This is a genomic window from Streptomyces sp. NPDC050509 (assembly GCF_044457965.1).
Lineage (GTDB): Bacteria > Actinomycetota > Actinomycetes > Streptomycetales > Streptomycetaceae > Streptomyces.
Genome location: NZ_JBITHL010000002.1, coordinates 115,344 through 173,014 on the forward strand (window position 1 = coordinate 115,344; position 57,671 = coordinate 173,014).

At 72.1% G+C, this 57,671-nt stretch carries 46 protein-coding genes (2 of these 46 cut by a window edge); 28 read left to right on the forward strand and 18 right to left on the reverse strand.

The features are described 5' to 3' along the window. Nucleotides 1-392 carry the 5' portion of a DUF6643 family protein gene (locus ACIBJC_RS05840; protein ID WP_399288449.1) on the reverse strand. It extends 100 nt beyond the left edge of the window, so 392 of the gene's 492 nt are visible here — the first part of the coding sequence; it begins with the start codon at nt 390-392; the stop codon falls past the left edge of the window. Next, a complete protein-coding gene (locus ACIBJC_RS05845) occupies nt 389-2,377 on the reverse strand; it encodes a recombinase family protein (RefSeq protein ID WP_399288452.1) in 1,989 nt (662 codons plus the stop codon). The genes ACIBJC_RS05840 and ACIBJC_RS05845 overlap by 4 nt, the downstream gene beginning before the upstream one ends. A gap of 543 nt (nt 2,378-2,920) precedes the next feature. Here ACIBJC_RS05845 and ACIBJC_RS05850 point away from each other — a divergent pair. After that, nucleotides 2,921-4,321, forward strand: a complete 1,401-nt coding sequence (locus ACIBJC_RS05850) for a TerD family protein (RefSeq protein ID WP_399288455.1) — start codon at nt 2,921-2,923, stop codon at nt 4,319-4,321. 30 nt (nt 4,322-4,351) lie between these two features. On the opposite strand, the gene ACIBJC_RS05855 is transcribed toward ACIBJC_RS05850, so the two are convergent. Beyond that, complete coding sequence (locus ACIBJC_RS05855) at nt 4,352-5,560, reverse strand: glycosyltransferase (RefSeq protein WP_399288458.1); 1,209 nt, start codon at nt 5,558-5,560, stop codon at nt 4,352-4,354. Between the two features lie 19 nt (nt 5,561-5,579). Between ACIBJC_RS05855 and ACIBJC_RS05860 the strand changes: the two genes are divergently transcribed. The 4 genes from ACIBJC_RS05860 to ACIBJC_RS05875 all read left to right on the forward strand — a co-directional run bounded on the left by ACIBJC_RS05860 (nt 5,580) and on the right by ACIBJC_RS05875 (nt 9,380). Continuing rightward, the gene (locus tag ACIBJC_RS05860) at nt 5,580-6,425 is read left to right on the forward strand and encodes a glutamate racemase (RefSeq protein WP_399288461.1); all 846 of its coding nucleotides are present in this window, start codon (nt 5,580-5,582) and stop codon (nt 6,423-6,425) included. Nucleotides 6,426-6,498: 73 nt separating this feature from the next. Beyond that, nucleotides 6,499-7,065 (forward strand): hypothetical protein, encoded by a 567-nt coding sequence (locus ACIBJC_RS05865; RefSeq protein WP_399288464.1) that lies wholly within the window; start codon nt 6,499-6,501, stop codon nt 7,063-7,065. A 193-nt stretch (nt 7,066-7,258) separates the two neighbouring features. After that, nucleotides 7,259-8,869, forward strand: coding sequence for an apolipoprotein N-acyltransferase (gene lnt, locus ACIBJC_RS05870; protein ID WP_399288467.1), 1,611 nt, complete (start codon nt 7,259-7,261; stop codon nt 8,867-8,869). 31 nt (nt 8,870-8,900) lie between these two features. Continuing rightward, nucleotides 8,901-9,380, forward strand: a complete 480-nt coding sequence (locus ACIBJC_RS05875; protein ID WP_399288470.1) for an NUDIX hydrolase — start codon at nt 8,901-8,903, stop codon at nt 9,378-9,380. A gap of 58 nt (nt 9,381-9,438) precedes the next feature. On the opposite strand, the gene ACIBJC_RS05880 is transcribed toward ACIBJC_RS05875, so the two are convergent. Genes ACIBJC_RS05880 through ACIBJC_RS05890 form a run of 3 tightly spaced genes read right to left on the reverse strand, consistent with a single transcriptional unit; the run spans nt 9,439 to nt 12,598 of the window. Next, nucleotides 9,439-10,272: a carbohydrate ABC transporter permease gene (locus ACIBJC_RS05880; RefSeq protein WP_399288473.1), complete on the reverse strand. Its 834-nt coding sequence runs from the start codon at nt 10,270-10,272 to the stop codon at nt 9,439-9,441. After that, complete coding sequence (locus tag ACIBJC_RS05885; RefSeq protein WP_399288476.1) at nt 10,269-11,246, reverse strand: carbohydrate ABC transporter permease; 978 nt, start codon at nt 11,244-11,246, stop codon at nt 10,269-10,271. The genes ACIBJC_RS05880 and ACIBJC_RS05885 overlap by 4 nt, the downstream gene beginning before the upstream one ends. After that, a complete protein-coding gene (locus tag ACIBJC_RS05890; RefSeq protein ID WP_399288479.1) occupies nt 11,243-12,598 on the reverse strand; it encodes an extracellular solute-binding protein in 1,356 nt (451 codons plus the stop codon). The genes ACIBJC_RS05885 and ACIBJC_RS05890 overlap by 4 nt, the downstream gene beginning before the upstream one ends. 245 nt (nt 12,599-12,843) lie before the next feature. On the opposite strand from ACIBJC_RS05890, the gene ACIBJC_RS05895 reads away from it, so the two are divergent. The 3 genes from ACIBJC_RS05895 (at nt 12,844) to ACIBJC_RS05905 (ending at nt 16,617) form a co-directional block, all read left to right on the forward strand. Further along, nucleotides 12,844-13,866, forward strand: coding sequence for a LacI family DNA-binding transcriptional regulator (locus ACIBJC_RS05895; RefSeq protein ID WP_399288482.1), 1,023 nt, complete (start codon nt 12,844-12,846; stop codon nt 13,864-13,866). Between the two features lie 174 nt (nt 13,867-14,040). Continuing rightward, nucleotides 14,041-15,975, forward strand: a complete 1,935-nt coding sequence (locus ACIBJC_RS05900; RefSeq protein WP_399288485.1) for a cellulase family glycosylhydrolase — start codon at nt 14,041-14,043, stop codon at nt 15,973-15,975. Nucleotides 15,976-16,032: 57 nt separating this feature from the next. Continuing rightward, nucleotides 16,033-16,617, forward strand: a complete 585-nt coding sequence (locus ACIBJC_RS05905) for a hypothetical protein (RefSeq protein ID WP_399288488.1) — start codon at nt 16,033-16,035, stop codon at nt 16,615-16,617. Between the two features lie 96 nt (nt 16,618-16,713). On the opposite strand, the gene ACIBJC_RS05910 is transcribed toward ACIBJC_RS05905, so the two are convergent. Continuing rightward, a complete protein-coding gene (locus ACIBJC_RS05910; RefSeq protein WP_399288491.1) occupies nt 16,714-17,658 on the reverse strand; it encodes a D-2-hydroxyacid dehydrogenase family protein in 945 nt (314 codons plus the stop codon). Between the two features lie 178 nt (nt 17,659-17,836). Here ACIBJC_RS05910 and ACIBJC_RS05915 point away from each other — a divergent pair, with 178 nt between their 5' ends. The 7 genes from ACIBJC_RS05915 (at nt 17,837) to ACIBJC_RS05945 (ending at nt 26,938) form a co-directional block, all read left to right on the forward strand. Continuing rightward, nucleotides 17,837-18,706 carry a helix-turn-helix transcriptional regulator gene (locus ACIBJC_RS05915; protein WP_399288494.1) on the forward strand — a complete coding sequence of 290 codons (870 nt, stop codon included), beginning with the start codon at nt 17,837-17,839 and terminating at the stop codon, nt 18,704-18,706. A 144-nt stretch (nt 18,707-18,850) separates the two neighbouring features. After that, entirely contained in the window at nt 18,851-20,497 is a 1,647-nt protein-coding gene (locus ACIBJC_RS05920) for an ABC transporter substrate-binding protein (protein WP_399288497.1), read from the forward strand. Between the two features lie 7 nt (nt 20,498-20,504). Further along, entirely contained in the window at nt 20,505-21,464 is a 960-nt protein-coding gene (locus ACIBJC_RS05925; protein WP_399288500.1) for an ABC transporter permease, read from the forward strand. A 29-nt stretch (nt 21,465-21,493) separates the two neighbouring features. Further along, on the forward strand, nt 21,494-22,399 hold the full coding sequence (locus ACIBJC_RS05930) for an ABC transporter permease (RefSeq protein ID WP_399288503.1): 906 nt from the start codon (nt 21,494-21,496) through the stop codon (nt 22,397-22,399). Continuing rightward, entirely contained in the window at nt 22,399-24,225 is a 1,827-nt protein-coding gene (locus tag ACIBJC_RS05935; protein ID WP_399288506.1) for a dipeptide ABC transporter ATP-binding protein, read from the forward strand. The genes ACIBJC_RS05930 and ACIBJC_RS05935 overlap by 1 nt, the downstream gene beginning before the upstream one ends. Before the next feature lie 62 nt (nt 24,226-24,287). Then, complete coding sequence (locus ACIBJC_RS05940; RefSeq protein WP_399288509.1) at nt 24,288-26,309, forward strand: CocE/NonD family hydrolase; 2,022 nt, start codon at nt 24,288-24,290, stop codon at nt 26,307-26,309. Beyond that, a complete protein-coding gene (locus ACIBJC_RS05945) occupies nt 26,306-26,938 on the forward strand; it encodes a TetR/AcrR family transcriptional regulator (protein WP_399288512.1) in 633 nt (210 codons plus the stop codon). Before ACIBJC_RS05940 ends, ACIBJC_RS05945 begins: the two co-directional genes overlap by 4 nt. A gap of 33 nt (nt 26,939-26,971) precedes the next feature. Here ACIBJC_RS05945 and ACIBJC_RS05950 read toward each other — a convergent pair whose 3' ends face one another. The 5 genes from ACIBJC_RS05950 to ACIBJC_RS05970 all read right to left on the reverse strand — a co-directional run bounded on the left by ACIBJC_RS05950 (nt 26,972) and on the right by ACIBJC_RS05970 (nt 31,693). Further along, on the reverse strand, nt 26,972-27,976 hold the full coding sequence (locus ACIBJC_RS05950; protein ID WP_399289780.1) for a bile acid:sodium symporter family protein: 1,005 nt from the start codon (nt 27,974-27,976) through the stop codon (nt 26,972-26,974). A gap of 161 nt (nt 27,977-28,137) precedes the next feature. Continuing rightward, complete coding sequence (locus ACIBJC_RS05955; protein WP_399288515.1) at nt 28,138-29,004, reverse strand: hypothetical protein; 867 nt, start codon at nt 29,002-29,004, stop codon at nt 28,138-28,140. Between the two features lie 149 nt (nt 29,005-29,153). After that, nucleotides 29,154-30,161, reverse strand: coding sequence for a 1-aminocyclopropane-1-carboxylate deaminase (locus ACIBJC_RS05960; RefSeq protein ID WP_399288518.1), 1,008 nt, complete (start codon nt 30,159-30,161; stop codon nt 29,154-29,156). A gap of 88 nt (nt 30,162-30,249) precedes the next feature. Further along, the gene (locus ACIBJC_RS05965) at nt 30,250-30,942 is read right to left on the reverse strand and encodes a GntR family transcriptional regulator (RefSeq protein ID WP_399288521.1); all 693 of its coding nucleotides are present in this window, start codon (nt 30,940-30,942) and stop codon (nt 30,250-30,252) included. A 49-nt stretch (nt 30,943-30,991) separates the two neighbouring features. Continuing rightward, nucleotides 30,992-31,693, reverse strand: coding sequence for a helix-turn-helix transcriptional regulator (locus ACIBJC_RS05970; RefSeq protein ID WP_399288524.1), 702 nt, complete (start codon nt 31,691-31,693; stop codon nt 30,992-30,994). Nucleotides 31,694-31,876: 183 nt separating this feature from the next. On the opposite strand from ACIBJC_RS05970, the gene ACIBJC_RS05975 reads away from it, so the two are divergent. Next, entirely contained in the window at nt 31,877-35,308 is a 3,432-nt protein-coding gene (locus ACIBJC_RS05975; RefSeq protein ID WP_399288527.1) for a cytochrome P450, read from the forward strand. Nucleotides 35,309-35,333: 25 nt separating this feature from the next. On the opposite strand, the gene ACIBJC_RS05980 is transcribed toward ACIBJC_RS05975, so the two are convergent. Continuing rightward, complete coding sequence (locus ACIBJC_RS05980; protein ID WP_399289782.1) at nt 35,334-35,813, reverse strand: MarR family winged helix-turn-helix transcriptional regulator; 480 nt, start codon at nt 35,811-35,813, stop codon at nt 35,334-35,336. An 89-nt stretch (nt 35,814-35,902) separates the two neighbouring features. Beyond that, nucleotides 35,903-37,738 carry an FUSC family protein gene (locus tag ACIBJC_RS05985; RefSeq protein WP_399288530.1) on the reverse strand — a complete coding sequence of 612 codons (1,836 nt, stop codon included), beginning with the start codon at nt 37,736-37,738 and terminating at the stop codon, nt 35,903-35,905. A 152-nt stretch (nt 37,739-37,890) separates the two neighbouring features. On the opposite strand from ACIBJC_RS05985, the gene ACIBJC_RS05990 reads away from it, so the two are divergent. The 7 genes from ACIBJC_RS05990 (at nt 37,891) to aspA (ending at nt 45,606) form a co-directional block, all read left to right on the forward strand. After that, nucleotides 37,891-38,331 carry an SPW repeat protein gene (locus ACIBJC_RS05990; RefSeq protein ID WP_399288533.1) on the forward strand — a complete coding sequence of 147 codons (441 nt, stop codon included), beginning with the start codon at nt 37,891-37,893 and terminating at the stop codon, nt 38,329-38,331. Nucleotides 38,332-38,428: 97 nt separating this feature from the next. Then, nucleotides 38,429-39,061, forward strand: coding sequence for a peptide deformylase (gene def / locus ACIBJC_RS05995; RefSeq protein WP_399288536.1), 633 nt, complete (start codon nt 38,429-38,431; stop codon nt 39,059-39,061). A gap of 586 nt (nt 39,062-39,647) precedes the next feature. Then, nucleotides 39,648-40,604: a TauD/TfdA dioxygenase family protein gene (locus ACIBJC_RS06000; protein ID WP_399288539.1), complete on the forward strand. Its 957-nt coding sequence runs from the start codon at nt 39,648-39,650 to the stop codon at nt 40,602-40,604. 168 nt (nt 40,605-40,772) lie between these two features. Beyond that, nucleotides 40,773-41,510, forward strand: coding sequence for a FadR/GntR family transcriptional regulator (locus ACIBJC_RS06005; RefSeq protein WP_399288542.1), 738 nt, complete (start codon nt 40,773-40,775; stop codon nt 41,508-41,510). Continuing rightward, nucleotides 41,507-43,078 carry an amino acid permease gene (locus tag ACIBJC_RS06010; RefSeq protein ID WP_399288545.1) on the forward strand — a complete coding sequence of 524 codons (1,572 nt, stop codon included), beginning with the start codon at nt 41,507-41,509 and terminating at the stop codon, nt 43,076-43,078. Before ACIBJC_RS06005 ends, ACIBJC_RS06010 begins: the two co-directional genes overlap by 4 nt. Before the next feature lie 3 nt (nt 43,079-43,081). Further along, a complete protein-coding gene (locus ACIBJC_RS06015; RefSeq protein ID WP_399288548.1) occupies nt 43,082-44,107 on the forward strand; it encodes an asparaginase in 1,026 nt (341 codons plus the stop codon). 80 nt (nt 44,108-44,187) lie between these two features. Next, entirely contained in the window at nt 44,188-45,606 is a 1,419-nt protein-coding gene (aspA, locus tag ACIBJC_RS06020; RefSeq protein WP_399288551.1) for an aspartate ammonia-lyase, read from the forward strand. 97 nt (nt 45,607-45,703) lie between these two features. Here aspA and ACIBJC_RS06025 read toward each other — a convergent pair whose 3' ends face one another. After that, entirely contained in the window at nt 45,704-47,257 is a 1,554-nt protein-coding gene (locus tag ACIBJC_RS06025; RefSeq protein WP_399288554.1) for an alkaline phosphatase D family protein, read from the reverse strand. A gap of 438 nt (nt 47,258-47,695) precedes the next feature. On the opposite strand from ACIBJC_RS06025, the gene ACIBJC_RS06030 reads away from it, so the two are divergent. Genes ACIBJC_RS06030 through ACIBJC_RS06045 form a run of 4 tightly spaced genes read left to right on the forward strand, consistent with a single transcriptional unit; the run spans nt 47,696 to nt 53,809 of the window. Continuing rightward, nucleotides 47,696-50,650, forward strand: a complete 2,955-nt coding sequence (locus ACIBJC_RS06030; RefSeq protein ID WP_399288558.1) for a family 78 glycoside hydrolase catalytic domain — start codon at nt 47,696-47,698, stop codon at nt 50,648-50,650. Beyond that, entirely contained in the window at nt 50,647-51,957 is a 1,311-nt protein-coding gene (locus ACIBJC_RS06035) for an extracellular solute-binding protein (protein ID WP_399288561.1), read from the forward strand. The genes ACIBJC_RS06030 and ACIBJC_RS06035 overlap by 4 nt, the downstream gene beginning before the upstream one ends. Continuing rightward, complete coding sequence (locus tag ACIBJC_RS06040) at nt 51,954-52,934, forward strand: carbohydrate ABC transporter permease (protein WP_399288563.1); 981 nt, start codon at nt 51,954-51,956, stop codon at nt 52,932-52,934. The genes ACIBJC_RS06035 and ACIBJC_RS06040 overlap by 4 nt, the downstream gene beginning before the upstream one ends. Further along, entirely contained in the window at nt 52,931-53,809 is an 879-nt protein-coding gene (locus ACIBJC_RS06045; RefSeq protein WP_399288566.1) for a carbohydrate ABC transporter permease, read from the forward strand. Before ACIBJC_RS06040 ends, ACIBJC_RS06045 begins: the two co-directional genes overlap by 4 nt. 51 nt (nt 53,810-53,860) lie before the next feature. Here ACIBJC_RS06045 and ACIBJC_RS06050 read toward each other — a convergent pair whose 3' ends face one another. The 3 genes from ACIBJC_RS06050 to ACIBJC_RS06060 all read right to left on the reverse strand — a co-directional run bounded on the left by ACIBJC_RS06050 (nt 53,861) and on the right by ACIBJC_RS06060 (nt 57,259). Beyond that, nucleotides 53,861-55,312: an FGGY family carbohydrate kinase gene (locus tag ACIBJC_RS06050; protein WP_399288568.1), complete on the reverse strand. Its 1,452-nt coding sequence runs from the start codon at nt 55,310-55,312 to the stop codon at nt 53,861-53,863. A 56-nt stretch (nt 55,313-55,368) separates the two neighbouring features. After that, on the reverse strand, nt 55,369-56,385 hold the full coding sequence (locus ACIBJC_RS06055; RefSeq protein WP_399288571.1) for a 2-hydroxyacid dehydrogenase: 1,017 nt from the start codon (nt 56,383-56,385) through the stop codon (nt 55,369-55,371). A gap of 79 nt (nt 56,386-56,464) precedes the next feature. Further along, the gene (locus tag ACIBJC_RS06060) at nt 56,465-57,259 is read right to left on the reverse strand and encodes a DeoR/GlpR family DNA-binding transcription regulator (RefSeq protein ID WP_399288573.1); all 795 of its coding nucleotides are present in this window, start codon (nt 57,257-57,259) and stop codon (nt 56,465-56,467) included. A 319-nt stretch (nt 57,260-57,578) separates the two neighbouring features. Here ACIBJC_RS06060 and ACIBJC_RS06065 point away from each other — a divergent pair, with 319 nt between their 5' ends. Then, on the forward strand, nt 57,579-57,671 hold the 5' portion of the coding sequence (locus ACIBJC_RS06065; RefSeq protein ID WP_399288576.1) for an FGGY-family carbohydrate kinase. 1,458 nt of this gene lie beyond the right edge of the window; 93 of the gene's 1,551 nt are visible here — the first part of the coding sequence; the start codon lies at nt 57,579-57,581; the stop codon falls past the right edge of the window.

Consider the following 57,671-nt stretch of genomic DNA (forward strand, 5'->3'; position numbering starts at 1 on the left):
CCCGTACCGGGCATCGGGCGCTGCGGCTGCGGCTGCCCGTACTGCTGGGGCGGAGCCGCCTGGTAGCCGCGGGGCGCCGCGGTCTGCTGCGGAATGTACGGAGCCGGCGCCTGCTGGAGCGGCATGGGCTGCGGCATCTGCTGCATGGGCTGCTGATGCGGGTAGCCGCCTCCGTAGGACGGGGCGGACTGCGAGGGGCCCGCCGGGAGGGCGGGCAGCGCGGTGGGCAGGGCCGGCAGATAGCTGTTGGCGGAGTCGTAGGCGGCGGGCACTCGGATCGGCGCGATCTGAGGCGTGCCCCGCTCCGCGACCAGGGAGTCGTAGATAGGGGTGTCCGGGAACGCCGGGGCGGTGTAGTAACCGCCGCCGTAGGTGGCGCGGGGGGAGGTCATGGAACATAAGTTAAGCCCAGGACACGTCGGTTGGCGAGCCTCGATTCGCGTGCTCCTTGTGTATCGATCAGAAGACGTGGATCAAGCTTGCCTTCCACGCGAATCGGAGGGAGAAGCGGTTGCTCTCCGGCGGAGGGTGTCCCGGGTACGTCGGAGAGCAATTCCAGCGCCCGGTCCCATTCGCCGGAAGCGGTCCAGCGCCGCCATGTGCCGACCACGGTTTCCCAACGGCCGTACTCCTCCGGCAGGTTGCGCCACGAGCAGCCCGTACGCGCTTTGTGGAGGAGCGCCTCCAGCATGAGGCGCGGGGGGCGCTGCTGGCGCCCCTTGCGCGTCACCAGGAGGGCCGGCTCCGCCAGGGCCCAGGCGTCGTCAGTAAGGGTCGGAACGACCCGTTCACGGGAACTGAACCAGCCCGCAACCTGATCGTCACGGCGCACCCGGGACGGAATCGGCCCGAGGATCGTCACGACGACGTCCAGCAGGTCCAGAACCTCCGCCTGCTGGGCAGGCTCCATCTCGTGCAGATGCTCGTGCGCCAGTACGGCCAGGGACTGAAGGTCGGTTGCCCGCTGCGCGGCACTCGCGGCTTCCTCCTGCCAGCTCTGCGTTTCTACCAGGAGGGCTTCGACCTGGGTACGATCCTTCTTGAGTCGCACCACGGCCTTACCGATGGCCGCCGCCGCATCCTTCTCTTGCGCGGCCACCAGGACGGCTGCGCTGATCGCCTTGTCCTGCCGGGCGATCTCGTCCTTCAACTCCGTGATGCGCTGCTTGTAATTGATCTTGCTGCCTCTGGCCATTCCTGCCCAGTCGTCAGCCATCGCGGACAGCCTGTTCGGGTCGCTCAGCAGCGCACACACCTCGGACCAGACGCGCGCCTCCAGCTCTGCCGCCCCGATCTGTGAACAGTCGCAGATCGGGGCTCCCGGGAGGCGCGCACCTTTGCCGGAGCAGAGGTATACGGTGCGCTCACTCGCGCGCTTCGAGCCGGTGTAGTGCTTCCCGCACAGGCCGATGATCTTCGTACTCAGCGGATACACCAAGGCGTCCTCCCGGGCCGCGCGAGCGGTCCGCTCCAACGCCGCGTTCAACTGCCTGACCTCCTTTTTGGTGAAGACGCGGGGGAGGCTGACGATGACGGTTTTCCCATGCACCGGTCGGCCGTCGGCGCCCAGCTTGGTGCCACGGTTGCGGTGCTTGTTCTCAGGGTTGCGGAAGATTCGCTCCCCACGCTGGACGGGGGAGCCCTTCAGTACCTGCGTAAGAATGTCGCCGGTCCAGGGCTTCCCGCCGGGACCGAACATCTTCTGGGCATTGAGAAGCGCTGAGGCCTGACGCCGGTTTCGCCGCTCCTTGACGATCAAGCGCCACGCCTCACGGAGCGTCCTGAACGCCTTCTTGCAGGCCGCAAGGTAGCTCTCGCCCTTGCGGCCCTTGCGCTTGATACGCCAGCCGAAGGGCGCCGTGCCGCCAAAATGTCCCCCGGCCTGCGCCTTCTTCTGAATGCCGTTCTGGGTGCGCTTGCGAATGCGAGCCAACTCCTTGAAGGCTTCGTTCGCCTTCTCCCGCATCCGGGCCTTGCCGTCCTCGGTGGTGTTGTCGATGTCCTCGTCCACGAGGGCAACGAAGATACCGAGGTCTTCCAACTCCCAGACCCATTCCCAGAAGACGCGGTCCTCGCGACCGATGGCGCGGGTTTCGTAGACCACAACGACATCGAACGGCCGTGGGTCCAGCTTGGCAAGATCCATGATCTTTGTTGCACCTGGACGCTCTTGCCAGGGCAGTGTCCCGGACTCGCCCTCATCCTTGAACGTGTCGACGCGCGCCCAGCCCTTGCGCTGGATGTGCGCGGCGGTCTCCTCGCCGGTGTAGGCGATGCCGAACCCTTGGATCTGCGCCTCGGTGGATACCCGGAGATAGTCCACCGCGCGAAGCGCCCGAGCGACCGTATCGATCGGCTTCGTGAGAGCCTTCCCCATGTCAGTCCCTTCGTGACTGGCCGGACCCCGAGGCGCGTAGGACCGCCGTCGGGGTCACTCCTGTGGCGGATTATGCTGCTTTATTGCTACTTCGGGGCGTAAACAGGATTTCCAGCAGCCGTTCGTATGAACCTCGTTCGGGCTGAGCCTGGGCATCCCACGTGATGCCGATCTCTGGTACTGGATCGTCACTGAAGTGCTCGCGCGGCCACTCACTGGCCGCGGCGTCGCCCTCCGCTCTGTCCTGGCATCGTGTGTTCTTCCTGTCTCGCAAGGGCGGGGTTACGCTGCGCGGCGGCAGCGGTGCGGCTGCGCCGTACGGCCGTGCAGCGGGCAGTGCGGCTCGTACCCGGTGCCGCGGACGCGGCAGATCTGCGCGGCCGTCAGACCGCACAGCAGACCGGCCGGCAAGTTCGCGGGGGGTTACCAGTGGGTCCCGCGGTGTCTGCGCTGTCTGCGGTGTCCGCGCTGTTAGCGGGGTTCACCGCGCCGACGGTTCGATTAGGTTTGACGGGACCGAATCCTCGGACTCAGCGACGCGCGATGGGGGCGAGCATGTCCATGCTTAAAGGAGCCAATCTTCCGGTGACGGCGTCCGCCGTCCGCGTCGAATTGGGATGGCGTTCAGGACCGGGGGTGCCGGACGTCGACGCGTCGGCGCTCCTGCTCGTGTCCGGAAAGGTCCGCTCGGACGCGGACTTCGTCTTCTACAACCAGCCGCGGCACGCGTCGGGGACCGTACGGCACGAAGGCAAGAAGCCCGGCGGCGCGGAGGTCACCGACACCCTCGCGGTCGATCTCGCCCGGGTCGAACCCGCCGTCGAGCGGATCGTCCTCGCGGCCTCCGCCGACGGCGGCACCTTCGGCCGGGTGCCGGGACTGCGGGTGCGAGTGCTGGACGCGGCCACCGGCGCCGAGATCGCGCGGTACGACTCCACGGACGCGACCGTCGAGACGGCGTTCGTCCTCGGCGAGCTGTACCGGCGCCAGGGGCAGTGGAAGTTCCGGGCCGTCGGACAGGGCTACGACAGCGGACTCGCCGGTCTGGCAACGGACTTCGGCATCTCGGTCGACGACCCGGGCCTCGCGACCCCCGCTCCGGCCTCTGCGCCGCCCCGGGCCGCGCCCGCCGCCCCGCCCGCGCGCCCGGTGCGAGCCGCGCCTCCCGCGGCCCCCACGCGGCCCACCCGCCCGTCACCTGCCCCGGCCCCGACCATGCCGTCCCCCTCCGTCCCTCCCGTTCCCGTCACGCCGTCACCCCCGGCGCCCGCCCCGCAGGCGGCGCCCCCGGCGCCCGCCCCGCCCGTACGCCTCAGCAAGGTGACGCTGACGAAGGAGGCGCCCTCCGTCTCCCTCGCCAAACAGGGCGGAACCTCGGGTGCGATGCGGGTGAACCTCAACTGGCAGGTGCGTAAACAGTTCAAGGGCTGGGGCGCCAAACTCGGCCGGGCCGTCGCCATGCACGCGGATCTCGATCTCGACCTGTGCGCCCTCTACGAACTGACCGACGGCCGCAAAGGCGTGGTCCAGGCGCTCGGGAATGCCTTCGGGGCGCTCAACCAGCCGCCGTACATCCATCTCGACGGCGACGACCGCACCGGCGCCGTCTCCAGCGGCGAGAACCTCACCATCAACCTCGACCACAAGGACCGGCTGCGCCGCGTCGTCATCTTCGTCACCATCTACGAGGGCGCCCGCAGTTTCGCCGATCTCGACGCGACGGTCACCCTCCAGCCGCAGCACGGCGCCGCGATCGACTTCTCGCTCGGCGAATGCACGGTGCCCTCGACGGTCTGCTCCCTCGCGCTGATCACCAATACCGGTTCCGACCTCGTCGTCCAGCGCGAGGCGCGTTTTCTCGTACCGGAACGCGGCGTCAGCCCGCAGCGCACCATCGATTACGCCTATGGCTGGGGCATGAACTGGACACCCGGCAGGAAGTGACCTACGCCGAGCGTCGACCGCCGCCGTCCGTCAGGGGTCGGGGGCGGTCCGGGGGCGGCTGTACGTCCGCCCCTTCCAGGCAGCCCCGCGTCCCCGGTAGTGCTGCACCGCGGAGTCGACCGTCATCAGCAGGTAGAGCAGCGCGGTGAACGGCAGCAGCGGGGCCAGCCACAGGGACAGCCGGTAGTAGCGCAGTATCGGTACGTACGTCCCCGTCATCACCGCCCACGCCGCGAACCCCAGCCACCCCGCGGCCCCGTTCCCGCCGAACGCCCCCACGAACAGCGCCACGGGCGGCGCCAGATAGACCACGATCATTCCCACCACCGTGCCCAGGAGCAGCAGCGGATTGTGCCGGAGCTGGGCGTACGCGCTGCGCGAGACCATCCGCCACAGATCGGCCAGCCGCGGGTACGGCCGCACGCTGTCCACCCGCTCCGCCAGCCCCAGCCAGATCCGGCCGCCGCCCCGCCGCACCGCGCGGGCCAGGGACACGTCGTCGATCACGGCCTGGCGGATCGACTCCGGCACCCGGGCGCGTACGGCGGTCTCCGTACGCAGCAGGACACAGCCGCCCGCCGCCGCCGAGGTCCGCGCGCCGGGACGGTTGATCCGGCGGAACGGGTAGAGCTGCGCGAAGAAGTAGACGAACGCGGGGACGACGAGCTTCTCCCAGCCGCTGGCGACCCGCAGCCGCGCCATCTGCGAGACGAGGTCGAAGTCCTGCGACCGCGCGGAGGCCACCAGCTCCCGCAGACTGTCCGGCTCATGGGCGATGTCCGCGTCCGTCAGCAGCAGATACTCGGGGTCCCGGGCGCGGGCCAGCGCGATGCCGTGCCGCAGCGCCCACAGCTTGCCGGTCCAGCCGGGCTCGGGCTCCCCGGGCGACGACACCGTCAGGGGCAGCCCGCCGTGGCGCGCGGAGAGGTCGCGTGCCAGGGCGCCGGTCCCGTCCTGGCTGCCGTCGTCGATCAGGAAGATCTCCGCCTTGCCGGGGTACACCTGGGCCAGCAGGGACGGCAGGGACTCGGGCAGTACGGCGGCCTCGTCCCTGGCCGGTACGACCAGGGCGACCGACGGCCAGCACCGGCCGTCGTCCCTCTCCCGGCCCTTGGGATTCTCCCTGTACTCCTCGTGCTCGGGCAGCCGTTGATCCGTACGCCAGAAGAACCCCTGACCCAGCAACAGCCAGCCCCACGCGGCCAGCGAACCCACGGCGATCCAGACAACGGCGCTCATTCGCCGCAGTCTGCACCACATGAGGAGGACCGCAAGGGCCGTCGACTATGGTGACCGGGTGAAGATCGCGCTCATGGACTCCGGCATTGGCCTTCTCGCGGCGGCGGACGCGGTACGGAGGCTGTGCCCCGACGCAGATCTCGTCCTCTCCTCGGACCCCGACTCGATGCCCTGGGGGCCCCGTACCCCCGAGGACGTCACCGAGCGGGCCCTCGCCGTCGCGCGTGCCGCGGCCGAACACCGCCCCGACGCCCTGATCATCGCCTGCAACACGGCCTCGGTCCACGCGCTGCACACGCTCCGCGCCGAGCTGGAACCGGGACTGCCCGTCATCGGCACCGTCCCGGCGATCAAGCCCGCGGCGGCCGACGGCGGCCCCGTCGCGATCTGGGCCACCCCGGCCACCACCGGCAGCCCGTACCAGCGCGCCCTGATCCGCGACTTCGCCTCCACCGCAGACGTCACCGAAGTGCCGTGCCCGGGGCTCGCGGACGCCGTGCAGCACGCCGACGAGGCGGCGATCGACCGCGCGGTGGCCGCAGCCGCCGCGCTGACCCCCCGGGACATACGGGCCCTCGTCCTCGGCTGCACCCACTACGAACTGGTCGCCGGGCGCATCCTCGCCGCGGTCCGCGGGGCCGGTCTGCCGGAGCCCGCGCTGTACGGCTCGGCCGACGCGGTCGCCGCGCAGGCGCTGCGCCGGATCGGCGGGGCCCCCGCCGGAGCCGGGCGCTCCGAAACGGCGCCCTCGGGCGCCGGGGGACGGCTCACCGTCCTGCTGGGCGGGCGCGAGTCCGCGCTGCCGCCGTCCGCGCTGGCGTACGCGGAGGGGCGGGCCCTCGCGGGCCTCGTACGGGCCGAGTAACCCGTTCGGCGTATCCGCCGGCCGCTGTCTACAGGGACTCCCCGACGCGCGGAATCTGAGTACGCTGCTTGGCATGAAGGACCATCCCGGGCCCGAGGGCCAGGTGGCCCCTCCCCCTCCGGAGACCTGGAGCGGGCGCGCCACCAATCGTGTGCAGTGGCTGCTGGCAGCCGCGGGCGCGGCTTGTATCGCGCTCGGCGTCGAGCTGGCCGTCGAGTCGGACTGGCACAGCGGGCCGGTGGCCCTGCTGATGTCCGTCGTCGGCTGTGTGGCGGCCGGCCTCCTGATCCTCTTCGGCACGCTGGCCTTCGTCCACGTGGCGGTCAGCGTCGACGAGGAGTGCCTGGAGGTGCGCTGCGGCCATATAGGCCTGCCGCGCCGCCGTATCGAGTTCGCCCAGGTGGTGGACGCCGACTTCGCGCCCCGGGTCACCCCGCGCCAGTGGGGCGGCTGGGGCTACCGCTGGCGCCCCGAGATGGGCACGGCGGTGGTGGTACGACGGGGCGAGGCCCTGGTCCTCAAGCTGGGCGACGGCAGGACGTTCACGGTCACGGTGGACGACGCCGAGTCGGCGGTACGGATCATCCGCCACCGGCTGGGCCTGCTGCCGGCGACCGGGACCGGCACGGCCGGCGCCTGAGCACGGAGCACCCGCGCCCGGTACGCCAGCGCCGCCGCCATCACCGGAGTGGAGCAGGCCGAGCATCCCGGTACGGACCGTGTCCGGCCGGACACGGTGAGTGAGAGCCCTGTTGCCGCCCGGGACGCCCGCGATGGCGGAAGTGCGCAGGTCTCGCCCCCGGCACCCGGGACGCCACCGTAGACTCCGCCGGGTGAGCGCCACCATGACCACGGTCGAACCCCCGCAGCCCGCCGCCCCGACCGGTCCCGGGCGGTCCCTGGCCCGACGGTTCGCCCGACCGGCCGGAGCGGCGGCGTCCGGTCTGCTGCTCTACGCGAGCTTCCCGCCCCGCACCCTGTGGTGGCTGGCCCTGCCCGCCTTCGCCCTGCTGGCCTGGAGCCTGTACGGGCGCCGGGCGCGCGCGGGCCTCGGCCTGGGCGCTCTCGCGGGGCTCGGCTTCCTGCTGCCGCTGCTGTACTGGACCGGCGCCGAGGTGGGCCCTGGCCCCTGGCTCGGTCTCGCGGTGATCGAGGCCGTCTTCATCGCGTTCACCGGGCTCGGGATCGCCGCCGTGAGCCGACTGCCGCTGTGGCCGGTCTGGGCCGCGGCGGTGTGGATCCTCGGCGAGGCGGTCCGTGCCCGGGTGCCGTTCGGCGGCTTCCCCTGGGGCAAGATCGCCTTCGGCCAGGCGGACGGCGTCTTCCTGCCGCTCGCCGCGGTCGGCGGCACCCCCGTGCTCGGCTTCGGCGTCGTGCTCTGCGGCTTCGGGCTGTACGAGGCCGTCCGCCAGGCCCTCGCGTACCGCACGACCCGCACGGTCCCGCGCGGGGCGGTCGCCGCCGCTGCGGCCACCGTCCTCGTGCCGGTCGTCGCGGCGCTCGCCGCGCTGCCGCTCGTCGGCGACACGGCCGAGGACGGCACGGCGACCGTCGCCGCGATCCAGGGCAACGTGCCGCGCGCCGGTCTCGAATTCAACGCCCAGCGCCGGGCCGTCCTCGACAACCATGTGCGCAGAACCCTGGAGCTGGCCGCCGATGTGAAGGCGGGCAAGGAGCCGAAGCCCGACTTCGTGCTGTGGCCGGAGAACTCCTCCGACATCGACCCGTACCGCAACGCCGACGCGTACGACGTGATCGACCGGGCGGCCAAGGCGATCGGTGTACCGATCTCCGTCGGCGCCGTCGTCACGCCCGACACCGGTCCGCTGTACAACCGGCAGATCCTCTGGGACCCCGAGCGCGGCCCGACCGCCACGTACGACAAGCGGCAGATCCAGCCGTTCGGCGAGTACCTTCCGCTGCGCTCCGTGGTGCGCTGGATCAGCCCCGGCTACGCGGAGATGGTCCGCAGGGACTTCGGGCGCGGCACCGGGACCGGTGTCTTCGACCTCGCGGGCACCAAGGTCGGCCTCGCCACCTGCTACGAGGCGGCGTTCGACTGGACCGTACGGGACGTGGTCACACACGGCGCCCAGCTCATCTCCGTACCCAGCAACAACGCGACGTTCGACCGCAGCGAGATGACGTACCAGCAGCTCGCGATGAGCCGGGTGCGGGCCGTCGAGCACAGCAGGACCGTCGTCGTCCCGGTCACCAGCGGAGTCAGCGCCATCATCCAGCCGGACGGCAGGATCACCCAGCGGACCGGGATGTTCACCCCGGACGCGCTCGTGGCGAAGGTCCCGCTGCGTTCCTCGCTGACGCCCGCGACCCGGCTCGGCACGCTGCCCGAGGCGCTGCTGGCGGCCGTCGCGGTGGCCGGCCTCGGCTGGGTGGCGGTCGGTTCCGTACGCGCCCGGCGGCGCGCCCGTACGGCGACTTGAGCCCCGGCGGTGGCCGGTTAGGGTCGGTGGCATGGGAACCCCTGACTTCATCCGTGAGATCCGGGCCGACGCCGGCCACCAACTGCTCTTCCTCCCGGGCGTCAGCGCCGTCGTCCTCGACGACGAGGGGCGCGTCCTGCTCGGACGGCGCGCCGACACGGGCGGGTGGTCGATCATCGGGGGGATCCCCGAACCGGGGGAGGAGCCCGCTGTCGCGGCGGTGCGCGAGGTGGAGGAGGAGACCGCCGTACGGTGCGTGGCGGAGCGGGTCGTGCTCGTCCAGGTGTTGAAGCCGGTCGTCTATCCCAACGGCGACAACTGCCAGTACATGGACATCGCCTTCCGCTGCCGGGCCGTCGGCGGTGAGGCGCGCGTCAACGACGACGAGTCGCTGGAGGTCGCGTGGTTCCCCGTGGACGGGCTGCCCGAGCTGGAGGAGTTCGCGCTCCTCCGGATCAAGCAGGCGCTGAACGACGAGCCCACCTGGTTCGCGCCCGCCGGTCTCGACTGACGTCACGCTTCCGCCCCGGACCCGCGCGGGCCCGTACCGGCGCCCGCGCGGGCGGGTCTCAGCGGGTCGCCCCCCGGGTGAAGCCGTTGTAGATGTAGCGCTGGAGGAAGAGGAACGCGACCAGCGTCGGGAGGATGACCAGCACCGCGCCCGCCGAGATGTTCTCCCAGTGCGCCCCGAAGGGCCCCTTGAAGCGGAACAACGACGTGGAGATCGTCCCCAGCTCCTCGGACGGCAGGTAGAGGAACGGGATGTAGAAGTCGTTGTAGACGGTGATGCCCTTGATGATCACCACGGTGGCGACGGCCGGTTTGAGCAGCGGGAAGATGATCTTGCGGAAGATCGTGAAGGAGTTGGCGCCGTCCAGCCGCGCCGACTCGTCGAGCGAGACCGGGATCCCGCGGATGAACTGGAGAAAGATGTAGATCGAGACGATGTCGGTGCCCATGTAGAGCACGATCGGCGCCCAGATCGAGTCGAAGAGCCCGAAGCTGTTGACGATCTGGAAGGTCGCCACCTGTGTCGTCACCCCGGGCACCAGCGTGGCGACCAGGAAGAGCGCCACCACCAGCCCCCGGAACCGGAAGACGAAGCGGTCGATGGCGTACGCCGTCATGGAGCCGATGACCACCGTCCCGGTGATCGCGAAGAGCAGGATGAACGCGGTGTTCCCGAAGGCGCCGAGCATCTTGCCGTCCGAGAACGCCGTGGCGTAGTTCGCGAAGTTGAGCAGGTCGCCCGGCAGCGTCAGCGCGCCGCTGCCGTCGGCCATCTCCTTCTCGGTCTTGAGCGAGGTCAGGAACACCACCCCGAGCGGCAGCAGGACCACCACCGCGGCCACCACCAGGGAGAGGTACTTCAGCGAGCCGGCCAGCCGCGCACGGGCGCTCATACGAGATCCACCTTGTCGTCCGGGACGAGACGGCGCTGCACCCAGGTCACCGCCAGGATGATCAGCAGCAGGACGACGGCCGCCGCCGAGGCCAGTCCCGTCTTGTTGAACTGGAACGCCAGCTTCACGGTCTGGATCACAAAGGTCTCGGTGCCGGTGGCCCCGCCGGTCATGATGTACGGGATCTCGAAGACCGAGAGCGAACCGGAGACCGCGAGAATCACACTGAGGCTCAGGATCGGCCGGATGCCCGGCGCGATGATGTGCCGGAACTGCTGCCATCGGCCCGCCCCGTCCAGCTCGGACGCCTCGTACAGCTCACCGGGGATCGACTGGATCGCGCCGAGGAACAGCACGAAGTTCAGCCCCATGAAGCGCCACACCGAGACCCCGGCCAGGGAGATGTTGGCCGAGGTGGAGGAGGAGAGCCAGGCGTGCTCGCCGGAGGCCCCGAAGAGCCGCAGCACCGAGTCGAGCGTGCCGCCGTCCTGGAAGAAGTAGAGGAAGACGAAACCGATCGCGACCCCGTTGATCAGGTACGGGAAGAACAGCACACCCTTGAAGAAGGCGCGGAAGCGGGTGTGGAAGCTCAGCACGGTCGCGAAGTAGAGCGCGGCGGCGATCTGCACCACCGACGCCGCCAGGTAGTAGCCGCTGACGAAGAAGACCTGGAACAGCTCGGGCCGGGTGAAGATCTCCACGTAGTTGCCGAGCCCGGTGAACGTGAGCTCCGGGCTGACCCCGTCCCAGTCCGTGAAGCTGTACGCGATCATGTTGACGACCGGGGCGTACGTGAAGACCACCAGCAGCGCCAGCGGTACGAGCAGGAAGAGCCAGGGCGTCAGCTCCCGCCACAGCCGCTGCCGCCGGGGCCGCCGCGCGGCCGGGGGAGCCGCCCCGGGGCCCGTACGCGCCGGTTCCGGCGCGGACGCGCCCCGCCCGCCCCGTACCGCCTTGTGCGTCGCGCCCGTCATCGCGAGCCCGCGCTCTTCTCCGCCTCGGTCCAGCGCCGGGAGAGTCCGGCGAGGAAACCGTCCAGATCGCCCTGGGCGGCGCCGCGTGCCACATCGACCAGGTCCTGCCGGTAGTCCGGCTTCTGCAGGCCGACCTCGGCCGCGTTGTCGATCTCGTTGACCCGTGCCGCGTCCTTCTGGTCCAGCTCGATGAACTTCACGCCCCGGTCCGTGTACGGCTTCAGGACGTCCGGCAGCGGGGCGCCCCGCAGCGGCGAGAGGGCCAGGTTGTCGGTCGCGTAACCGGACTTCTCGGTGAACCAGTCGATCCAGGCGCGCGCCGCCTCCTTCCGCTTCGAGTGGACGTTCACCGCCTGCGCGTAGTCCGGCGAGGCGACCGCGCAGTACGCGCCGTCCACCTGGGCGGGGAAGGGCATGAAGCCGATGTCGTCGGGGTCCGTGCCGGCCCGCTCCGCGGCGTCCCGGAACTGGGTGACGGCCCAGGAGCCCAGCCACATCGTGGCGATCTCACCCTTGGCCAACTGGGGCTTGGATCCCTCCCAGTTGGTGGTCGACGGGTCCTTCTCGACCAGCTTCTCGTGCACCATGTCGTACAACAGCGTGTCGATGGTGCGCAGTTCGGACCCCTTGCCCCACGGGTCGCCCGTCGCCAGCAGGTTGTTCGCCCGGACGTCACAACTCACCGAGCCCAGCGCGTTGGTCCACGAGGTGAGGGGCCACATGTCCTTGAAGTTGGTGTAGTACGGCACCGCGCTCGTCCTCGACTTGATCGCCTTCAGATCGTCGAGGAAGGCGGCGGGGGTGGTGGGCCACTCGGTGATCCCGGCCTGTTCCCACACCTTCCTGTTGTAGAGGAAGCCGGGGGTCACACCGATCGGGCTCTGCCCGTAGACCTTGTCGTCCACGGTGGTGAAGGCGGTGAACCGGTACTTCTTCTCCCGCTCGGTCCGGCTGCCCAGGGAGGCGAAGAACTTCGGGTAGTCGTTCCGCTTGATCGCGCCCGGGATCATGAGGACGTCGCCGTAGTTCTCGGTGTTCATCCGGATCTTGACCTCGCCCTCGTAGTCGGTGATCCCGTCGAATCTGACGGTCACCTTGGGGTAGATCTTCCGGAAGGCGTCGGCGTACTTCTTCATCGTGCCGTCCTGGACCCGGTCCGTGCGGTGGGTCAGGACGGTGATGGTCCCCGAGACCTTCGACGGGTCGTCGGCGGCTCTCGCCTCCTCGCCCCGGGAGGCGGCCCCGCCGCCGGTGCAGCCGGCCACCAGCAGCGCGCAGGCGAGGGCGATCAGGCTCACGGAGGACGGCTTTCCGCGGCGCGCGCGCACGGTGGTCACGGTCGGTACGGTCATGTCGGCCCCTTGGCTCGGTCGTACGACGGCTGTGAGGCCGGGGGTGGTCCGCACACCTTCCGGCGCCGTGAAATTAAGGGCACCGCAAAGCGAGTGTCAATGCCGGTGCATTGCTTTTCTCGACTTCCCTGGTAAACGATGTGCGAGGTCCGGGTTTTCCTTCCGGACCGATTCAGCCATATTCACCACCAGGCCCCGTCCGGGGAAGCCGTCCGTACCTGCGGAGAAAAGCGAGGCACCCCACCGTGAAGCGCCCCACCATGGCCGATATCGCCGATCGGGCCGGCGTCACCAAGGCCGCCGTCTCGTTCGCCCTCAACGACCGCCCCGGCGTCTCCGAACCCACCCGGCGGCGCATCCGGGCCATCGCCCAGGAGCTGGGCTGGCAGCCCAACAGTGCGGCGCGGGCGCTCTCCGGGGGTACGGCGGGGGCGTTCGGTCTGGTCATCGACCGCCCGGCGCACACCCTCGGCCTCGAACCCTTCTTCATGCAGCTCATCTCCGGGATCCAGGCCGAACTGATCGCCGACGCCACCCCGCTCGTCTTCACCATGGCCGAGGACCGGACCACCGAGATCGCCCTCTACCGTTCCTGGTCGGCCCGGCGCCGGGTGGACGGCGTCTTCCTGGTGGACCTGAAGGTCGACGACGCCCGCGTCCCCGTACTGGAGGAGCTGGGGCTGCCCACCGTGGTGATCGGGGCGCCCGTCGGCACCCGCAGGCTGCCCGCCGTGTGGAGCGACGACGCCGCGGCCGTCACCACCGTCGTGCGCCACCTCGCCGGCCTGGGCCACCGCCGCCTCGCCCGGGTCGGCGGCCCGGCGCCGCTGCGCCACACGGCGATCCGTACGGCCGCCTTCGACGCGGCCGTCCTGGACCTGGGGCTGACCGGCAGGACCGTGGAGGCCGACTACAGCGGCGAGGGCGGCGCGGCGGCCACCCGCGCCCTCCTCGGTGCGGACCGCCCGCCCACCGCGATCCTCTACGACAACGATGTGATGGCCGTGTCGGGCCTGACCGCCGCGCACTCCCTGGGCGTCCGGGTCCCCGCGGATCTCTCCGTCGTCGCCTGGGACGACTCGGCCCTGTGCGAGCTGGTGGACCCGCCGCTGACCGCGCTGAGCAGGGACATCGTGGCCCACGGGGCGCGCGCGGCCCGGATGCTGCGCGAGGTGGCGGGCGGGCTCGCGGTACGGGACCTCCAGGACCCGGCGCCCCGCCTCACCGTGCGCGGCAGCGTCGGGCCGCCGCCCGCCACGGACGGCTAAACCGGTTTACGGCGCGCGGGCGGGGTTGACCCTAAACCGGTACAGCGATTCACTGGAAAAGATGTGGCGCCGTCCGTCCGCACCGGAGCCACGACCGATAGTCCGCGACGCTTCCCACGCGCACCTCACGCACGCAGGTATTTCATCAATCCCCGTTCTAGGGAGAGTACGAAGATGCCGCGTCCCGCTGCCCGGATTTTCGCCGGAGACCACCCCGTCACCTGGATCGGCGCCAATTTCTGGTCGCGTACCGGAGGGCCGCTGATGTGGCGCTCGTACCGCGGCGAGGTGGTCGACGAGGAGCTGCGGGTGCTGCGCGACCACGGGCTCAACATGACCCGGTCGTTCTTCTACTGGCCGGACTTCATGCCGGAGCCCGACCGGATCGACGAGCGGCTCTGCGCCCACTACGCGGACTTCCTGGACCGCCACCACGACCTCGGCATGACCACCGTCCCCACCTTCCTCGTGGGCCACATGTCCGGCGAGAACTGGGACCCCGCCTGGCGGGGCGGCCGTGACCTCTACACCGATGTCTGGCTGGTGTCCCGGCAGGCGTGGTTCGCCCGCGAGATGGCGGCCCGCTTCAAGGACCATCCGGCCGTGGCGGGGTGGCTGGTCTCCAACGAGATGCCGATCTACGGACGGGCGGGCGCCGCGCGGGAGGAGGTGTACGCCTGGGCCCAGCTCGTCGTGGACGGCGTACGGGCGTCGGGCGCCCGGCAGCCGGTCTCGCTCGGCGACGGCGCCTGGGGCCTGGAGAACTCCGGCCACGACAACGGCTTCCGGCTGCGGGACTGCGCCGCCCTCACCGACTGGCTGGGCCCGCACGTCTACCGGATGGAGGACGACCCCGTCCGCCAGCACTACGCGGCGGCCTGGGTGTGCGAACTGACCGGTGGTTTCGGACTCCCCGTCGTCCTGGAGGAGTTCGGGCTCACCTCCGACTTCGCGTCAGGGCCGCACGCCGCCCGCTACTACCGCCAGGCGCTGCACAACAGCCTGCTGGCCGGCGCCACCGGCTGGATCGCCTGGAACAACACCGACTACGACACCCTGCGCGAGCAACCGCCCTACTCGCACCACGCCTTCGAGATGCACTTCGGTCTCACCGACAGCGCGGGCACCCCCAAACCCCAGCTCAAAGAGGTCCGCGCCTTCGCCGAACTGCTGGAGCGCGTCGACTTCGGCCACTGCGTCCGGCCCGGCACCGACACCGCGCTGGTGATCTCCTCGTACCTGGACACGCTCTACCCCTTCACCCGGGAGGAGGACCGCTCGTACGTGGAGAGGACCGGGCGGCAGGCCTGGATCAGCTCCCGGCTGGCCGACGCCCCCGCGACCGTCGTACGGGAGAGCGACGGCATCGTGGACGGCCACCGGCTCTATCTGCTGCCCTCCACCAAGCAGTTGCTCTCGCCGAGCTGGTACCGGCTGGAGGAGCTGGCCCGCGGCGGCGCGACCGTCTACGTCTCCTACTCGCCCGGCGCCCACGAGGAGCAGCGCGGCCCCTGGTACGCGCATCTCGACCGGCTCTTCGGGGTCCGGCACACCCTGGAGTACGGGCTGGTCGACCCGATCGAGGACGACACCGTCGAACTCACCCTGACCCGGCCCTTCGGCACCCTCGCCGAGGGCGACACCCTCTCCTTCCGTACGGCCGGCACGCCCAGCAGCCGGGTCTTCCTGCCCGTGGAGCCGTACGGCGCCGAAGTGCTGGCCACCGACGGGCGGGGCCGCCCCGCGCTGCTGCTGCGCGAGACCGGCGCGGGCGCCATGGTGCTGTGCACCTACCCGCTGGAGCACATGGCCTCCGTCACCCCGCGTGTCAACCCGGAACAGACGGTACGGCTGTACGACGCGCTCGCCGCGTACGCGGGGGTGCGCCGCCCGGTGACCGTGGACGACCTGAGGGTGGCGGTCGACCTGCTGGACCACGAGGACGGTCGCCGCTACGTCTGGCTGGTGAGCCAGGGCCGGGAGGAACTGCTGGTCAAGCCCGCCGTCGAGGCCGGGCTGCGGCTGACGGAACTGGACGGCTCGGCCGCGGACGAGGTCACCCTGGAGCCGTACGGGGTACGGGTGCTGCGGCTGGTCGGGGCAGGCTGAGCGGGGTGGCGGTGGGCTCACTGGGCTCATACAGGTTCGTCGTCCATACTTCCTGCCGTGGAGCAGCGCATAGATCCGAAAATCCAGACCGAGTTCGCCGCGGGGACAGACCCGGCGTACATCCCCGGTCTCGTGGCCCCCTCCCCGCCGAGGCAGGCGGAGACGGACCCCGGGCGGGCCGAGGACGAGAGCGAGGAGACGGCCGCCGACGACGACGCGACCGCTCCGGTGACGGCGGAGAAGGGAGAGGAGCAGCCGGAGGAGAAGGAACAGGAACCGGACGAGCAGGACGAGCAGGGAGCGAAGGACGGTAAGGCCGAGAAGGCCGGGGCCGACCCGGGGGGCGACACCGCCCCGGAGGACGGGCCCGTCTTCGAGGTCAGCGACCGCCGCGGCTCGATCACCGCGGACCGGGAGGGCGTCCGGTTCCGGCTGGACGACCAGGAGGCCGAGTTCGACTGGGACGAGATCGGCGCGGTCGAGGTCAAGACCCCCCGGTTCGGGCGCCGGTTCACGGTCACGGTCCACATCTCCTCCCGCCGCTGGTTCGACGCCGAGGTGGAGGCGCCGGCCAAGAAGCTCCTCACGGAGTGGGAGGCGGAGCTGGACAAGGTCCTGGACGCCTACTTCGAGGAGTCCTGACCGGGGAGTCCGACGGTCACCCGCGGCGCCCGACGGCCGCCCGCCCGCACGGGTGGGCGGCCGTTTCCGGCGGCGGCGCCGCCCCCGGAAGGTTCCTCAGCCGGTGAGGACGCGCAGCGGAGCGCCCGCGTGGAACGCCGCGATGTCCTCGGCCGCCTGACCGTAGAACACCTCGTAGGTGGCCTCGGTGACATAGCCGAGGTGCGGGGTCAGGACCGTACGGGGGAGCGTGCGCAGGACATCGTCGGCGGGCAGCGGCTCCATGTCGTACACGTCGAGGCCCGCCCCGGCGATCCGGCCGTCGCGCACCGCCTCGACCAGCGCGGCGGTGTCGATCAGCGGGCCCCGTGAGGTGTTGACGAGCAGGGCCGTCGGCTTCATCCAGGACAGCTCCGGGGCGCCGATCAGCCCCGTACTGCGCGCACCGAGCTTGTAGTGGACGGTGACGACATCGGCCCGCGAGAACAAGGTCCGCTTGTCGACCGGCTCCACGCCCGCCGCCACGGCCCGCTCCGCGTCCAGATTGCTGCTCCAGGCGAGGACCCGCATCCCGAACGCGGCGCCGATCGCGGCGACCCGGGAACCGAGCCGCCCCAGCCCGACGACACCGAGCGTACGGCCGTGCAGATCGCGGCCGATCGTCGTCTGCCAGCCGCCCTCGCGTATCCCGGCCGACTCCGCGGGGATGTTCCGGGCCAGCGAGAGAATCAGCCCCCAGGTCAGCTCCGCGGTGGCGTGCGGCACCGCCTCCGTGCCGCAGACCGTCACCCCGTGCCGCCGGGCCGCCGCCAGATCCACCGACGCGTTCGCCATGCCCGTGGTCACCAGCAGCCGCAGCGCGGGCAGCCGGTCGAACAACTCGGTGGTGAACGGCGTGCGTTCACGCATGATGACCACCACGTCGAAACCGGCCAGCGCCGTGCTCACCGCGGCCACGCCGGACAGCGGCTCGTGGAAGAAGACCACCTCGCCGCCGAGCGCGTCCCAATCGGCGAAGCGACGGGCGGCCCGCTGGTAGTCGTCGAGGACGGCGATACGCATGGATGGCTCCTTCACACGGAAACTCGGGCCGGTCCCGGCTCGTACGGGACCACGGGTACGGCGTGCCGGGTACTGGGCGGAAGTCAACACGATGGGCCGGGGCCGCGCCGGACCGGCCGGGCGCCAGGGCGGGGCGCGGCACCCTCCTCCGATCCGTGCGGAGGAGGAGAATGGCTCCATGAGGGCCGATCGCCTGGTGGCGACGCTGCTGCTCCTCCAGTCGCGTGGGCGGGTGACCGCGACCGAGGTGGCGGCGGAACTGGCCGTGTCCGAACGTACGGCGCGCCGCGACCTGGAGGCGCTGGCGACCGCCGGAATCCCCGTCTACCCGCAGCGCGGGCGGGGCGGCGGCTGGGCGCTGGTCGGCGGGGCGCGGACGGATCAGGGCGGGCTGACCGTCGGCGAGCTCCGTGAGCTGTTCCTGATCACGGACGGGCCCGGTGTGCCGCCCTCCCCGCACGAGGGCGGCACACCGCACCTCAGAGCGCTCGAACGCGCCGTCGTGGACGGGACACAGGTCCGCCTCGGGTACGAGCGGCCCGAGGGGCCGCCCGAGGAGCGGATCGTCCATCCGCTGGGCCTCGCGACCAAGGCCGGGGTCCGCTACCTCGTCGCGGGCACCGGCGCCGACCGGGGCGCGGGCGGCCTGCGGATCTTCCGGCTCGGCCGGGTTACCTCCGTCGAGCCGACCGGCGCCCCCGTCGTCCGCCCGGAGGGGGTCGACCTCGCCGCGGTCTGGCGCTCCCTCGCCTCGACCGTGGAGGAGCGGATGCGTGCGGCGACCGTACGGGCCCGGGCCGAGCGCGGTGCCGAGGCCGCCCTGCGCGCGCTGTTCGCCGGGCGGCTGCGGCTCGGCGGACCGCTGGCCCACGGCTGGATGGCGTTCGAGGTCGACGGCCCGTCGCCACAGGCCCTGGCCGCGCAACTGGCCGGGCTGGGCTCCAGGATCGAGATCCTCGCGCCCCGGGAGGCCCGGGAACACCTGGCGCGCCTCGCCGCCGAACTGGCCGCGCTCTACGGGCCGCCGACCGCGCCCCGTGCCAGGTGACGGCGGACCGCACCAGGTAACGAGTCGATTTCCCGGGTTAATTTCCGCGCACAAGGGGTTGGCGGGGGAGTGATGCCTGGCTATCGTTCACGCACTTCACCCAATCGTTCAGCGGAACGAATCAATGCGAAGGGTGTCCGGTACATGTCCGACACTTACCGACGAACGGCCCCCGGGGCGGCAGGCCGGGCCGGGAACGCCGGGGCAGCCGGACCGCCCCGGCGCTCACTGCTCGCCGCCGCGGCGGCCGGCGGCGCGGCCCTCGGCGCCTCCTGGCTGCTCACCGGCTGCTCCGGCGGCGCCGGATCCGGGGCGCCGACGGGCGCCGTGCCCGACGCCGCGCCCGCAGGACGGCCCGACCGCGGCGGCACCCTGCGCATCGCCAGGCCGCCCGCCTCCGAGGCCGAGACCCTGGACCCGGCGAGCGCGCTCTCCGCGTACGAATACCTCGGCGCCCTCTACAACCGGCTCGTCCGGGTCGGCCCCGACGGCCTGCTCGCCCCCGACCTCGCCGAGTCCTGGGAACCGGACGACCAGGCCCGTACCTGGACCTTCCGGCTCCGCCGCGGCCTCACCTTCCACGACGGCCGCGCCTTCACCTCCGCCGACGCCGCCTACACCCTGCGCCACATCCTCGACGCGGCGACCGCCTCACCGCAGGCTGCCGTCCTCGCCCCGCTCATCGACCCGAAGACGCTCCGCACCCCCGACGCACACACCCTCGTCGTCCCGCTGAAGACCCCGAACGCCGAGTTCCCCAGCCTGCTGACGCACTACAACTGCTATGTCATCCCCGACGGCAGCGCCCGCTCCATCGGCCGTACCGGCATCGGCACCGGCCCCTTCAAGCTGACGTCCTTCACCGCCGCCGGACCCGGCCGCGTCACCGCCCACACCGAGCACTGGGCCGGCCGGCCCGTCCTCGACGCCATCGAGTTCTACTCCGTCGCCGACATGCAGGCCCGCTCGAACGCCCTGCTCGCCGGGCAGGTCGACCTGCTCTCCCAGACCAATCTGGACTTCGCCACCGCCCGGGTCGTCGCCGCCTCCGACCGGGCCACCATCGCCCGCGTCAAGGACGCACAGTGGTACGTCCTGCCGATGCTCACCACCGAGAAGCCCTTCACCGACGTCCGCGTCCGCCAGGCGATGAAGCTCGCCTACGACCCCGAGCACGTCCTCAAGGTCGCCCTCCAGGGCGCCGGCACCCTCGGCTGGGACAACCCCGTACCGCCCAGCGACCCCAACCATCTCGCCGACCACCCCGTCCACGACCCGGAGAAGGCCCGGCATCTCCTCAAGAAGGCGGGCCAGGAACGGCTGGCGGTCGACCTCTACACCTCGTCCTACGACCCGATCTTCACGCCCATGGCCCTCGCCTACCAGGAGTCGGCCCAGCGGGCCGGCATCCGGATCAGGGTCAAGACCGCGTCGGCGGACTCGTACTACACCCAGATCTGGATGAAGAAGCCGCTCATGGCCACCTACTGGTTCACCGGCCGCCCCGTCGACCAACTCCTCAACCAGGTCTTCCGCAGCGGCTCCGGCTACAACGAGACCGCCTGGTCGGACAAGGGGTTCGACGCGCTGCTCGACCGGGCCAGGCGCGAGACCGACGACGCGCGCAGGCGTGAGCTGTACGGCGAGGCCCAGACCTTCGTCATCGACAAGGGCGGGGCGATGACCCCGATGTTCGCGGACCGGCTCGTCGGCATCTCCCGCGCCGTGCGCGGCTACGCCGAGCACGGCTTCGAGTTCGACTACCTCGGCATCGGCCTGAAGGGAGCCTGAGACCACCGTGTTCACCTTCGTGGCCCGCCGCGTCGTCACCGCGATCGGCACCCTCCTGCTCTCCTCCGTCCTCGTCTTCCTCGCCGTCCAGGCGCTGCCCGGCGATGTCGCCACCCAGGTTCTCGGCAAGGACGCCACCCCCTCCGCCGTCGCCGCGCTGCGCGACAAGCTCCATCTCGACCAGCCCGCCTGGGAGCGCTACTTCGCGTGGGTCAAGGGCGCCGTACAGGGCGACTTCGGCACCTCGCTCGTCTCCGGCAAGGCCGTGGGCGGCGAGGTCGCGCAGTACCTCGGCAACTCCCTGCTGATCGCCGCCGTCACCGTCCTGTTCGCCGTCACCGGCTCCCTCGTCCTCGGCGTCGTCGCCGGGTACTACCGCGACCGCTGGCCCGACCACCTCATCTCCACGGTCAGCCTGGTCGGGATGAGCGTCCCCGAGTTCGTCGTGGCGACCGTCCTCGTCCTCGCCTTCTCCGTCGCCCTCCCGCTCTTCCCCGCGGTCGTGCTCTACGGGCCCGGCGCCACCACCGGACAACTGCTGCCCGCGGTCTGGCTGCCCGCCGTCTCGCTCGCCGTGGTGATGGCCGCGTACATCGTGCGTATGGCCCGCACCTCCGTGATCGACGTGATGGCGAGCGAGTACGTCACCACCGCCCGCCTCAAGGGCCTCTCCTCCTGGCGCGTGGTCACCCGGCACGCCCTTCCCGGCGCCCTGCTGCCCACGCTCCATGTGATCGCCCTCAACGTGGCCTGGCTGATCGGCGGTGTCGCCGTCGTCGAGAACGTCTTCAACTACCCGGGCATCGGCAAGCTGATGCTCTCCTCCGTGCAGAACCGCGACCTGCCCGTCCTCCAGGCCATCGCCCTCATCAGCGCGGTCGGGTACGTCCTGTGCAACCTCGCCGCCGACCTCGGCGCGATGGCCCTGAACCCCAAGCTCCGTACCCGCGGCGGGCGGACTCGATGAGCTCGATGAGTGAGGACCCGATGAGTTCCGTGAGTTCCCCGAGTTCCGCGCGGCCACCCGTGACGGCGGGCGCGCCGCCCGTACGCCCGGGCTTCGCGGCCCGCGCCTGGCGGACCGTACGCTCCTCCCGCGCCGCCTCCCTCGGCCTCGCCGTCGTCGCCGTCCATGTGGCCGTCGCCCTGCTCGCCCCGCTCCTCACCCCGTACGCGCCCACCGTGGGCGACTCCTCGCGCGCCCTGCTCGGACCGGGCGCGGACCACTGGGCCGGCACCGACCAGTACGGGCGCGACGTCCTCACCCGCGTGCTGTACGGCGGGCGGTACGCGCTCGGCGTCTCCGTCGCCGCGACCCTGCTGACCGTCGCCCTCGGCACCGTCCTCGGCTGCGCCACGGCCCTGCGCGGCGGCCGGCTCGACGACGCGCTGATGCGGGTGCTGGACGCCGTGCTCTCCGTCCCGTCGATCCTCGCCCTGCTCGTCATCGTCACCGCGCTCGGCTCGGGCCCGGGCGTCATCGTGCTGGCCGTCGCCGTCGTCCACGTACCGCAGGTGGTACGGGTCGTGCGCGGCGCGGCCCTCGCCGTCGTCCCCGCGGACTACGTCACCGCCGCGCGCGCCCGAGGCGAGTCGACCTGGTCGATCCTGCGCCGCGAGGTGCTGCCCAACATCACCGACGTGGTGTGCGTCGAGTTCGCCATGCGCGCCTCCTGGGTCGTGCTGCTGATCAGCTCCCTGTCCTTCCTCGGCTTCGGCGCCAACCCGCCCACCCCCGACTGGGGGCTGATGGTCGCGGAGAACCGCACCGCCATCACCGTCGTACCGATGGCCAGCCTCGCCCCGATCATCGCCCTGGCCACCCTCGTGGTCGGGCTCAACCTCGCCGCCGACGGCCTGTCCAAGGCGTGGGGCGTCGACCGGATCCGGGAGGGTTCCTGATGACCACGCACGCGACCGGCGGCGCCGCCGCCCGTACGACCGACCGGGGCGCCGCGCTGGTCTCGGTGACCGGCCTCCATGTCGCCTACCGCTCCGGCGGAGCCGACGTGCCTGTCGTCCGCGATGTCACCCTCGACGTCCTGCCCGGCCGGACCCTCGCCCTGGTCGGCGAGTCCGGCAGCGGCAAGTCCACCGTCGCCGCCACGCTCCTGGGCCACCTGCGCCACGGGTCCCGGATCACCGCGGGCACCGTACGCGTCGACGGACAGGACGTCTTCGCGCTGCCGCCCCGGGAACTGCGCCGGCTGCGCGGCGGTACGGTCGCGATGGTCGCCCAGAACGCGGGCCACGCGCTCACCCCCTCCATGCGCGTCGGCCGGCAGATCGCCGAGGCGCTGCGCGACGAGGACGCCGCCCGCCACTCGGTGGCGGACCTCCTCGAACAGGTCCGGCTGCCGCGCCCCGCCGAGATCGCCCGCCGCTATCCGCACGAACTCTCCGGCGGACAGCAGCAGCGCGTCGCCATCGCCATGGCCATCGCCGCCCGGCCCCGGGTCCTGGTCCTGGACGAACCGACGACCGGCCTGGACGTCGTCACCCAGCGCGGTGTCCTCGACCTGATCGGCGCCCTGCGCGACGAACTCGGCCTCGCCGCCGTCCTGGTCAGCCACGACCTCGGCGTGGTCGCGCACATGGCCGACCAGGTCACCGTGTTGCGCGCGGGCCGCGTCGTGGAGAGCGCGCCCACGCGCCGGCTCTTCGGCGAGCCCGCCGAGCCGTACACGCGTAGGCTGCTCGCCGCCGTCCCGCGCCTCGCGGACGACGGCCTCGCGCTGGTCGGCGAGGACGGCACCCGCGAGATCCGCCCCCGGGCCGTGCTGCCCGACGACGCCCCCGAGGCCGTCGCCGTACGGGACGTCACCATCGACTACGGGGCCGCCCGCGCCGTCCACGGCGTCTCGTTCCGGGTACGGCGCGGCGAGATCGTGGCGCTCGTCGGGGAGTCCGGCAGCGGCAAGTCCACGCTCGCGTGGTCGCTGGCCGGGCTGCGCGCCCCGTCCGGCGGCACGATGACGGCGGCCGGCGGCCAGGGTGAGGGCGGGCCCGGTGACGGAGGCCACGGCGACGGACGCCACGGCGACGGGGATCTCACCGCGCCGTCCCGCAAGCGCCCCCGCGACCTGCGCCGCACGATCCAGCTCGTCTTCCAGAACGCCGACACCTCGCTCAACCCCCGCCGCTCGGTGGGCGACGCGGTACGCCGCCCGCTGCGCGTCTTCGGTACGGCGACCTCCCGCGCCGACGCGGCGGTACGGGCCCGCCGCCTCATCGCCGACGTACACCTCCCCCCGGAGTTCGCCGACCGGCTGCCCGCGCAGCTCTCCGGCGGCCAGCGGCAGCGGATCGGCATCGCACGGGCGCTGGCGGGCGAGCCCGACGTGCTCATCGCGGACGAGATCACCACCGCGCTCGACGTCTCCGTCCAGGCCGAGGTCCTGCGGCTCCTGGACGACCTGCGCAGGGAGCGCCGGCTGGCCTGTCTCTTCATCAGCCACGACCTGGCGGTGGTCCGCGGCATCGCGGACCGGGTCCTGGTGCTGCGGCACGGCGTGGTGGTGGAGGAGGGCCCCACGGACGCGGTGTTCACGGCGCCGGCCCACCCGTACACGCGCCGGCTCATGGCCGCCGCGCTGGAGCCCGATCCGGAGGCGGAGCGGGTGGAGGTGCCGCAGGAGGAGTGGCAGGACGCGGCGTCCGGGGACGACGTCTGGACGGAGATCACCAGCCGCCACCGCATCCGCCGCTGGCGCCCGGCGGGCGCCTGACCCCGGGGTCAGGCCCCGGGGCCCGGTCCTCACAGCCAGAGAGACAAGAGGTAAAAACACCCATGCGGTACCGCGAGACGTACGACCGGCGGATCCACTCCGAGGACGTCTGGATCCCCACCCGGGACGGCACCCGGCTGCACGCCCGGATCTGGCGGCCCGTGGACGCGGCGGCCGATCCCGTACCCGCCCTGCTGGAGTACCTGCCGTACCGCAAGAGCGACTGGACCGCGCCCCGGGACGCCCAGCGCCACCCCTGGTACGCCGGGCACGGCTACGCGTCCGTACGCGTCGATCTGCGCGGCAGCGGGGACTCCGAGGGCGTCATGCTCGACGAGTACACCGAGACCGAGCTGGCCGACGGCGTCGATGTCGTCAACTGGCTGGCCGCGCAGGACTGGTGCACCGGCAAGGTCGGCATGTTCGGGATCTCCTGGGGCGGTTTCAACTCCCTCCAGATCGCCGCCCTGCGCCCCGAACCGCTCAAGGCGATCGTCACCGTCTGCTCCACCGACGACCGCTACGACAACGACGTCCACTACATGGGCGGCGCCGTCCTCGGGATCGACATGCTCGCCTGGGCCGGCACGATGCTCGCGTTCACCGCCCGGCCGCCGGACCCCGCGCACGTCGGCGCGGACCGCTGGCTGCCCCTGTGGCGCGAACGGCTCGACGCGATCACCCCGTACCTCCACACCTGGCTGGACCACCAGGAGCGGGACGACTACTGGCGTCACGGCAGCGTCTGCGAGGACTACTCCGCCATCGACGCCGCCGTCCTCGCGGTCGGCGGCTGGGCCGATCCGTACCGGGACACCGTGCTGCGGCTCGTCGAGCGGCTGGACGCGCCCGTACGCGGGCTCATCGGCCCCTGGTCGCACCAGTACCCCGACCGGGGCCTGCCGCCGGGACCGGCGATCGGCTTCCTCCAGGAGACGCTGCGCTGGTGGGACCAGCACCTCAAGGGCGCCGACACCGGGGTCATGGCCGAGCCCGCCCTGCGCGCCTGGATCAACGACCCCGTCCCGCCCGCCACCTCGTACGCGACGATGCCGGGCCGCTGGGTCGGCGACGACTCCTGGCCGTCACCCGCCGTCACCTGGGAGGAACGCCCCCTCGGCGACGCCGGGGCGGGCCCCGTGACCGTGCGCTCGCCGCACCACACCGGGCTCGACGCGGGCCGCTTCTTCCCCTTCGGCAACCCCACCGACCTGCCGCCCGACCAGCGGGAGGAGGACGGCCGCTCCGTCTGCTTCGACTCCCCGCCGCTGACCGCGCGGACCGAGATCCTCGGCCGGCCCCGGGTCCGGCTGCGGCTCGACTCCGCCACCCCGCGCGCCCATGTCATCGCCCGGGTCTGCGATGTCGCCCCCGACGGCTCGTCCACCCTCGTCACCCGGGGCGTGCTCAACCTGCTCTCCCGCCACGGCCGGGACCGGGCGGACGCGTGGGTGCCCGGCACCTTCGAGGACGTGGAGTTCGAACTGAACGCCACCGGCTACGCCTTCCCGCCGGGCCACCGCGTCCGCGTCGCCGTCTCCGACACGTACTGGCCGTGGGTCTGGCCGCACGGCGAGCGCGGGGCGCTGACCGTGCTCCCCGGCGAGAGCTCCGTCCTGCTGCCCGTACGGGATCCGGCGTACGACGCGGGCCGCGCCCCGGTCCGCTTCGAGGAGCCGGAGCAGGCCGTGCCGCTCGCGGTGACCGTGGACGCTCCGGACCCGGCCGCCCCGCCGCGCCCGGAGCGGGTCGTACGGCACGATGTCGCCACCGGCGAGTGGACCCTGGAGGTCGACCCGAACTACGGCGGGTCCAGGACCTACCCGGACGGTCTGCGGTACGAGGAGAGCGCCCGCGAGGTCTACCGTATCCGCGCGGACGATCCCCTGTCGGCCGTGGCGGCCTCCCGGTGGACGATCCGGCTGCGGCGCCCGGACGGCTGGGACGCTTACCTCACGACCAGTACGGAACTACGCGCCACGGCAACGGAGTTCATCATGGACAGCACCCTCGTAGCGCGGGCGAACGGAGAGACAGTGGCCGAGCGGTCATGGCACAGGACCACCCCCAGGACATCCGGATGACGGGCAGAACGCCACGGCGGGCCGTCGCCGCCGCCAGCCGGACCCGTCAGCCGACCGAGGTACGCCGCCGCCTCATCGCGGAGGCGGCGGTGCCGCTCATCGCGGAGCGCGGTTCGGCGGCCGTCGGGGTACGGGACGTAGCGGCGGCGGCCGGGGTGTCGGTCGGCACGGTGACGTACCACTTCGAGAGCGTGCAGGAAGTGCTCTCCGCGGCGATGGTGCTGCACATCGAGCGCTACTACGCCGCGCTCAGCGCCTCCGCGGACCAGGCCACCCGGGCGGCGCAGGGGCTGCGGCTGCTGATCGACGCGCTCTTCACCGACCACACCGACCGGCACTGGCGCATGTGGTTCGACTACTGGAACGCGGGCGAACGGGACCAGGCGTTCGCGCGCGGCCAGGCGGCGCGGTACGAGAGCTGGCACGGCGAGATCCGCGCGCTGGTCGAACGCGGCCGGGACGAGGGGGACTTCACCTGCGAGGACCCGGCCGACTTCGCCGTGCGCTTCGCCGCGCTCGCCGACGGACTCGCGCTCCAGCGGCTGCGCCAGTCCCCGCCGCTCACCACACCGGACGCGCGCCGCCATCTCTACCGGCTGGTCGAGGTGGAGCTGGAGCGGGGGGCCTGACACCGCGGCCGTGGTGGCGGTCGGGCCGGGGGCTCAGAGCGCGGGTTCCGCCGCGGCCTCGGCCACCGGCTCGGACTTCCGCGCCCGGTACGCCATCCACGCGGCGACCAGCGCGCCCGACACGTTGTGCCACACCGAGAACACGGCGGCGGGCAGCGCGGCCAGCGGGCTGAAGTGCGCGGTCGCCAGCGAGGCGGCGAGGCCGGAGTTCTGCATGCCGACCTCGAAGGCCATGGCCCGGCTCGCGGGCGGGCCGAGCCTGGCCAGCTTGCCCGCGCCGTATCCGAGCGCCAGCCCGAGGCCGTTGTGCAGGACGACGGCGACGAACACCAGCAGGGCCGCGGACTTGATCGCGGCGGAGCTGCCCGCCACCACGACCGCGACGATCACGGCGATCGTCGCCGCCGACAGCCAGGGCAGCGCCCCCAGCACCCGGTCGACGTACCGCCCCGCCAGCAGCCGGACCGCCAGCCCCGCGAGGACCGGCAGCAGCACGGTCTTCAGGATGTCGGTGACCATCGAGCCCGCGTCGACCGGCAGGAACTCGCCCGCCAGCAGCAGCGTCAGCGGCGGGGTCACCAGCGGCGCCAGCACCGTCGAGACGGTGGCGACCGAGACCGAGAGTGCCACGTCGCCCCGCGCGAGATACGTCACCACGTTGGACGCGGTACCGCTCGGCGCACAGCCGACCAGGATCACGCCCGCCGCCAACTGGGGCGGCAGATCGAGGGCGTTGGCGATCAGCCAGCCGAGCCCCGGCATGATCACGTAGTGCGCGACCAGGCCGAGCCCGACCGCCCACGGCCGCCTGGCCACCCCTTCGAAGTCCTTCGGCGTCATGGTCAGCCCCATGGCGAACATGACGACGCCCAGCAGGTACGGCACCGATACCGACCAGCCCGCGAAGGTGCCCGGGGTCAGCAGCCCCAGGGCGCCCGCGGCGAGCACGAGGACGGGGAAGACGGTGACCGCGCGCCGCGCCGCCCGGTCGGTGGCGTCGGCGGGGGTGACCGGCGTGGCCGGGGCGGCCGGGGTCACGGGGGTGGTCTCGGTGGGGGAGTCTTGTTCGGATCGCACGGCGCGATGCAACGCCTCGGCGCCGCCCCGCGCAACACCGTCTCGCCATGTGGTCAGGAGTGACCACGGAGCGGGACGGTATCGGGGGTGCCGGACGGTCCGTACCAGCGGTCGGGCAGCGGTCAGGTGTACTGGTTGGCTGGCTCCCAGGGCTGGGTCAGGGGGGCGGTGTGGTGCCAGTGGCTGACGATGCCGTTCCAGTCGGTCTGGGTCGCCATGGAGCTGTCCCACGAGGGGGTGTGGGTCGAGATCTGCTGCCAGGTGATGTCGTCGTTGCTCCGCGGATAGGGCACCGCGTGCCCCGGGGCCGCGCCGGGGGTGTGGCCGCCCAGCTCCGTCTGGGTGACGGCGTCGAGACGCCGGTGCCGGCCGGCCCGGTCCTCGTGCGGCGTGGGCTGGTTGAGCCGGCCCTCGGCGGAGAGCCGCTGGGCCCGGGTGACGAGATGGGCCAGTTCGAGGCCGAACTCCGAGGCCAGTGCGGTCAGATCGAGCCCGGTGTGCCAGCCGCCCACCAGGACCGCGTCCAGCGCGGCCGACCAGGCGGAGTCCGTGACCGGCACGGTGGCGGTCGGGGTGTGCGCGGAGAGCGGGGTCTGGGCGGGCTGCGGCGGGACCGTCTGGTCGGCGCCCGGGTACTCCGTCGGGTGCGAGCCGAACCCGGTGGCCGAGGACCCGGCCGGGGGCTCGGCGGGCGCGGGACCCGCCGTCTGGTGGTCGTCGGGCGACACGGTGAGGAGGTGCTTGGCGACGGTGCGGGCGTCGTCCTTGCCGACGGTGCGCCGGGCGATCCGTACCTCGCGCTCGTTGAGTCCGAGGAGGTTCGCGACGGCGCAGTCGCTCCCGACGGTCACGGCGAACGCCGCGAGCATCCGGGTCCGCCCGGCCTGCGCCTCGTCGAGAATGCCCTGGGCTTCCCGGACCTGGTCGTCACTGCCGCAGAATGCCGCCGCCAGCACGGAGTGACGCTCCCACAACTCTCTGGGTTCCATGACGTGATCAACGGTCATTGGCATCTTATGGGTCGATTTGCCGCTATAGATCACTACATCGAGTGGTGTTTGGTTCAACCACTTATCCCGGGCCGGTCCGGAGCCGAAAAGCGACCCCGGACCATCCCTTCCGTACGGCCTCGGTCGGGTCAGGCGAAGGCGCCGCTGTACGCGTTCAGGGCGGGCTGGCCGCCCAGATGGGCGTAGAGCACCGTCGAGTCCTTGCCGATCTCGCCCGTACGGATCAGATCCATCAGCCCGGCCATGGACTTGCCCTCGTACACCGGGTCGATGATCATCCCCTCCAGGCTTCCGGTGAGCCGGATGGCGTCCATCGTGGACTCGACGGGGACGCCGTAGTGGTCGCCCGCCCAGCCTTCCAGCACGCTGATCTCCTCGTCGCGCAGCTCGCGCCCGAGACCGATCAGCTCCGCCGTGTGGCGGGCGATCCGCTCGACCTGGTCCCGGGTCTCCTCGATCCTGGCGGACGCGTCGATCCCGATGACCCGCCGGGGCCGGTCCTGCCCGGCGAACCCGGCGATCATCCCGGCGTGCGTGGAGCCCGTGACGCTGCACACGACGATCGTGTCGAAGAAGACGCCGTGCTCCGCCTCCTGGCGCTCCACCTCGTACGCCCAGTTGGCGAACCCGAGACCGCCGAGCCGGTGCTCCGAGGCGCCGGCCGGGATCGCGTACGGCGTACCGCCCTCGGCGCGGACCTCGTCCAGCGCCTGCTGCCAGGAGTCCTTGATGCCGATCCCGAAGCCCGCCGAGTCGAGCCGGACATCGGCTCCCATGATGCGGGAGAGCAGGATGTTGCCCACCTTGTCGTTCACGGGGTCGGGCCAGTCGACCCACTTCTCCTGGACGAGCCGGGCCTTCAGGCCGAGATGGGCGGCGACGGCCGCCACCTGGCGGGTGTGGTTGGACTGGTATCCGCCGATCGAGACCAGGGTGTCCGCGCCCTGCTCCAGGATGTCGGGGACGATGTACTCCAGCTTGCGGGTCTTGTTGCCGCCGTACGCGAGCCCGGAGTTGCAGTCCTCGCGTTTGGCCCAGACGGCCGCGCCGCCCAGATGGCCGCTCAGTCGCTCCAGCCTGTGGATCGGGCTCGGGCCGAAGAGCAGCGGATAGCGTGCGAAATCCTCGATGGCCACGGGGGTGTTCCTCTCGCTCGGACCGGGGTGGGGCGTGGGGTGGGTGTGCGGGACGTGCGGGGTGCGGGTGCCGTCGTACGGGGGTCGCTCAGCGGGCGAGGACCAGGCCGTGACCGCCGGACACGAACGGGGAGGCGGGGTCCTCGTCGGCGAGGGTCATCCAGGTCGTGTGCGCGACGGCCGCCGCGGTGGCCGCGTCCCCCGCCGCGCAGGCGTCGATCATCCGGTCGTGCAGGGCTACGGAGCCGAGGCCGGCCTCGGAGGAGAAGCGCACCCGTTCGATGCGGCGCAGCAGCGGCGTGTACTGGTCGAGCACGTCCGTGACGACGGTGTTGGACGCGGCCGTCACACAGATCCGGTGCAGGGCGTCGTCGGCCGCCAGCGCGCCCGTCACGTCGCCCCGCTCCAGCGCCGCCGCGAACGCCTCGTTCTCGGCCCGCATCGCCTCGATGTCCGCCGGGGCGAGTACGGGGACGGCGAGCCGTACGGCCAGCTCGTGCAGGGCCGCCACGACCGGCTGGGCGTCCTGGACGGCCGTGGCGTCGAGCGCGCTCACCCGGGTCGACCGGCCGGGCCTGCTGACCACCAGACCGCTGCGCTCCAGCCGCATCAGGGCCTCGCGGATCGGCGTACGGCTCACCCCGATCCACCGCTCCAGCTCGCTCTCCCTGAGCTGCTCGTCGGGCCGGAGCGTGCCGTCGACGATGGCGTCCCGCAGGGCGGTGAAGGCGCGGTCCCGCAGCAGGACCCGGGAGGTGAGCGAGGTATCGGGAATCGGCATGCAATATATTGCATGCGGCGACGGGGGGCGCTGTCAAGAGCGACGTGGTTCAGGACGGCCGCTGGTCCGTGCCCGGCTGTCCGTCCGGGGCCGTGGCGGGGGGCCAGACCCCGGGGGCGAGGACGCCCGCCACATAGGCGCGCGCGACCAGCGCCGCCCGGTTGCCGACGCCCCAGCGCCGGGAGAGCCGGCCCAGGTGGTACGTGACGCCGTCGACGGTCAGCCCGACCGCCCTCGCGACCTGTGCCGTCGTACAACCGCCCGCCACGAGCGCGAGGATCCGCGCCTCGGCCGCACTGGCCCCGCCGCCCCGTGCGTCCGGCGGGACGGGGTCCGGGCCGGCGGCGGCGCGTTCCCCGTGCGCCCGCAGCACCAGCAGCAGGACGGGCTCGGCGGCCGGGCTGTCGGCGAGCAGGTCGATCGTCAGCTCTCCGTACCGCTCCGCGCCCCCGGCGGCGGACCAGGACACCTCGACGGGATAGCGCGACCTGCGGCCGTGCCGTACCGCCTCCGCGACGGCGTGGAACTGGTCCGTGCCCGGCGTACGGAAGAGGGCCAGCGCGCTGAGCCCCCGCAGCCGGCCGGGCAGCTCGCCCCACTCCGCGGCCATCGCCGGATTGGCCATCAGCACGTCCCCGTTCGGGGAACACAGCGCGATCGGCACCGGAAGGCGGTCGAAGAGCAGAAAGGTCCGGTTGCGCCAGGCGACCGCGTCACCCTCCCACTCCATGGGCGCCTGTCCGTGCGACACCGCGCCGCCCTTTCTCACAGCCCGACGGCCGGAGCAACCCCGGCCCGTGATCCGACACTACATAAACATGTAGGGGCGGGGCGGTCCAACGCGGCCGGGCCGGGCCAGGGTTGAGGGAGCCGCCGAAGGCTCTCCGGCACCGGCCGGGAGCTCGCCCCACGTCAGCGGAAGGTGATCCCGCACATGACCGAGACCGTGCTCCCGACCAGGACCGCAGCCCCCGACAGCCCCGCGACCTCCGGCGGCTCCGGGGCCGCCGACCGTTCCGGGACCCCCGGAACACCGGAAACCCCCGCGACCGCCGCGGCCCCCGGGACTCTCGATCCCGCCCTCGACCCCGTTCCCGTCGACGATGTCTCGGAGAGCTTCGCGGGCACCCTCCCCGTCCATGTACAGATGGAACTGCTGCGCCGCCACGGCCCGCTCGTCGTGCAGCGCAGGTACGGGCGGGACCTCGTCATGGCGGGCGGCGTCGACGTCGTCACGGAGCTGGCCGACGAGCGGCGGTTCGCCAAGTACGTGGGGGCCGCGCTGGAGAACGTCAGGGAGTTCGCCGCCGACGGACTGTTCACGGCGTACAACGACGAGCCCAACTGGGCCAAGGCGCACGACATCCTGATGCCCGCCTTCTCCCTCGGCTCGATGCGCACCTACCACCCGGTGATGCTGAAGGTCGCCCACCGGGTGACCGGCGCCTGGGACCGGCACGCCGCCGCGGGAACCCCGGTCGACGTCGCCGACGACATGACCCGGATGACCCTCGACACCATAGGACTGAGCGGATTCGGCTTCGACTTCGGCTCGTTCGAGCGGGACGGCACGCACCCCTTCGTGGACGCCATGGTGCGCTGCCTGGACTGGTCCATGAACCGGCTGCTGCGCGCGCCCGACGCCGACCACAGCGCGGCGGACGCGGCGTTCCGCGCCGACGCCGCCCATCTCGCCTCGGTGGTCGACGAGGTCATCGCGGCGCGCACCGCCGCCGGGGGAGCCGACGGGCAGGAGGCACAAGGAGACCAGGAGGCACAAGGAGACCAGGAGGCCCAAGAGGCACAAGGGGCACAGGAGGCCCAGGATCTGCTGGGGCTGATGCTCACCGCGTCCCACCCCTCCGACGGCACCACCCTCTCCCTGGAGAACATCCGCAACCAGATCATCACCTTCCTGATCGCCGGTCACGAGACCACCTCGGGCGCGCTCTCCTTCGCCCTCTACCACCTGCTCAAGGACCCGACCGCGCTCCGCCTGGTCCAGCGCGAGGTGGACGAGCTGTGGGGGGACGCCCCCGACCCCGAGCCCACGTACGAGGACGTCGGCCGGCTCCGCTACACCCGCCAGGTCCTCAACGAGGCGCTGCGGCTGTGGCCCACGGCTCCCGGCTTCCAGCGGCAGGCGCGCGAGGACACCGTCCTCGCCGGACGGCTGCCGCTGCGTGCGGGGGAGGGCGTCCTCGTCGTCGTACCGATGCTGCACCGCGACCCCGCGGTGTGGGGCGACAACCCGGAGCTGTTCGACCCCGCCCGTTTCTCCCCGGAGGCCGAGGCGGCCCGTTCCCCGCACGCGTACAAGCCCTTCGGCATCGGTGAACGGGCCTGCATCGGGCGGCAGTTCGCCCTGCACGAGGCCACGATGCTGCTCGGGATGCTCGTGCACCGCTACCGGCTGATCGACCAGGACGACTACCGGCTCACCCTGAAGCAGTCACTGACCATCAAGCCCGACGGCTTCACCCTCACCCCCGTACGGCGCACCCCCGCCGACCGGGCGGCGGGCCGTGCGGCCCTGCCCGCCGGTTCCGCGGGCAGGGCCGGCACGAGCGGCGCCACGGGCGACGGCCAGGGCCCGGCGCGGGAGGCCGGACTTCCCGTACGGGTCCGGCAGGGCACCGGCGTGCTCCTGCTGCACGGCACCAACTACGGCACCTGCCGGGACTTCGCCGGACAGCTCGCCACCGTCGCCGACGGCCTCGGCTGCGCCACCGACGTCGCACCGCTCGACGCGCACACCGCCGCCCTCCCCACCGACCGGTCCGTCGTCATCGTCGCCGCCTCCTACAACGGACAGCCCACCGACGACGCGGCGGCCTTCCTCCGCTGGCTGGAGCAGGCGGAACCCGGCGCCGCCGAAGGGGTCCGCTACGCCGTCCTCGGTGTCGGCGACCGCAACTGGGCCGCCACCTACCAGCGCGTGCCCACGCTCATCGACGACCGGCTCGCCGCGCTCGGCGCGACCCGGCTCACGGCGCGCGCCGAGGCCGACGCCTCCGGCGATCTGACCGGGGCCGTCGACGCCTTCGGCGAGGCGCTGCGCACCGTACTCCTGGAGCACCACGGCGACCCCGAGGCCACCGGGAGCGCCGCGCGGACCGCCGCCGACGACGCCCCCGCCTACACCGTCACCGAGGTCACCGGCGGCCCCCTCGACTCCCTGACCACCCGCCACGGACTGGTCCCGATGACGGTCACGGAGACCGCGTCCCTCACGGATCCCGCCCATCCCCGGGTCAAGCGGTTCGTCCGGCTGGCCCTGCCCGACGGTGTCACCTACCGCACTGGGGACCATCTCACCGTCCTCCCCGCCAACGCCCCCGGCCCGGTCGCCCGCGCCGCCGCGCTGCTCGGCGCCGACCCCGGCACCGTCCTGAACATCGTCGCCAACCGCCCCGTGCGGGGCGGGATCACCGTCGACCGGCCGCTGACCGTACGGGAACTCCTCACCCGCCACGTCGAACTCCAGGACCGCCCCACCGCCGCACACCTGGCCACCCTGGCCGCGCTCAACCCGTGCCCGCCCGAGCGGGCGGCGCTGCGCGCGCTCGCGGACGACGAGGACGCGCGGGCCGCCGACCACCGCACCCTGCTCGACCTGATCGAGGACCACCCCGCCCTGCGCGAGACCCTCACCTGGCCGGTGCTGCTGGAACTGCTGCCACCGCTGCGGCCCCGCACCTACTCCCTCTCCTCCTCGCCGTCGACGAGCCCGCACCACGCCGACCTGATGGTCTCGCTCCTGGACGCCCCCGCCCGTTCGGGACGCGGCGGCCACCGCGGCGTCGGCTCCGGGTATCTCGCCTCGCTGCGGCCGGGGGAGACCGTGCTCGCCCGGGTCCAGCCGTGCCGGGAGGCGTTCCGTCTCCCGCACGACGGGACGACCCCGGTCATCATGATCGCCGCCGGTACCGGTCTCGCGCCCTTCCGCGGCGCCATCGCCGAGCGGCGCGCTCTCGCGGAAGGCGGCGCCCGACTCGCCCCCGCGCTCTGCTACTTCGGCTGCGACAGCCAGGACGCCGACTATCTGCACGCCGGCGAACTGCGTGCGGCGGAACGGGCCGGAGCGGTCAGCATGCGCCCCGCCTTCAGCCACACCCCGGTCGGCGGCCGGCGCTTCGTCCAGCACCGCATCGCGGACGAGGCGGACGAGGTGTGGGCCCTGCTGACCGCCGGCGCCCGTGTCCGGGTCTGCGGCGACGGATCCCGGATGGCGCCCGGCGTCCGGAACACCCTGCGTGAGCTGTACGTACGGCACACCCCCGGCGCCGACGAGAACGCGGCCCAGCAGTGGCTCCAGGAACTCACCGCCCAGGGCCGCTACGCCGAGGACGTCCACACCGGCTGACACCCCTCGCCGTGGGCCGGCCGGGTCAGTCCAGCAGGCTGCCCAGTCTGCCTTCCAGCAGCACCAGCAACTCGCCGAGCGAATCGGCGAGTTGGCTGTGGCTCCCGGCGTCGAGGCCGTCCAGCAGGGACGCGTCGTACGCCACCTGCTCGGGCAGCAGCCGGTCGAGCAGGCGGCGTCCCTCGTCCGTCAGGGAGAGATGGGTGACCCGGCGGTCCCGGTCGTCGAGGCGCCGGGCGATCAGTTCCCGGCCCTCCAACTGCCGCAGCCGCTTGGTGACGGCCGCGCCCGACGCGAAGGTCTCGCGGGCGATCCGGCCGGGGGTCAGCTCCCGGTCCGTTCTGCGCAGCGCCCCCAGGATGTCGAACTCCGGGCGGGTCAGCCCCTCCCGTCGCAGTGGGGCGTCGGCGGCCTGCTGGAGCAGTGCGGCACAGCGGTTGAGGCGTCCGATCACCGCCATCGGCGCGGTGTCCAGACCGGGCATCACCTGCTCCCACTGCCGCATCACCCCCGCGACGGCGTCCTCGGTGTTCTCGGCCACGCGCACACTCCTTCGTTCCGGTCGGGCCGATTCTGCCCTCAGGGTCCGGGCGCTCAGGACACCGGGACCCGTGGCGCGGCGTGGCGGACCAGCCGGGCCAGCGTACGGTGGCCCTCGCGTTCGGCCGCGGCGACCCGCTCGGCGGGCAGGGCGCGCTGCCACCACTCGCCCGAGGCGACCTCGAACGCCTCGCGCAGCTCGATGAGGGAGAGCGCGAGCCGGTCCCGGGCCCAGCCGGCCTCGTGGTCACGGTCCGGGCCGCCCGGACCGTTCCCGCGGTCCGGGCCTTCACCGTCGCCGAGATGGCGCAGCGCCGCGCTGCGCGCCTCCGTGACGTGTGCCAGCGCCTCGTCGATCCGGTCGGTGGCCCGGCGGTTGGTGACCAGCGCGCAGCAGGCCAGTGCCGCCGTCACGCCGACGACCGTGTCGATCAGCCGGTCGGCGATCAGTGTCCTGGCCGGAAGATGGCCGCCGAACTCCGTGAGCAGCAGCGCCATCGGGGTCACGCACACCGAACCCAGCCAGTAGTTGCGGGTGATGAGGGCCTCGGCGCCGACCTGGAGTGCCAGCGCGAGCAGCACCATGGCGAGCGGCCCGACCCGGATCAGCGGCAGCAGCGCGAAGAAGAGGACCAGCCCGAGCGCATTCCCGAGCACCCGCTGGAGGCCCCGCTGCCCGGAGAGCGTGGTGTTGGCCTGGTAGACGGAGGCCGCGGAGACCACCGCCCAGTACGGATGCCCGACCCCGGCGGCCAGCGAGACCCATCCGGCCAGGGTGCAGCCGACGGCCACCCGGACGCCGATCGGCAGCAGCGGGGAGCCGGGCCGCAGCCGCGTGAGAACTGCGCGTACCCCCGTGGCGCGGTCCGGTGCGGGACGGCGCGGCGCCTGCGGAACAGTGTGTTCCCTTTCCATGGCGGCCGTCGTCTCCGCCGTTGTCTCCGCTGCCGTCTCCGCTTCCACGGCGACCCCGGCCAGTCGGCGGGCCTCGTCGGGCGTCGGGCCGACCTCCGGCAGGGCGCCTCCGCGCCGTACCGCCCGGGCCAGCGCGGCGCACCGCTCGGCCTCGTGGACCGGGGTGTGGGTACGCCCCTCGTGCGTACACCCCTCGTGCGTACGCCCCTCGGAGGAGGGTGCGGCGAGCGCCGACTCCGCGTGCGCCAGCAGGCGTTCGAGCCGGTGGCGGGCGGCGCCGGCGCCCGGGATCAGGAAGAGCGTGTGCCAGGCGGAGTTGACCGCCCCGGCCGTGGCCTGACGTGCCGTCAGCTCAGCGTCCTGGCCGGCCGTGTCCTGGCGCCCCCGTGGCTCCGTCCCGTCCCGCCGGACCCGCCACAACGCCGCCGCCGACTCCAACGCCCGTGCCACGGCCACCCGTTCGGGGCCGTGTGGCCGTACCGGAGCGGGTGCCATGCAGACGAGCCAGGCCACGGCCCCGGCGGCGAGGGCCAGGGCGAGATGGAAGGGCACCTCCCCGAGCCGCTGGGGCACGAAGAACGCCGACGAGGAGATGAAGGTGAGGATCAGATTGCCCGGCGGCCCGATGCGTGTCGCGTCGCAGACCGTCTTGTGCGCGGCGGCGACCAGCGAGGCGCCCACCACCAGCAGGGCGGGGGAGGCGGTCAGCGAGGCGGCCGTCAGTGCGACCCCCAGGCTCGCGACCATGCCCAGCACCACCCACAGCAGGGTGCGGGCGCGGGCCGCGTACGGCAGCCCGTGCGCGTACAGGGCGCACATCGCCCCCGCCGACGTGTACAGGATGAGATCCAGCCGCCCCAGCGCCAGCAGGGTCAGATCGGGCACGGCGAGCGCCACCGCCGCGCTGAGCGCGGGCTTGTGCCAGGTGTCGACGGGACGCCGTAGCCGTACGGCGCTGGTGAGGTGCTTACCCATACGAAAAGATTAACAGGTGTTTTATATGTAAACGAATTTTCTGGGTGCGGCGACTGCTACACAAAAGCGTGGAAAGCGAGCAAACTGGGGTTGTTACGGCTCGATGCCGTACATCGCGGTCAGACTTGCACGAAAAGAAGGAGGCGAGTCGTATGGCCGACGTCTCACATTCGAGGGGCGACCTGTCCAGTCACCCCGATGTTCCCGAGATGCGCGCGAGGTACGCCCGCATGCTCGGCGGACGCGGTGCGGCGCTCCTGGACGGGCCGGTGTTCCTCGTCGGCCTGTTCTGCGCCCTGTCGCCCTGGATCATCCACTTCACCGGGAGCCAGCCGGCTCTCGCGACACACAACCTGATCATGGGGATCGCGATCGTCGTGATGGCGCTCGGCCTCACCCTCGCCCCGGTGCGGATGGCGGGGCTGAGCTGGGCCCTGTGCGCCATGGGTATCTGGCTGGTCATCGCTCCATGGATCGTCGGCAGCAGTCCTGACGCGGGCGTGATCTGGACCAACGTCGTCATCGGCGCGCTCACGTTCCTGTTCGGACTGGCGTGTGCCGGTACGGCGATGAGAGCCGCCCGGAAGGTGTGAACCACGCGGAGCGCGGCCGGCCCGTCCCGAGCGGGCGGGTCGCGCTCCGTTCCCGGCCCCGTTCCCGGTGGGTCCCGGGGGGTGGGATCATGGCGTGATGACGCTGATCGACCATGTGGACGCCCTGCTCGAATCCGCCGGCATGCCGCCCGTCGTCGCGGCCGGTGACCCGGTCCTGCGGCGCCCGGCGGCCCCGTACGACGGGCAGTTGGGGGACGAGCGGCTCGCGCGCCTGGTCCGGCTGATGCGCGCGACGATGCACGCCGCCCCCGGTGTCGGGCTCGCGGCGCCCCAGATCGGGATCCCGCTCAGACTCGCGGTCGTCGAGGACCCGGCCCAGGCGCCGGACGAGGTCCTCGCGGCCCGTGGCCGGGTCCCGCAGCCCTTCCGGGTGCTGGTCAACCCGTCGTACGAACCCGTCGGCGAGCAGCGCGCCGCCTTCTTCGAGGGGTGCCTCAGCGTCCCCGGCTGGCAGGCCGTCGTGGCCAGGCACCGGGCGGTCAGGCTCCGCGGCCAGGACGAACGGGGACAGGAGATCGACGAGGAGTTCTCGGGGTGGCCGGCCCGGATCGTCCAGCACGAGACGGACCATCTCGACGGAACGCTCTACATCGACCTGGCCGAGACCCGCTCCCTCTCCGCCACCCACCACCTCACCGAACGCTGGTCCCAGCCCACCCCCGCCCTCGCCGCCCGGGAGCTGGGCTTCCCCCTCCCCGCCGACTCCTAGGGCCTCTCGTTTGGATCTTGCTGGGCTCGCGTGCCCTGGCACCGCGCCTCGCGGCGTTGTCGTCGGTCATCCCCAAGGTCTCGGCTTCGCTCGACCAGGGGAGACCCCATCCGCTCCCGCGTCGCCTCCCTCCTCCGCCTTGCGATCCACGGCAACGGCGACATCAGCCGCTGACGCGGCGGGCGCTCCCTGACCCAGCCAGACCCAAACGAAAGACCCTAGGCCCGGTCCACGGGCCCTCGGGAGCCCCCGCGTGCCCCGTCTCGCTGTTCGGGAGGGGGCGCGGTGGCGGGCCCGGCTGAGGTACGGTGCGTGCCATGGGTACGCATTCTCAACTCCGTGCGGTGGAGTCGCGCCTCGGCGACGTCCACGGCGAGTGTGCGCCCCGCGGTCTCAGCTTTCTGCGCCGCCGCGGCCGGGTGGGTTCTCCCCCGGCGTTCCGCTGTCCCTGCCGCTGATCCGCGCCGGGGGCCGGTAGCCCCGTATCTCCACAGCCGCTGAGCCGTTACGGCCCGGCCGGCCTCGCCAGGCCCCACCCCGCGCGTGCCCCCTCGCACCACTCCGCCGTGCCGATCTGAGGAGCCCCGTGACCACCACCGCCGAACCCGCGGCAGCCGAACCCACCACCGCCGTACAGCCCCTGCTGCGCGACCACCGCATCCCCGCCGACGGCCTCTACGAAGGCCACCGGGAACTGCGCCGCCTCCCGGAGGGGTGGCCTGAGCGGCCGTACGAACTCTTCGGCCTCGTGCCGCAGGCACGCACCATCGGCGCCGAGATCCGCGGCCTCGACCTCTCCCGCCCGCTGTCGGCCGGCGTACGCGCCGAACTCGACCGCGCCCTGCTGGAGTGGAAGGTGCTCTTCTTCCGCGGCCAGCACCTCACCTCCGAGGCGCAGCGTGACTTCGCCCTGAACTGGGGCGAGTTGGAGACCAACCCGCTGCTCGCCACGGCCGGCGCGCCGGACGTCGTCCGGTTCGACCGCTCCGCCGTCCCGACCTTCGAGAACGTGTGGCACACCGATGTGACCTTCCGGGAGCGGCCCGCGCTCGGCGCCGTCCTGCAACTGCGCGAGGTGCCGCCGTCCGGCGGTGACACGATGTGGGCCGACATGGCCGCCGCGTACGACAACCTCCCGCAGGACGTGAAGGACCGGATCGACGGCGCCCGCGCCGTCCACGACTACATACCGGGCTTCTCCCGCTTCTACTCCGCCGAGCGGCTGGCCCCCTTCCAGGACGAGTTCCCGCCGGTCGAGCACCCGGTGGTGCGCCGCCACCCCGACACCGGCCGGCGGATGCTCTTCGTCAACGCGTCCTTCACCACCCGCGTCGTGGGGCTGGAGCGGGCGGAGAGCGACCGGCTGCTGCGGCTGCTGTTCCAGCAGGCCCATGTGCCCGAGTTCCAGGTGCGGTTCCGCTGGGAGGCGGGCGACATCGCCTTCTGGGACAACCGCGCCACCCAGCACTACGCGGTCAGCGACTACGCCCCGCACCGCCGGGTCGCCGAACGCGTCGCCATCGCGGGGGACCGGCCCTTCTGACCGGCCGCCGCGACCTGAGCGGATCCTCGGGCCCGTCCGCCGCGCCGGCCGGGCCCGAAGGCTTGGCGGATCACCCAGGACACCCAGGACATCCAGGACACCCAGGACCGCGCGAGATCCCTGTTCAGACTCTTGACAGTTCCGGTTCACGCGCATCAGGATGCCCGGGTGAACCTGTCAGACAGCCAGACAGCCGGGCGCGTGCCCAGAAGGATCAGCGCGATGGAAGCCGTGCTGAACCATCTCCGGAGCGCCATCGAGCGGAGCGAGTACGCGGTAGGGGAGAAGCTGCCCTCCGAGGCTGAGCTCTGCCGCCGTCTCGAAGTGAGCCGACCCGTGCTCCGCGAGGCCCTGCGGGCACTCCAGACGATGGGACTGACCGTCTCACGTACCGGAAGAGGCACCTTTGTCGTGTCCAACGGTCCGGTGGAGGATCCCACCTTCGGCGACTACTCGGCGAGCGACCTCCTGGAGGTACGCCGCCATGTGGAGATCCCGGTCGCCGGGTACGCGGCCACCCGCCGTACCGCCGAGGACCTCGACCACCTCACCCATCTGCTGGAGCGGATGGAACACGAGACCGACACCACCGCGTGGGTGGCGATGGACACCCTCTTCCACCTCTCCGTCGCCCAGGCGGCCCAGAACCCGGTCTTCCGCCGGGTCATAGAGGAGATCCGCGACGCGCTGGCCCGCCAGTCCGCGTTCCTCAACGAACTCGGCGGACGGCGCGAGCAGTCCAACCTGGAGCACCGGGCCATCGTCGAGGCCGTCGTCGAACAGTCCGAGAGCGACGCCATCGACGCCATGACCCACCACCTCGCACGGGTCGAGTCGACCCTGACCACCATTGTGCGGTCCCCCCACCGAGCGATCCCCCCCGAAGAAGGCGAAGAGCAGGCGTGAGCGAGCAGTCCCTTCAGACAGAGCAGCAGGCGTGTCAGCCGGAGAAACCGCCGGTCCCTCCGAGCGACCCGAGCGCCCATGTCGACGCCGGTGACGCCGGATACAGCAAGGCCCTGAAGTCCCGGCACATCAACATGATCGCCATCGGCGGGGCCATCGGTACCGGGCTCTTCCTCGGCGCCGGAGGCCGGCTCGCCGACGCGGGCCCCTCCCTCGCCGTCGCCTACGCGGTCTGCGGCCTCTTCGCCTTCCTCGTGGTGCGCGCCCTCGGCGAGCTGGTCCTGCACCGGCCGTCCTCCGGGGCGTTCGTCAGCTACGCCCGTGAGTTCATGGGCGAGAAGGGCGCCTTCGTCGCGGGCTGGATGTACTTCCTGAACTGGGCGACCACCGGGATCGCCGACATCACGGCGGTGGCGACGTACACCCACTACTGGGGCATGTTCTCCGACATACCGCAGTGGGTGCTCGCCCTGATCGCCCTCGCGGTCGTGCTGACCGTGAACCTCATATCCGTGAAGATCTTCGGCGAACTGGAGTTCTGGTTCGCGATCATCAAGGTCGGCGCGCTCATCGTCTTCATGCTCATCGGCATCTTCCTGCTGGTCACCCAGCATCCGGTCGACGGCCACACCCCCGGCCCCTCGCTGATCACCGGCAACGGCGGCCTCTTCCCGGCCGGGATGCTCCCGATGCTGCTGGTCATCCAGGGCGTCGTCTTCGCGTACGCCTCGGTCGAGCTGGTCGGTGTCACGGCGGGCGAGACCAAGGAGCCGGAGAAGATCATGCCCAAGGCGATCAACTCCATCATGTGGCGCGTGGCCCTCTTCTACGTCGGCTCGGTCGTGCTGCTGACGATGCTGCTGCCCTGGAACGCGTACTCCGCCGGTGAGAGCCCCTTCGTCACCGTGCTCTCCAACATCGGCATCCCCGCGGCGGGCGACGTGATGAACCTCGTCGTCCTCACCGCCGCGATGTCCAGCCTCAACTCCGGCCTCTACTCCACCGGACGCATCCTGCGCTCCATGTCGATGTCGGGATCCGCGCCGAAGTTCACCGGGGTGATGAGCCGCAGCCAGGTGCCGTACGGCGGCATCCTGCTCACCTCCGGCATCTGCGTGCTCGGTGTCGGCCTCAACTACGTCGTGCCCAGCAAGGCCTTCGAGATCGTCCTGAACTTCGCGGCGCTCGGCATCCTCTCCACCTGGTCCATGATCATGGTCTGCCACCTGCTCTTCTGGCGGAAGACCCAGGCCGGGCTGCTCTCCCGCCCGAGCTACCAGCTCCCCGGCTCCCCGTGGACCGAGATCATCACCCTGCTCTTCCTCGCCTCCGTGCTGGTCCTGATGTACGCGGACGGCGGTGCGGGCCGTACGACCGTGCTGTCCCTGCCGCTGATCGGCGCGGCCCTGGTCGGCGGCTGGTTCCTGGTACGGGGCCGGGTCGGGACCATCCGGGACGCGGCGGCCCACCAGCGCGCCGCCGCCCCCGGGACCTCCGGCACCAACGAGACGTCCGGCACCACCGGGACCTCCGGCACCACCGACCGCGACCAGAACACCGAGAGCTGACCCATGAGCGACCCCACCACGCCGCGCCGCACCCCGGGCGAGCCCCCCGCCGTCCGCGCACCGGGCCATGTCCCCCTCGCCCATGTCGTACGGGGAGGTGTCGTCGAGGGTGTCCACCACGGCTCGGTCGTCGTCCTGGCGGCCGACGGCAGCGTGGAGTTCCTGGCCGGGGACATCGAGGCCGCGTTCTACCCGCGCTCCGCGCTCAAGCCGCTCCAGGCGGTCGCCCTGCTGCGCGCCGGGCTGCCCCTCCCCGACGACGAGGCGCTGGCCCTCACCGCGGCCAGCCACTCCGGCGAGGAGGTCCACCTCGCCGTCGCCCGGCGCATCCTCGACTCCGCCGGGCTCACCGAGGACGACCTGGGCAACACCCCCGACCTGCCTTACGGCGCGGTGCAGCGCGACGCGTGGCTGCGCCGCGGCCTCGGGCCGAGCCGTCTCGCCCAGAACTGCTCGGGAAAGCACGCCTCCATGCTCAGGACGGCCCTGACCCGCCAGTGGCCGCTGACCGGCTATCTCGACCCGGGTCACCCGCTCCAGAAGGAGATCGCCCGGACCGTGGAGGACCTGACGGGGCAGCGCATCGCCCGGGTGACGGTCGACGGCTGCGGTGCCCCGCTCTTCTCCGTCTCCCTGCACGGGCTCACCCGGGCCGTCGCCCGGCTGGCGACCGCGGCCCCCGACACCGACGAGGGCCGGGTCGCGCACGCCATGCGCGCCCACCCGGAGCTGGTCTCCGGCACCGGCCGGGACGTGGCCGCGCTGATGCGGGCCGTGCCGGGGCTGCTCGCCAAGGACGGTTTCGAAGGCGTCCAGGTCGCGGCGCTCCCGGACGGCCGGGCCGTCGGCGTGAAGATCGCCGACGGCGCGGACCGCGCCAGGATGCCGGTGACCGCCGCGGCCCTCGCCCTGTGCGGGGTCGACCCCGATGTCCTCGCCGCGTTCGCCCGTACCCCTGTGATCGGCGGCGGCCAGGAGGTGGGGAGCCTGCGGGCGGCGGGCGCGCTGGCTCCCGTGACGACCCGTTGAGCCCGCCTCCTCAGCGGCCCCGGGCCGCGCAGGCCCTGTCCGGCCGACCGCCTCCCACCCTCACGAAGGAAGCCCGCCCCATGAATGCCGGCCACCGCTCCGAACACGATCTGCTCGGCGACCGTGACATCCCCGCCGACGCGTACTGGGGTGTGCACACGCTGCGCGCCTCGGAGAACTTCCCCATCACCGGTACGGCCATCTCCGCCTACCCGCACCTCATCGACGCGCTCGCCGCCGTGAAGGAGGCCGCGGCCCGCGCCAACGAGGACCTCGGGCTGCTCGCGGGGGAGAAGGCCGCGGCCATCGCCGCCGCCTGCCGGGAGATACGGGAGGAGGGCAGGCTGCACGACCAGTTCGTCGTGGACGTCATCCAGGGCGGCGCCGGCACCTCGACCAACATGAACGCCAACGAGGTGATCGCCAACCGGGCGCTGGAACTCCTGGGCCATGCCAAGGGCGACTACGCGCATCTGCACCCCAACGAGGACGTCAACCTCAGCCAGTCCACGAACGACGTCTACCCGACCGCCGTCAATGTGGCCACCATCATCGCCGTACACGAACTGCTCGACGCGATGACGGTCCTGCGCGAGGCGTTCGCCGCCAAGGCCGAGGAGTTCCACGACATCCTCAAGATGGGGCGCACCCAGCTCCAGGACGCCGTGCCCATGACGCTGGGCCAGGAGTTCTCCGCGTACGCGGTGATGCTGGAGGAGGACCAGAGCCGGCTGGCCGAGGCCGTCCTCCTCATCCATGAGATCAACCTCGGCGCCACCGCCATCGGCACCGGCCTCAACGCCCCCGCCGGCTACGCGGAGGCCGCCCGCCGCCATCTCGCCGACCTCACCGGGCTGCCGCTGGTCACCGCGGCCAACCTCGTGGAGGCGACCCAGGACTGCGGCGCGTTCGTCCATCTCTCCGGGGTGCTCAAGCGCATCGCAGTGAAGCTCTCCAAGAGCTGCAACGACCTGCGGCTGCTCTCCTCGGGCCCGCGCGCGGGCTTCGCGGAGATCAACCTGCCGCCGGTCCAGGCGGGCTCCAGCATCATGCCCGGCAAGGTCAACCCGGTGATCCCCGAGGTCGTCAACCAGGTCGCCTTCGAGGTGATCGGCAACGACGTCACCATCACCATGGCCGCCGAGGCGGGACAGCTCCAGCTCAACGCCTTCGAGCCGATCATCCTGCACTCCCTCTCGGAGAGCATCACCCATCTGCGGGCCGCCTGCGTCACCCTCGCCGAGCGCTGTGTCTCCGGCATCACCGCCAACGTCGAGACGCTGCGCGCGACCGTGGAGAACTCCATCGGGCTCGTCACCGCGCTCAACCCGCACATCGGCTACACCGCAGCGACCGAGATCGCCAAGGAGGCGCTGGCCACCGGCCGGGGCGTCGCCGAACTCGTCCTGGAGCGCGGCCTGCTCCCGGCCGACCGGCTCGCGGCGCTGCTGCGCCCCGAGGTGATCGCGGGTACGGGGCCCCGCCCCGTCTCCTCGTAGCGCGGGGCGCCGGGCACGATCCGCGGGGCGCGCCGGTCCGTACGTATCTCAGTGGTACGGGACCGGCGCGCCCGTACGGTGGGGTCGCGCGCCCGGTTCAGACGGACTGCACGCCCGGTCGGCCCGCCTCGGTGACGAAGGACATCCGGGTCGACACGGGGGCGCCGGGGGTGGTGACGTACGGCAGGACCCGGAAGTCGGCGCGGCAGGACTGCGGGGTGAGGGAGCAGCGGACGTAGCCGCGCTGGTAGTTGGTGAACTTGATGTGCTCGTTGGCGGCCAGCAGGTTCGCCCCCGACGGGTCGAGGTCCATGCCGTCCATCTTGGTCGAGATGGACGTGCCGACGAACTCGACCCCGATGGTGGGGGAGTCCGGGTCGTCGAAGTCCCGCTTGAGGTCGGCCGCGAGATGCCGGTGCATGTCACCGGTGAGGACGACGGGGTTGGACACGTTCCGGCGGTCGATCTCCTTGAAGAGCCGTTCGCGCGAGGCGACATAGCCGTCCCAGAAGTCCATCACGAAGGACTGTCCCGGGCCGGGGTCGGTGTCCACCTGGTTCATCGCGATCTGCTGGGGGATCAGGTTCCACTTCGCGTCGGAGCGTCCCAGGCCGCGGTAGAGCCAACGTTCCTGCTCGGCGCCGAGGATGGTGCGGTCGGGTTCGAGCCGCTCCTCGCAGCCGGTCTTGGTGCCGTCGCCGCACGGCTGGTCGTCGCGGTACAGCCGGGTGTCGAGGATATGGAACGTCGCCATCCGCCCGTAGCGCAGACTGCGGTACATCCGGGCGTCGAAGCCGCTCGGCTGCTGCGGCAACCGCAGCGGAAGGTGCTCGTAGTACGCCTGGAACGCCGCCGAGGCGCGTTCGCGGAAGACCGCCGGGTCCACGTCCGGGTGCTTGGAGCGGTCGGCGGCCCAGTTGTCCTCGACCTCGTGGTCGTCCCAGACGACGGCGAACGGGTGGGCCTGGTGGGCGGCGATCAGGTCACTGTCGAAGCGGTGCAGCGCGTGCCGGTTGCGGTACTGCGTCAGGTCCATCGGCTCGGGGCGCAGCTCGGCGGCGACGGGGGTCTTGCGTACGCCGCCCATCGCGTCGATGGGGTTCTCGTAGATGTAGTCGCCGAGATGCAGGATCAGATCGACGTCCTCTTCGGCGAGATGCCGGTAGGCGGTGTAGAACCCCTCGAACCACGCCTGGCAGGAGACGAACGCGAAGTTCAGCGAGCGGGGGTCGCTGGTCGGCGAGGGGGCGGTGCGGGAGCGGCCCACGGGGCTGAGCACCCCGCCGGCGAGGAAGCGGTAGAAGTACTGCCGGCCCGGCTTGAGCCCGCTGACCTCGACATGGACGGAGTGGGCGAGTTCGGCCACCGCCCGGGTCCACCCCCGGCGTACGACTCGCCGGAAGCGCTGGTCCTCCGCGACCTCCCACTGGACCTTGACCGCGCGCGGGTCCATGCCGCCGGTGCCGTCGGGGGCGAGCGGGTGCGGCGCGAGCCGGGTCCACAGGACGAAGCCGTCCGGCCAGGGGTCGCCGGACGCGACGCCGAGGGTGAAGGGGTCCTCGTGGAGGCGGCGTTCGGCGGCGCCCGCCCGGCCCGCCGACAGATTGCCCGCGGCGACCGCCAGTGCGACCGTTCCGGTGGCGCCGAGCATCGCCCGTCTCCCGAAGCCTGAGGCTGTGCTGATCCCACTGTTCATACGCATGAATCCTGGTCCGTTCGTCGTGCGCGATCCCCGCGTGACCCGAGGCGGAAATGACGCGTGATTTAACGTCCGTTCATGTTGTAATCACACGGTGAATATCACACGTATTCACCCGTCACAAGACCACCCGCCGCCAGGTCGACAACGCCTGTCGCAGGCGACTGTACGGCGGCGTCGGGGCGAAGACCGGTCGCGCCATGGGGTGTCCAATCAGCACCTGTGTAACACCCTTGACACTCCTCGCGGGCGGCTCATAGTGTCCACGCCACAGAATTCACGTTAGATTTCACATGGAGACGTGTCGTCTTCACGCCGGGTGGGTGGTGAACGACGGCGTAGGAACGATGGTGATGCGCCGTTAGCCCGGCGCGCAGGAAGGACGTGTCCGTGTCCGGTCCCTCCGCAGCGGGGCACTTGCGCCCCTACGGTCTGCGCTGCGACCACCGCGTCACCCCGCTGGGAATCGACGAGGCGCAGCCCCTGCTCTCCTGGCGGCTCGCCTCCGACCGGCGGGGCGACGACCCCGTCGCCCACCGGGTACGGGTGGCACGGCGGCCGGAGGACCTCGCCGCGGGCGGCACGGGAGGCATTGGCGGCACGGGAGGCACTGGCGGCTCGGGCGCCTCGGGCGGCGAACCCCTCTGGGACAGCGGGCCGCTGACGGACCCGCACGCGATCGGCGTCCGCTACACCGGGCCCGCCCTGGAGCCCCGTACGCGCTACCACTGGCAGGTCACCGTCCACCCGGCCGGCGCGGCGGAACCCGCCGAGGCCGGCTCCTGGTTCGAGACCGGCCTCACCATGGCGCCGTCCGACGCCCTGTCGGCCGACCCGCCCGACGGCGGCGGCTGGCGCGCCGCGTGGATCACCCACGACCCGGACCCGATCGGCGTGATGGACGCGCCGACCGAGGGCGAGGCGGCCCTCGACCACCACGGACTCGCCCCCTGCCCCGTCCTGCGACGCGCCTTCCCCGGCACCCCCACCCCCGTCACCCGCGCCCGGCTGTACGTGAGCGCGCGCGGGCTGTACGAGATCCGCCTCAACGGAACCCGGGTCGGCGACGCGGAACTCGCCCCCGGCTGGACCGACTACCACCACCGCGTCCAGTACCAGACGTACGACGTGACGGAGCTGGTCCTGAGCGGCGAGAACGTGCTCGCCGCGACCGTCGCCGACGGCTGGTGGAGCGGGTTCGTCGGCTTCGAACCCCGCAGGGCCGGCGCCCACTACGGGACCACCCCCCAGCTCCTGGCCGAACTCCACCTGGTGGACGCCGAGGGACGTACCACCAGAATCCTCACCGACCACACCTGGCGCACCCGCACAGGAACGATTCGCCATGCCGACCTGCTCATGGGCGAATGCCACGACCTGCGCCACTCCGCTGACGGCTGGGACCTGCCCGGCTACGACGACCGGCACTGGTCGCCCGCGCGGGTCACCGACGCCGACCACCGGCTGCTCGTCGCCGCCCCCGACGAGCCCGTACGGGCCACCGCCGAACTGCCGCCCCGTACGGTCACCCGCCTGCGCGAGGGCGTCCATGTCGTCGACTTCGGCCAGAACCTCGCCGGGCGTGTACGGCTGCGCGTCGACGGGCTCGCCCACGGCGCCCGGGTGACGCTGCGCCACGCCGAAGTGCTGGACGAGGACGGACAGCTCTACACGGCCAACCTGCGCACTGCCGCCGCCACCGACCTGCTGATCGGCGACGGCCGCGCCCACACCGTCTTCGAGCCGCGCTTCACCTACCACGGCTTCCGCTACGCCGAGGTCAGCGGCCTCGCCGAGCTGGCCGCGCCGGACATCGTCGCCGTGGCCCTGCACAGCGACACCCCGTGGGCCGGCTCGTTCGACTGCTCCGACCCCGACATCCGGCGGCTCCACACCTGTGTCACCTGGGGCCAGCGCTCCAACTTCGTCAGCGTGCCCACCGACTGCCCGCAGCGCGACGAACGCCTCGGCTGGCTCGCGGACGCCCAGGTCTTCCTGCCCACGGCCGCCCTCAACGCCGACGTCGCCGCGTTCTTCACCAAGTGGCTGCGCGACGTGGACGACGCCCGTACCCCCGACGGCGGCTTCACCAACGTCGCCCCGCGCCTCGTGGGCGTCGCCGACGAAGGCGCCCCCGGCTGGGCCGACGCGGGCGTCATCATGCCGTGGCACCTCTACCGTACGTACGACGACCCGCGCTTCCTCGCCCGCGCGCTGCCCGGCATGTGCGCCTGGGTCGAGCTGATCCGCCGTCACAACCCCGACCTGATCTGGCGCCACCGCGTCGGACCGCACTTCTCCGACTGGCTCGCCCCGGGCACCCCCACCCCGCGCGACGTCGTCGCCACCGCCTACTTCGCGCACAGCGCCCACCTCACCGCACGCGCCGCCGACGTACTCGGCCACCACGACCTCGCCCGCGACCACCACCGGCTGGCCGCCGCCGTACGGGCCGCCTTCACCGACCGCTTCGTCACCTGGACGCCCGGCGCGGACGGAGGCATGAACGGGGGTATGGACACCCTGCGGATCGAGGGCGACACCCAGACCGGCTACCTCCTCGCGCTCGCCTTCGGCCTGCTCCCCGAGGAGCACACCGGCGCCGCCGCCCGGCGCCTCGCCCACCTGGTCGAGGCCGCGGGCCCTGGACTCGTCACCGGCTTCCTCGGGGTCGCGCTCGCCGCGCCCGTCCTGGACGCGTACGGCCGCGCCGACCTCGCCCACGCCCTGCTGCGCCGTACCGAGGCGCCCTCCTGGCTCTTCCCGCTGCACCACGGCGCCACCACGATCTGGGAGCGCTGGGACGGCTGGACCCCTGACGCCGGATTCCGCGCCCCGGCGATGAACTCCTTCAACCACTACGCGCTCGGCTCGATCGGCGAATGGCTCTACCGGGGCGTCGCCGGACTCGACCAGAGCGCGGAGTCCACCGGCTACCGGCGGCTGACCGTACGCCCCGCCCCCGGCGACCTCACCCACGCGAGCGCCCGGTACGAATCGGTCCGCGGCACCGTCGCCGTCCGCTGGGAACGGAGCGGCGACACCTTCGCGCTGCGCGTCCGGGTCCCCCCGGGCGCCACCGCCGAGGTCCACGTACCCACCACCGACCCCGCGTCGGTCCGCGAGTCCGGCGAGGTGCCCGTGGACGGCGCGCACCTCACGCTCGCCGGGACCGGCCCCGGCCGTGCCGTCTACCGCGTGGCCTCCGGTGTCTACCGCTTCACCGCGGCCTACGTACCGGCGGGCACCACGGCGAGCGGCCCGCGGCCGTACGCCGCGCACCTCAGCACACCAGGTCCGGCGACGCCGTCGTACGCCGGCCCCCACGAGGAGGACACGAAATGACCACGGGTTCCCGCACCCCGCCCCTCCCCGGCACGGTCGGTCGCCGAGGCTTCCTGCGGATAGGCGGCGGGGCCGCGGCGCTCGCCGCGCTGCCCCCGGCTCTCACCGCGTGCTCGGGTTCGAGCGGTTCCGGCAACGGCAAGATACGTATCGTCGGCGTCGCCGACCAGCAGAAACCCGTCGAGGAACTGCTCGCCGCCTACCGCAAGAGCCACCCCGACTCCACCTTCGCCACCTCCTTCGCCCCCACCGACCAGGTCCAGACCGTCGTACGCACCCAGCTCGCCGGCGGCAACGCCCCCGACGTGCACGTCCTGTTCCCCGGCAGCGGCAGCGCCATGTCCATGGTCGAGCTGGCCAAGGCGGGACTGCTCACCGACCTCTCGGCGCAGAAGTGGACCCAGGGCATACCCAAGAACTTCGACGCCGCCTACCGTTACGAGGGCAAGACCTACCTCTACTCGGCGGGCAGCAGCGTCATCGGCGCCATTTACAACAAGAAGGCGTTCGCCAAGGCGGGTGTTCAGCCGCCCACCACCTGGAGCGAACTCCTCGACGTCTGCGCCACGTTGAAGGCGAAGGGCATCGTGCCGATCGCTCTCGGCGCGCAGACCCCCTGGGTCACCCAGCTCATCTCGTACGCGCTGGTCCCCAACGCGGTGTACGCCGAAACGCCCGGCTTCGACACCGACATGGCCGCCGGGCGCGCCACCTTCGCCGACTCCGGCTGGGCCGACGCGCTGGGCAAGTACAAGGAGCTCCAGACCAAGGGCTTCTTCAACGACAACCCCAACGGCACCACCTTCGAGCAGCAGACCTCCCTCGTCGCGAGCGGCAAGGCGGCCATGGCCGTCCAGGTCTCCGCCGTGCTCTCCACCTTCCGCGACGCCACCAGGACCCCCGACGACCTGGGCATGTTCCCCTTCCCCGGCGGCGACGACGCGGCGAAGCTGTGGATACCCGCGGGCATCGTGGTCGGGCTCGGCGTCGCCGCCCACGCCAAGAACCCGGACCAGGCCAAGGCGTTCGTGGAGTTCCTCGGCCGCCAGGAGAACATCAACGCCTGGGCCACGGCCGTCTCCGCCATCCCCTTCCAGCGCGACGCGTCGACCAAGATCGACCCGGTGCTCGACGGCTTCCTGCCGATCATCGACTCCGACCGCGCCGTCCCCTTCATGGACCAGGCATGGCCCAACGCGGAGGTGCAGCCGGCCCACTTCGCAGCCGTACAGGACCTCCTCGCGGGCAAGACGGACGTCAAGGGCGCGCTGGGACAGATGGACACGGCCTACGGAAAGAAGTCGTGAACACCCTGCCCGAGCGGACCACGTCCGAGGGGCCGTCGGCGCCCGCCGCCGTCACCCGGAAGCGCCCTGACCCCCGCGGTCCGGCGCGTACCGCCAGGTGGCGGCGCGACGTCACCGTCCCGCCGTGGGGCTTCGTCGTTCCCGCGCTCCTGGTGTACGCCGTCGTCGTCCTCTATCCGAGCCTCGCGGGCGTCGTCTACGCCTTCACGGACTGGTCCGGCATCGGCGGCTTCTCCTTCGTCGGGCTGGACAACTTCCATACCCTGCTGGACGACCGGCGCGCCCTGGAGTCCGTCGGCAACACCCTGCTGCTCACCGTCGCCGTGGTCGTCGTCCAGAACGCCGTCGGACTGCTGCTCGCGCTCGGCGTGCACGCCAACATCAGATCGCGCTCCCTGCTGCGCGTGATCTTCTTCGCGCCCGCCGTGGTCAGCCCCGTCATGGTCGCCTTCCTGTGGAAGTACGTCTACAACCCCGAGGCCGACGCCGGACTCAACGGGATCCTCGGCGCCCTCGGGCTCGGCGGGCTGCGCCAGGACTGGCTCGGCGACCCCTCCCTCGCCCTGTGGTCCGTCGCCGCGATGGTGGTGTGGCAGTACGCGGGCTACTCGATGGTCATCTTCCTCGCGGGGCTCCAGGGGGTACCCGCCGAACTCCACGAGGCCGCGCGGATCGACGGCGCCGGTACGTGGCAGCGCTTCCGCTACGTCACCTGGCCGCTGCTCGCCCCGGCGCTCACCATCAACCTGATGCTGTCGACCATCGGCGGCCTCAAACTCTTCGACCAGGTGTACGCGGCCACCAACGGCGGCCCCGGCACCTCCAGCGAGACCCTGTCGACGGTGCTCTACAAAGAAGCCTTCGTCTTCGGCAAGTTCGGCTACAGCACCGCCGTCGCGCTGGTCCTCGCGTTGTTCGTGGCCGCCGTCTCCCTGGTCCAGCTCCGCTATCTGCGCGCCCGGGAGGTCACCGCGTGAGCACCACCGCCACCGCCCCGCAGGACGTCCGCCCCGCGGGACGTCCGCCGAAAGGGTTCTCCCGCTACAGCGGCTACCTCCTGGAACTCGTGATGATCGCCGTCGCGGTGGTCTTCCTCTTCCCCGTGTACGCGCTGCTCACCCTGGCGATGAAGGACCCGCGGCAGATAGCCGAGTCGCCCCTGTCGCCGCCCGCGCCGCCCACCTTCGCCAACTTCGGGGACGCCTGGTCCTCCGCGTCCCTCGGCCCCGCCCTGGTCAGCAGCGCGGTCATCACCACCGTCAGCCTGCTCCTGCTGATCCTCCTCGGCTCCACCGGCGCCTACTACCTGGCCCGCCGGGCGCGCGGACTCGGCTACGGGCTCTACGTCCTCTTCCTGCTCGGGATCGTGCTGCCGTTCCAGCTCGGGATGATCCCGCTCTACAAACTGGTCGACAACCTCGGCCTGCTCGGCACGTACCAGGGCATGGTCCTCTTCTACACGGGCATCCAGCTCCCGTTCACCGTCTTCCTCTACACCGGCTTCATCCGCGCCCTGCCCGCGGACTACGCGCAGGCGGCGCTGATCGACGGCTGCGACCACCGGCAGGCGTTCACCCGGATCGTCTTCCCGCTGCTGCGGCCCATCACCGGCACCGTGATCATCCTGAACGCGGTGTTCATCTGGAACGACTTCTTCACCCCGCTGCTCTACCTGGGCGGATCCGGCAAGGAGACCGTGCCGGTGGGGGTGTTCGCCTTCGTCGGCCAGTACGTCTCCGACTACGGCCTGGTCTTCGCCGGTCTGGTGCTGGCCGCGCTGCCGATCCTGATCGTGTTCCTGCTGCTCCAGCGCTATGTCATCAAGGGGTTCGCGAGCGGCCTCAAGGGCTGAGGCCCGGGTCTCGCGGGACGGCGCCCGGCTCACCACCGGGCGCCGTTCGGCTCACAGGGTGCGGTCCGGGCCCCGCCACCGGGCCCGCGCGCTCTCCACCCGGAACAGGTAGTCCACGTACGCCTCCTCGTAGAACGCCACGCCTTCCGGATCCGGGTCCACCACCGCCTCCGGCGCCGTCCACGCGGCGACGTCCAGCTCCCGGCCCAGCCGCTCGCCCCGGGCCGCGACGGCGGCCAGCACGGCGCCGCGCGCGCCCGGCTCCGGGCCGCGCGCCACCCGCAGCGGCCGTCCGATCACATCGGCGAACAGCCGCAGCCAGGCCAGGCTGCGCGTCCCGCCGCCGCACACGGCCAGTTCACCGGTGAGGCCCGCCGCCTCCAGGCAGTGCCGGGCCGCGAAGGCGATCGCCTCGCACATGCCCCGTACGAGATCGGCGCGGGAGGCCCGCAGATCGAGGCCGGTGAACTCGGCGCGCGCGGTGTGGTCCACGAACGGGACGCGCTCACCCGAGGGCGAGAGATAGGGGAGCGCGGCCACCCCCCGGGCGCCGCGCGGTGTCCCCTCCAGCAGGCCGGAGAGCTGGTCGTGCGAGGTGCCGGTGACACCGAGCACCCAGTCGAGCGCGACCGTGCCGGTCATCGCGGGCAGGGCCCGCATATGGCGGTCCGGTCTGGCCAGCGCGAGATGGAAACCCACCGGCTCCTCCTCGAACGCGACCCGTTCGACCACGACCTGGCACGCCAGCGTCGTACCGACGATGAGCAGCCCGTCCCCCGGCTCGGTCACCCCCGCGCCGATCGCGCACGCGGGCAGGTCGTACGGGCCCGAGGTGACCGGCGTTCCGTCGGGCAGTCCCGGGAGGTTCCCGCGCGCCTCCCCGTACGGCAGGGCCGGCGCGATGGGCGGCAGCAGCCCCGCGCGGTGGCCGACGCCGAGGGCGGCCAGGGCCTCGGGGGAGTAGGCGCGGGTGCGCGGGTCGAGGAAGGGGACGGAGGCGTCGGAGAGATCGGTGGAGCGTTCGCCCGTCAGCCGCAGATGGAGGATGTCCTTGCAGCACGCGGCGGTGGTGGCCGCGTCCAGGGAGTGCGGCTCGTTCCGGTCCAGCCAGGCCAGCAGCGGCCCCGGGGAGCCCGGGAACAGGACGTTCCCCGTACGCCGGTACATCTCCCGCGCCGTACCGTCGGCCATCCACCCGGCGACGAGGGCGCCCGCGCGGCCGTCCATCCAGGACAGCGCGGGTCGTACGGCCCGGCCCCGGTCGTCGGCCAGCCACAGGCCGTCGCCCTGGCCGGTGAGGGCGACCAGGGCGGGGGTACGGCCCGCGGTCACCGCGGCGATGACGGTACCGGCGGCGCGTACCACCTCCTCGATGTCCTGCTCCACGTGGTCGCCCCGCCCGCCCAGCGAGATCGGGACCGACTCCACGCCGAGCGGCGTCCCGTCCTCCGCGAAGGCGACCGCCTTGGCGACCGAGGTACCCATGTCCACTCCGACGAACACCGTGTCTCCTCTTGCCGATTCGATTCGATGTGCTGTGCCGCGCGGGCCGTGGATCGTCAGACGACGCGGTGCGCGAGCGGCTCACCGCGCAGGAAGCGGCCCACCTCGGCCGCCGCGATCCGCGCCGCGTTGTGCGCGACGGCGGTGTTCGCGCCCGCCAGATGGGGCGTCATGACCAGCCGGGGAGCGGTCCGCAGCCGCGACGCGGACGGGGGCGGCTCCACGGCGTACACGTCGAGGCCCGCCGCGCCGAGCCGCCCCGACTCCAGCGCGTCGCACAGCGCCTCCTCGTCCAGCAGGGCGCCGCGCGCGCAGTTGACCACGACGGCGCCCTCGGGGAGCAGCGCGAGCTCGCGGGCGCCGAGCAGACCCCGGGTCTCCGGTGTCAGCCGCGCGTGCAGCGACACCACGTCGGAGCGGCGCAGCAGGTCGTCCAGGTCCGCGACGGGCGTGCCCGCCTCGCGCAGCGCGTCCTGGTCCGCGTACGGGTCGTACAGCAGGACCCGCGCGCCGAACGCGGTCAGGGCGCGCGCCACCCGGCTGCCGACCGCGCCGCAGCCGACCAGCCCGACCGTCGCCCCGTCCAGGCCGGGGCCGCAGTTGCCGTACGTGTAGAACTCGCCGGCCCAGCGGCCCGCGGCGAGCGCGGCGGACGTTTCCGGGATGCGGCGCATCGCGGCGAGGAGCAGGCCCACCGTGTACTCGGCGGTGGCGGCGGCGTTGCGTCCCGGTGTGTTGCAGACCTGGACGCCGTGCTCCTTCGCCGCGTCGAGGTTGACGTTGACGGGCCCGCCCCGGCCGACCACCACCAGCCGCAGTTCGGGGGAGCCTTCGAGGACCTTGCGGGTCACCGGGGCCATCTGGGTGACACAGATCCGCGTCCCCTCCAGCGCGGCCAGGACGGTCTCCGCGTCGCCCGACGCCTCCACGACCTCGCCGACCGGGCCGAACGGGGTCAGCGGCCAGTCCAGCAGCAGTTCCGTGATCGTATGACCGCGGCCGATCTCGGCCTCCAGTTCCCGGGTGAACAGGTCGGGGGCGACGAAGTGGTCGCCCGCGGCGAGGATTCTCATCGGCGCGGTCTCCTTCGGCTGGACTCGGCTGAACTCGGCCGGATCCGGCTGGACCCGACATGTTCCGGCTGACGGCAGGTCAGGCGGCGGCGATCTCGGCGATCTCGTAGGGGACACCGCGCTCGTCGAGGGAGCGCAGCACATCGGGCGGGGTCCGGTCGTCGATCAGTATCAGATCGAAGGTGGTGAGCGGGGTCAGCCGGTGCAGCGCGGTGCGGCCGAGTTTCGAGTGGTCGATCATCAGGACGCTGCGCCCGGCGGCCTTGAGCATCGCCCGCTTGACGGCGACGATGCGCTGTTCCTGGTGGAAGGCGTAGTCGCCGTAGACGGACGAGGTGGAGACGAAGCACAGGTCGACGCGGAGCGCCTCCACGGCCTCCACGCAGGGGACGCCGAGGAACGAGTCGTGCAGCGGGTCGTAGTCGCCGCCCAGCGCCATGAGATGGAGGCCGCGTTCGTCCGCGAGGAGGTTGAGGACCTCCAGGAAGTTGGTCACGACGGTCAGCGGCTCGAAGCGGGGGAGCAGCCGGGCCAGCTCCAGCGCGGTGGTCGAGTCGTCCAGCATCACCGACATGCCGGGCTCGATCAGCGTCGCCGCCCTGGCCGCGATGGCCTCCTTCTCCAGCCGCATGGACTTCTTGCGGAACGCCACATTGCTCTCGAACACGCCGGAGGGCTGGACGGTGACCCCGCCGCGGAACTTGCGCAGCACGCCCTCGCGTTCCAGCTCGTCGATGTCGCGGTAGATCGTCATCACGCTCACGTCGAACCGCTCCGCCAGATCCGACGCCGACACCGAACCCTCGGTCAGTACGTGGTCGGAAATCTCGCGGCGGCGCTGGAGGGGGCCCCGCCGGCTCTTGTCCTGTGACATTCCTCGGTCCTGTTCCAGCGACACCTCAGCGACTGCCTCTGCCGCCGACCCCGGCCAACATGGCCGGTCGCGGCAGTAACATCAAGCTCTGAGGATATAACATTGTTTGTTGATGTACCGTCGGCAGTGTTCACCACGGACGGTGGGCGGGTCAACCCGTCGGCCGACCGGGCGGAGCGTTCCCCACCAGGCAGGACACGGGAGATCCGGGTCGCGGTCGGCTGTCGGGACGTCAGTCCTGAGGCGTGGGCGCGGGTGTGAAAAGCGCCGTGGGGTCACGCGTCGTGAGATCAGCGGGCATCGCTGTACAACGACGGGAATGACGGGAACGACGGGAAGGCGGGAGCTTGTGACGGACCCACGCCACGGGGACGTGTGGATCGGAATCGACCTCGGGACCCAGAGCGTGCGC

Bases quoted from the DNA above. Each gene is read 5' to 3' on its own strand.
- ACIBJC_RS05845 (WP_399288452.1), bottom strand. From the start codon at position 2,377: ATGGGGAAGGCTCTCACGAAGCCGATCGATACGGTCGCTCGGGCGCTT.
- ACIBJC_RS05850 (WP_399288455.1), top strand. From the start codon at position 2,921: ATGGGGGCGAGCATGTCCATGCTTAAAGGAGCCAATCTTCCGGTGACG.
- ACIBJC_RS05855 (WP_399288458.1), bottom strand. From the start codon at position 5,560: ATGAGCGCCGTTGTCTGGATCGCCGTGGGTTCGCTGGCCGCGTGGGGC.
- ACIBJC_RS05860 (WP_399288461.1), top strand. From the start codon at position 5,580: ATGAGGAGGACCGCAAGGGCCGTCGACTATGGTGACCGGGTGAAGATC.
- ACIBJC_RS05865 (WP_399288464.1), top strand. From the start codon at position 6,499: ATGAAGGACCATCCCGGGCCCGAGGGCCAGGTGGCCCCTCCCCCTCCG.
- ACIBJC_RS05875 (WP_399288470.1), top strand. From the start codon at position 8,901: ATGGGAACCCCTGACTTCATCCGTGAGATCCGGGCCGACGCCGGCCAC.
- ACIBJC_RS05880 (WP_399288473.1), bottom strand. From the start codon at position 10,272: ATGAGCGCCCGTGCGCGGCTGGCCGGCTCGCTGAAGTACCTCTCCCTG.
- ACIBJC_RS05885 (WP_399288476.1), bottom strand. From the start codon at position 11,246: ATGACGGGCGCGACGCACAAGGCGGTACGGGGCGGGCGGGGCGCGTCC.
- ACIBJC_RS05890 (WP_399288479.1), bottom strand. From the start codon at position 12,598: ATGACCGTACCGACCGTGACCACCGTGCGCGCGCGCCGCGGAAAGCCG.
- ACIBJC_RS05900 (WP_399288485.1), top strand. From the start codon at position 14,041: ATGCCGCGTCCCGCTGCCCGGATTTTCGCCGGAGACCACCCCGTCACC.
- ACIBJC_RS05910 (WP_399288491.1), bottom strand. From the start codon at position 17,658: ATGCGTATCGCCGTCCTCGACGACTACCAGCGGGCCGCCCGTCGCTTC.
- ACIBJC_RS05915 (WP_399288494.1), top strand. From the start codon at position 17,837: ATGAGGGCCGATCGCCTGGTGGCGACGCTGCTGCTCCTCCAGTCGCGT.
- ACIBJC_RS05920 (WP_399288497.1), top strand. From the start codon at position 18,851: ATGTCCGACACTTACCGACGAACGGCCCCCGGGGCGGCAGGCCGGGCC.
- ACIBJC_RS05935 (WP_399288506.1), top strand. From the start codon at position 22,399: ATGACCACGCACGCGACCGGCGGCGCCGCCGCCCGTACGACCGACCGG.
- ACIBJC_RS05940 (WP_399288509.1), top strand. From the start codon at position 24,288: ATGCGGTACCGCGAGACGTACGACCGGCGGATCCACTCCGAGGACGTC.
- ACIBJC_RS05945 (WP_399288512.1), top strand. From the start codon at position 26,306: ATGACGGGCAGAACGCCACGGCGGGCCGTCGCCGCCGCCAGCCGGACC.
- ACIBJC_RS05955 (WP_399288515.1), bottom strand. From the start codon at position 29,004: ATGGAACCCAGAGAGTTGTGGGAGCGTCACTCCGTGCTGGCGGCGGCA.
- ACIBJC_RS05965 (WP_399288521.1), bottom strand. From the start codon at position 30,942: ATGCCGATTCCCGATACCTCGCTCACCTCCCGGGTCCTGCTGCGGGAC.
- ACIBJC_RS05975 (WP_399288527.1), top strand. From the start codon at position 31,877: ATGACCGAGACCGTGCTCCCGACCAGGACCGCAGCCCCCGACAGCCCC.
- ACIBJC_RS05980 (WP_399289782.1), bottom strand. From the start codon at position 35,813: ATGCGGCAGTGGGAGCAGGTGATGCCCGGTCTGGACACCGCGCCGATG.
- ACIBJC_RS05985 (WP_399288530.1), bottom strand. From the start codon at position 37,738: ATGGGTAAGCACCTCACCAGCGCCGTACGGCTACGGCGTCCCGTCGAC.
- ACIBJC_RS05990 (WP_399288533.1), top strand. From the start codon at position 37,891: ATGGCCGACGTCTCACATTCGAGGGGCGACCTGTCCAGTCACCCCGAT.
- def (WP_399288536.1), top strand. From the start codon at position 38,429: ATGACGCTGATCGACCATGTGGACGCCCTGCTCGAATCCGCCGGCATG.
- ACIBJC_RS06015 (WP_399288548.1), top strand. From the start codon at position 43,082: ATGAGCGACCCCACCACGCCGCGCCGCACCCCGGGCGAGCCCCCCGCC.
- aspA (WP_399288551.1), top strand. From the start codon at position 44,188: ATGAATGCCGGCCACCGCTCCGAACACGATCTGCTCGGCGACCGTGAC.
- ACIBJC_RS06025 (WP_399288554.1), bottom strand. From the start codon at position 47,257: ATGCTCGGCGCCACCGGAACGGTCGCACTGGCGGTCGCCGCGGGCAAT.
- ACIBJC_RS06035 (WP_399288561.1), top strand. From the start codon at position 50,647: ATGACCACGGGTTCCCGCACCCCGCCCCTCCCCGGCACGGTCGGTCGC.
- ACIBJC_RS06055 (WP_399288571.1), bottom strand. From the start codon at position 56,385: ATGAGAATCCTCGCCGCGGGCGACCACTTCGTCGCCCCCGACCTGTTC.
- ACIBJC_RS06060 (WP_399288573.1), bottom strand. From the start codon at position 57,259: ATGTCACAGGACAAGAGCCGGCGGGGCCCCCTCCAGCGCCGCCGCGAG.